The following is a 55,250-nucleotide window of genomic DNA, read 5'->3' on the forward strand; positions in this document are numbered from 1 at the left end:
CGGGCCTCCTTCCACCTGTACAACACCGAGGCCGACGTCGACCGTGCGCTGGACGTCCTGGCCGGCTGAGCTGAGCTACTGCGCGGGGCAGTCCTCGGTCTCCTGGCAGAGGTTGGACTCCACCTTGGCCAGCAGCCGGGTCAGCTCCGCGCGTTCGGCTGGTCCGAGCCCCGCGAGGGTGTGCTCCTCCAGGCCCGACCAGGCGCCGCGCACCTCCGTGTACAGGGCGCAGCTCTCCTCGGTCGCCTCCACCAGGACGGCCCGCCGGTCGTCCGGGTCGGGGCGGCGGCGCACATGCCCGGCCTGTTCGAGGCGCTGGAGCATCTTGGTCACGGTGGACGGGTCGAGGTCCACGGCCTTGATCAGCTCGGCCTGCCGGACCGCCCCGGTGTCCCACAGATGCATCATCAGGAACTCCTGCCCCGGGTAGAGCCCGAGCCCCTTGAGCAGCCGGCCCGCCGTGATCCTGTGCAGCCTGGCCACCCGTGAGACCGCGTGACTGACGGGGCCGCCGAGTGCCGCCCCGGGCAGCACGCCGAGGCCTGCGGGATCGGCGGAGGCGGTGCGGTCGGCCTTCATCGGCACTCCTCGGTGCGGTGCGGTGCGGTGCTGCGCTGTGCGGATGCAGTGCTGTGCAGTGCTGTGCGGTGCGGGTTCATGACGTCCTCATGAACTTTACCTTGGTCGGCCAACTAATGGGTTACAGTGAGCCGCACGTTGATTACTTGGCCGACCATGTAAATGCCTCGGAGGCTTTCATGACCACCGTGTTCGATCCCGTCGACCTCTCGGGTACGCAGCTCTCCAACCGCATCGCCCTGGCGCCGATGACCCGGAGCAGGGCGGGCGAAGGGGGCACGGCCACCGACCTCACCGTCGACTACTACACCCAGCGCGCCTCGGCCGGACTGCTCATCACCGAGGGCATCCAGCCCTCCGCGGCGGGACAGGGGTATCCCTCGACCCCCGGCCTCTACAGTGCCGAGCAGGTCGCCTCCTGGCGTAGGGTCACCGACTCCGTGCACGCGGCGGGCGGGCGGATCTTCGCCCAGATCATGCACGCGGGCCGGATCGGTCACCCCGTCCTGCTGCCCGACGGGCTGGTCCCGGTCGCGCCCTCTCCCGTCGCGGCGCCCGGGCAGGTCTACACGCAGGTGGGGCCGAAGGACTTCGTGGAGCCGAGGGAGCTCACCGACGCGGAGATCCGCGCGACCGTCGATGACTTCGTCACGGCCTCCCGCAACGCGGTCGACGCGGGCTTCGACGGTGTCGAACTGCACGGCGCCAACGGATATCTGATCCACCAGTTCCTGGCCCCCAACACCAATCTGCGCACCGACGCGTGGGGAGGCTCGGTCCAGGGCCGTATCCGCTTCGCCGCCGAGGTGGTCAAGGCGGTCGCCGCCGAGATCGGCGCCGGGCGGACCGCACTGCGCATCTCGCCCGGAAACCCCTACAACGGCGTCGACGAGCCGGAGCCTGACGCCGTCTACACCGCGCTCGTCGCGGAACTGGAGCCGCTCGGGCTCGCCTACCTCCACATCCTGGAGGAGGTGGACATCCGTGAGCTGACACTCGCGCTGCGCAAGAGGTTCACGGGCACCCTCGTCATCAACGTGTTCTCGGACGGGCCGACAGGACCCGAGCACCACACGGTCATCGACGACGGGATCGCCGACATCATCACCTACGGCGCCCTGTTCCTCGCCAACCCGGACCTGCCGGCCAGGCTGAAGGCCGGCGGGCCCTTCAACACCCCGGACCCGTCGACCTTCTTCGGCGGCGGCGCGAAGGGCTACACCGACTACCCGGCGCTGGACGCCTGACCCGAGGGCAGGCCCGTACGCCGAATCCCTGCGCCGGGCCCCTACGCCGAATCCCTGCGCACCAGCTCGGTGGGGAGGATGACCGCGGCCGGGTCCTCCCCGCCGATCTGCGCCAGCAGCACCCGTACCATCTCGGCGCTGATCCGGTCCCACGGCTGACGTACCGTCGTCAGCTCCGGGCGCGCCGCGAGCGCCGCCGGTGAGTCGTCGAAGCCGGCGACCGCGATGTCCTGCGGCACCCGCCGGCCCGCCTTCTCCAGCGCGGTCAGTACGCCCTGCGCCATCAGGTCCGACGCGACGAAGACCGCGTCGACGTCAGGGGCCCGCTCCAGCAGCAGCGAGGCCGCAGCCTCGCCGCCGGCACGGCTGTAGTCGCCCGGCACGACCAGCGCGTCGTCGTAGGGAAGCCCGCACTCGGCGAGTGTCGCCCGGTAGCCCGCGAGCCGCTCCACACCGCCGGGGGTGTCCAGCGGCCCGGCGACCGTGGCGATCCGCCGGCGCCCCGACTCGTGGAGGTAGCGCACCATGTCCCGGGCGCCGCCCTGGTCGTCCGCCGCCACATAGCTGACCTTCGACCCCTGCCCCAGCGGCTTCCCGCACGCCACCAGCGGTACGCCGGCGTCGTGCAGCTGGGCGGCGACCGGGTCGCCCGAGTGGCTGGAGACCAGCAGCACCCCGTCCACGTGCCCGGCGATGTAGCGCATGTTCCTTCGGCGTTCCGCCTCCGTCCCCGCGATCATCAGCAGCAGCGGGACGTCGTGCGCGGCGAGCGCCGTGGTGCAGCCACGCAGCAGCACATTGAAGTTCGGGTCCTCGAAGAAGCGTTCCTGGGGTTCGGTCAGCAGGAACGCCACCGAGTCGGAACGTCCGGTGATCAGCGACCGTGCGTGCCGGTTCACGGTGTAGCCGGTCCTGCGTATGGCGGACTGCACCGCGTCGAGCGCGGCCGGGCTGACGTTGTGACCGCCGTTGAGTACCCGGGAGACCGTGCCCCGGGACACCCCGGCCTCCCGGGCGACATCGTGGATCGTCGGCGGCCGGGGACGACCCGTGCCGTTGTGTTCTGTGCGGCGGTTCATGGTGCGATCTTTCATCACTGTGGGAAGCCCTGTTGAGGAGCTGTCAGGACTTTACGGCGCCGGAGAGCAGGTCGAGGCTCCAGAACCGCTGGATCACCAGGAACAGCGCGATCAGCGGGACGATCGCCAGCAGCGCTCCGGTGATGACCAGGGTGTAGAGCGCCGGGGTGTTCGAACCCTGTTGGAGCAGCGTGTAGAGCCCCAGGGTCACCGGGAACTTCTCGTCGTCACCGAGCATGATGTAGGGCAGCAGGAAGTTGTTCCAGACCGCCACGAACTGGAACAGGAACACCGTCACCAGACCCGGCAGCATCATCGGCAGCGCGATGGTCCGGAAGATCCGCCACTCGCCGCCGCCGTCCATCCGTCCCGCCTCGATCACATCGGCCGGTACGGCGGCCGCCGCGTAGATCCGGGCGAGGTAGACACCGTACGGGGAGAGGATCAGCGGCAGCAGGACCGAGAGGTAGGAGTCGGTCATGTCGGCCTCGGCCAGCAGCAGGTACTGCGGTACGGCCAGGATCACCGGAGGCATCAGGACCCCGGCGAGCAGGATGTTGAAGACGGTCTCCTTGCCGCGGAAGCGGTACACGGCCAGCGCGTACCCCGAGACCGCGGACACGGCGGTGGACAGCAGGGCGCCCACCCCGGCGTAGAAGGCCGAGTTGGCCATCCATTTCCAGTACACCCCGTCGCGGTACTCCGTGAGGTCGGCGACGTTGTCGGCGAAACCGGAGCCGGGCAGGAAGGTGAAGGTCGAGAACAGCTCGCTGCCGGACTTCGTCGACGCGACCAGCACCCAGAGGACGGGCAGCAGGCAGTACACGGCACCGAGGAGCAGCGCGGCCGTGGGGACGAGGGGGAGACGCCGGCGCCCGGGGGCGGCGAGTGGCTGGGTGCTCATCGGGAGTCCCCCTGCTTCGTACGGGAGTTGGCCGCCTTGAGGAAGCCGAAGGACAGGGCGAGGGTGGCGACGGCGATGATGACGGCCTGGGCGGCCGCCGCGTGGATGTCGTTGTTGACGAAGGCGTCCTGGTAGACCTTCATCAGCGGACTCCAGGTGGTGGAGAGCGAGTTGGTGAGGGGCTTCAGGGTGGTGGGCTCGCTGAACACCTGGAGCGTCGCGATGATCGAGAAGAAGAAGGTCAGGATCAGCGAGGGCAGCACCATCGGGATCTTGATCCGCAGCGCGATCTGGAGCTGGGAGCAGCCGTCGATCCGTGCGGCCTCGAAGATCTCGGCGGGGATCGCCCGCAGCGACGTGTAGATCACGATCATGTTGAAGCCGGTGCCGCCCCACACCGCGATGTTGGCCAGCGAGAGGTACAGCGGCCCGCCGTCCAGCAGATCGGGCCGCGGAAGCCCCAGCGCGTCGAGCACGTACAGGAAGGGGCTGACGTCGGGCAGATACAGAAAGCCCCACATCAGCGCGGCGATGACGCCGGGGATCGCGTACGGCAGGAAGATCGCCAGCCGGCTGAAGCCGCGTGCCCTGAGCCCGTCGGTGTCCAGCAGCAGGGCGAACAGCAGGGCCAGGCCGAGCATCACCGGGACGACGATCGCGCCGTAGCCGAGGATGCGCAGCGCTCCGTGCAGCAGCTCCGAGTCGGTGAGGGCGTCGGTGTAGTTGGAGAGACCGGCCCAGATCTCGTCGCGGGCGCCCTTGCCGAGGCCGAGTCCCTTGACCTCGGTCCTGCGGAAGCTCAGGTAGACGGCGTAGCCGATCGGCAGGGCGAAGAAGAGCAGGAAGAGGACGGTGGCGGGGACCAGGAAGGCGTACGGGGCGCTCCTGACCCCCTGCGCCTTCCGGCGGGGTGTACGTGTCACTCCGAGACTCCGAAGCCCTGCTTCTTCAGGTCCGCGACGGTGGCGTCCTGCATGGCGGTCAGCGCGGGGCCGAAGTCCGACTTGTTCTTGGCCGCGGCGGCGAAGTTGTCCTTGAAGGCGCTGTACGCGACGTTGACGTTCGGACCCCAGGCGGCCGGGGCCGTGCCCTGGGCGATCTTGGCGGCCTCGGTGTAGAAGTCGGGCTGGTTGGAGAAGTAGTCCGGTGCCTTCGCGAGCGCGTCACCGGTCTGGGCGGCCGTGGCGGCGGGGTAGATGCCGCCCTCCTTCACCAGTGCGGCCAGCGCCGCGGGGTCGGTGTTCAGCCACTTGGCGAAGGTCGCGGCCGCCTTCTTGTTCTTCGAGTCGTTGGTGACCGCCGTGGAGGAGCCACCCCAGCTGCCGGTGACGTTGTCGCCGGCCGTCCACTGGGGGAGCGGCGCCATGGCCCACTTGCCCTTCGTCTCGGGCGCGGCCGTGGTCAGGGTGCCCGGCGCCCAGACGGCGCTGACCCAGGCGACCTGCTTGCCGGTGTTGAGCGCCTTGTTCCAGGCCGGGGTGTACATCGGCTGGTTGTCGATGGCCCCCTCCTTGACCAGGCCGCCCCAGAAGTCGGCGACCTTCTGCGTGGCCGGGTCGTCGATGGCGACCTTCCACTTGTCGCCGCCGGTGGTCCACCACTTGGCGCCGGCCTGCTGGGCGAGGCCCGCGAAGAGGCCCGAGTCGTTGGAGGAGAAGGTGGTGAGGTCCTTGTCCGGCGCCTTCTTCTTCAGCGCGCGGGCCGTATCGGCGAACTCGTCCCAGGTGGTGGGCACGGTCAGGCCGTACTTCTTGAAGAGGTCCTGGCGGTAGTAGAACATCAGCGGGCCCGAGTCCTGCGGCAGGGCGTACAGGGCGTCGGAGCCCAGCGTCGTCTGCTGCCAGATCCCGTCGGCGAACTGGCTCTTCGTGTCGCCCGCCTCGTCGGATATGTCGGCGAGCACGTCGTTGGAGACCAGGGTGGGGAGCGCCTGGTACTCGGCCTGGACCAGGTCGGGGGCCTTGTGGGCCTTCGCCGCCGTGATGATCTTGGTGACCAGGTCGTCGCCCGAAGCCTGCTTCTTCACCGTGACGGTGATGCCTGCCTCCTTGCCGGGGCCCTTGTTCCAGATGTCCGCGACCTTGTCCAGGCCGGGCGCCCACGCCCAGTAGGTCAGCGAGGCGGGTCCCGAAGCGGCGGGCTCGTCGCCCCCGTCGTCCGACGAACCGCAGCCCGAGAGCAGGGCGGTGGCGGCGAGAGCTGCGGCGGTGGACACCGCGACGGTGCGGTATTTCATGGGTTTCTCCCCTGACGAGACGAACAGACGCTTCGACGGACCGGCCGGAAGGCGCTGTGAGCGTTCACAGTAGAGAAACGAAACCGACACTTGTCAATGGTTGTTGCTGTGCGGTTATGTTGGCCCTGCGCCGCCGAGAGTGTGTGTGCACGTTCCCAGAAATTGCCCCGAAGAGCCAGGAGCTGTCCATGCCGCACTCAGAATCCGCGCCGTACCCGGTCGGCCTGCGCAAGCTGGCCTTCGGCGGCGACTACAACCCGGAGCAGTGGCCCGAGGAGGTCTGGCACGAGGACGTCCGCCTGATGCGGGAAGCCGGTGTGACCATGGTCAGCGTCGGGATCTTCTCCTGGGCCCTGCTGGAACCCGAACCGGGCGTCCATGACTTCGGCTGGCTCGACCGTCTCCTGGACCTGCTGCACGTCAACGGCATCCGCGCCGACCTCGGCACCCCCACCGTCGCCCCGCCGGCCTGGTTCTACCGCGCCCACCCCGAAGCCCTGCCGGTCACCCCGGACGGGGTCCGCCTCGCCTTCGGCTCACGCGGCGCCATCTGCCACAGCTCGCCCGCCTACCGTGCGGCGGCGGCCGACATCACCGAACAACTCGCCCGCCGCTACGCCAACCACCCCGCCCTCGCGATGTGGCACGTCCACAACGAGTACGGCGTCCCCGTCAGCGCCTGCTACTGCGACACCTGTGGCGCGCACTTCCGCCGCTGGCTCACCGCCCGTCACGGCTCCGTCGAAGCGGTCAACGAGGCCTGGGGCACCGCCTTCTGGGGCCAGCGCTACCGCACCCTCGACGACATCGAACCGCCCCGCACCACCCCGACCGTCGGCAATCCCGCGCAGCAGCTGGACTACGCCCGCTTCGCCGACGCCACCATGCGGGAGAACTTCACGGCCGAACGCGACATCCTGCACCGGCTCGCCCCCGGCATCCCCGTCACCACGAACTTCATGACGGCCCTCAGCCAGTGCGAGTCCGTCGACTACTGGGCCTGGGGCCGCGAGGTCGACATCGTCTCCAACGACCACTACCTGATCACGGACGGCCGCCGCACCCACGTCAACCTCGCCATGGCCGCCGACCTCACCCGCTCCGTGGCGGGCGGCGCGCCCTGGCTGCTCCTCGAACACTCCACCAGCGGCGTCAACTGGCAGCCACGCAACCCCGCCAAGCGCCCCGGTGAGATGGCCCGCAACAGCCTCGCCCATGTCGCCCGGGGGTCCGAAGGCGCGATGTTCTTCCAGTGGCGGCAGTCCAGGCGGGGCGCCGAGAAGTTCCACTCCGCGATGGTCCCGCACGCCGGAACCGACTCACGGATCTGGCGCGAGGTGAGCGCGCTCGGCGCCGGTATCGGCCGGCTCGACGGCATCAGGGGCACCCGTACCGTCGCCGATGTGGCGGTGCTCTGGGACTGGGAGTCCTGGTGGGCGCAGCGCCTGGAGTGGCGTCCGAGCGAGCAGCACGACGCCCGCGAGCGCGCGGACGCCTTCTACGCCTCGCTCTACGACCAGCACCTCACCGTCGACTTCGCCCACCCGGACGCCGACCTCTCCGGCTACCCGCTGGTCGTCGTACCCGCCCTCTACCTCACCACCGAGGAGAGCGGCCGCAATCTGCGCCGGTACGTCGAGAACGGCGGCACCCTCGTCGTCTCGTACTTCTCCGGCATCGTCGACGCCGACGACGCGGTGCACCCCGGCGCCTACCCCGGCCCGCTGCGGGACGTACTCGGCCTGACCGTCGAGGAGTTCTCCCCGCTCGGCGAGGGCGGGACCGTCCGGCTGATCACCCCCGAGGGCGCCCCCGAAGGCCCCGAGCTGACCGGTGACCTCTGGTCGGACGTGGTGATCCCGCGCGGCGCCGAGACCCTCTGGGCGTACGCCGACGGCATCCCGGCCGGCCGGCCCGCCGTCACCCGCAACCGGCTCGGCGAGGGCGCCGCCTGGTACCTCTCCACCCGGCTCTCCGGGCCCGCCCTGGACGCCGTCCTCTCACGTGCCGCCGCCGAAGCGGGCATCGAGCCCCGCACGGCCCTGCCGTACGACGTCGAGGTGGTGCGCCGCGCCGGAGAGACCGGCAGCTACCTCTTCGTGATCAACCACAGCGACACCGACGCCGATGTGGCGCTGGACGCCCCCGGCACCGAACTCCTCACCGGTGAGCCCGCCGTGGACAAGCTCGCCGTACCGGCGGGCGAGGTCCGCGTCGTGCACGCCGGCTGAGGTACCGCGAAGGCCCGCACAACTGTCGAAGGGACATCGACGATGTACGGAACGAAGCACACCCGGGCGGGAGCCGCCGCAGCGGTGGCCGCACTGTCCGGCCTCACGTTCGCCGCGCTCCCCGCCCAGAGCGCCCAGGCGGCCACCGCCGCCGTCAACACCGGTTTCGAGGCGGGCGCGACCGGCTGGTCGACGCACTCGGCCGACGGGCAGGACGCCGCCTCCTTCACCGAGGCGGGCGGCCACGGCGGCAGCACCCGGCTCAGCCACTGGTCGGAATCGGCGTACCAGGTCGAGACCTACCAGCGGCTCACCGGCCTCACCGACGGCACGTACACCCTCAGCGCCTGGGTACGCTCCGGCGGCGGCCAGAACTCCGCCTCCATAGGCCTGCGCGACTGCGGCTCCGCGGAACGGCGCACCGACCTGCCGCCCACCGTGGACGGCGACTGGGTCCGGATCGTCACCTCGGTACGGGTGACCGGCGGGGCCTGCACGATCAGCCTCAGCTCCGAGGCCCACGCGGGGGAGTGGGCCAACTTCGACGACCTCACGTTCACCCCCGGATCCACCGGGCTGAGCGTCAGGGGCGGTGACCTCTCCACCCTCCCGAAGAACGAGGCGTACGGCGCGACGTACACCGACGCGAGCGGCGCCGCCGGGGACGCCATGAGCATCCTCGGCGCCGCGGGGATGAACTACGTACGCCTCAAGGTCTGGGTCGACCCCGCGGACGGCTACAACGACCAGGCGCATGTCCTGGCCATGGCCGAGCGGGCCAAGGCCCTCGGCATGAAGATCCTGATCGACTTCCACTACTCCGACGCCTGGGCCGACCCCGGCAAGCAGAACAAGCCCGCCGCCTGGGCCGGGCACGACTACGCCCAGCTCCGTGCCGACGTCCACGACCACACGTACGACGTGCTGAACGCGCTCAAGGCACAGGGCACCACGGCCGACATGGTGCAGATCGGCAACGAGATCAACGGCGGGATGCTCCGGCCCGAGGGCTCCACCGACAACTGGTCCCAGCTGGCCGGCCTGCTCACCTCGGGGGCGCAGGCCGCGAAGGAGGTCTCCTCCACCACCCAGGTGGCGCTGCACCTCGCGGAGGGCGGCGACAACGAGGGCACCCGCTGGTGGTTCGACAACGCGGTGGCCCAGCAGGTGCCCTTCGACGTCATCGCCCTGTCGTACTACGCCTACTGGCACGGCTCGCTGGCCGAACTCCAGACCAACCTGGACGACGCCGCGTCCCGCTACGGCAAGCCGGTCCTGGTCGCCGAGACGGCGTACGCCCATACGCTCGACAACGCCGACGGCCTGGAGAACAACGTCGCCACCGCCGACCAGCTGGTCGACGGCTACCCGGCGACGCCCGAGGGCCAGGCGGCGAATCTCCGCGACGTCATGAACGTCGTCGAGGCCGTCCCGGACAACCGGGGCCTCGGCGCCGTGTACTGGGAGCCGGCCTGGACCGCCGTGAAGGGCAGCGGCTGGGACCCGGCCGACCCGGCGTCGGGCAACGCCTGGGAGAACCAGGCGGTCTTCGACTACGACGGCAAGCTTCTGCCGGCGGCGAACTGGTTCGCCGAGCGGTAGACGGCCCGTCCGGGGCCGTGTGCGGCTCACCGGGCCGGCGGCGCGCCGTGCCACTTCCACGCGGTGAGGCGGTCGCGGCCCGGCAGATCCGCGCGGCCGGTGGACCACAGCAGGACGGTCCACCGGTCCTCGTCGTCCGGGGCGTCGGGGAAGAGCCGGGCCAGTACGCGGTCGCAGAGGTCACGGGGCGGGGTCCAGGAGAGCGAAAGGCCGGCGGCGACGTCATGGGTGTGCACCAGGGTCTCGACGACGCCCATCGCGGCGAAGCCCTCCGGGTCGGAGACGCCGTAGGAGTGGTAGGAGCGGAGGGCGGGGGACGCCGTCCGTACCATCGCGGCCAGGAGGGCGCCGCTCGCCTCCAGGGTCTGGAGCAGGCCGGCCGTTCCCGCCTCCGGGTTCGCGAAGACCGAGTTCCGGGGGCCGCCCTCGCGGTCGGCGCGCCAGCGGTAGGGGACCTCGCTCTCCAGCGGGGGCGTGCGCGGGCCCAGCTGGACGGCGTACGCGAAGAGATCGTCGCCGAGGTGCTCCACGGTCTCCCAGCAGTCCCAGGTCAACGACCCGGCCGGGATGTGCCAGTCGGCCTCGGGGGACGTCGCGAGGGTGTCGGCCGCGAGGCGTACCGCGAGCGTCACGTCGTCGGCGGTGACGGGCAGCCTGGTGCCGGTCAGTGCGGCGCGCTCCGCAGCGCCGCACTCCACGCAGAACTCGTTGCCCTCGGGATCCGCCAGGGTCGCCCAGCCCCGCCCGTTCGGCTTGCGGTGGTCGGCGACGAGTGTCGCGCCGAGAGCGAGCAGCCGCTCGACCTCCGCGTCGCGGGTGCGGTCCTCCGGCCTGATGTCCAGATGGACGCGGTTCTTGGCACGCTTGGGTTCGGGCACCGTGACGAAGAGCAGCGCCGCCCCCGGGGTCTCCACGAGCGCCTCGGGATCGCCGGGGGCGTCGTCGTCCGACAGAGGCGCGCCGAGCACCTCGGACCAGAAGAGGGCCAGCCTGTAGGCGTCGGCACAGTCGATGGTGATGTGCTGTACGAGGGAGGTCATGGGGGACACCCTTCCGGCACGGGGCACCACGGTCCAGCGAGTTGTTCCCCGCCGCCCCGGCCGGGTCCGGACGCATCCTGCCCGGCTCCGGGCACCCGGAGCACCGGACGCGGAAGAGGCGGGACGCGCGATGCGTCCCGCCCCACCTGAGTGTCGTACGTGTCTACTTCACCGGGGTGAAGTCACGCGCCCCGATGAACTCGGGCCGGCGGATCGGAGCCGAGAACGGCTCCTGGGCCGGGTTGTCCACGCTGTTGAACACGATGAACACGTTGCTGCGTGCGTACGGGGTGATGTTGTCGCCCGACCCGTGCATGGCGTTGCAGTCGAACCAGGTCGCCGAACCGGCCTTGCCCGTGAAGAGCTTGATGCCGTGCCGGTCGGCCATCTTCGTCAGCGCCTCGTTCGACGGGATGCCGGCGTCCTGCATCTGGAGGGACTTCTTGTAGTTGTCCTTCGGCGTCTCGCCCGCACAGCCGAGGAACGACTTGTGCGAACCGGGCATGATCATCAGCCCGCCGTTGGTGTCGAAGTTCTCCGTCAGCGCGACCGAGACGGACACGGTCCGCATGTTCGCCAGACCGTCCTCGGCGTGCCAGGTCTCGAAGTCCGAGTGCCAGTAGAAGCCCGACGCCCCGAATCCCGGCTTGACGTTGATCCGGGACTGGTGGACGTACACGTCCGAGCCGAGGATCTGGCGGGCCCGGCCCACCACACGCTCGTCGCTGACCAGCTTCGCGAAGACCTCACTGATCTTGTGGATCTCGAAGACGGACCGCACGCTCTGCGACTTCGGCTCGATGATCGAGCGCTCGTCGGCGCGGACGGCCGGGTCGGCGATCAGCCGTTCCAGCTCGGCCTGGTAGACGGTCACCTCGTCCGGCGTGATGAGCTGGTCGATGGCGAGGAAGCCGTCGTGTTCGAAGGACTGCAGGTCCTTCGCGGCGATCGGTCCCGGCGCGCCCGGCGCGGACCAGATGACCGGGTCCTGGCGGGGAGTGGTCATCTCGGCGGCGCCGCGCGAGGGGTACAGGTCGGCGCGTACATCGGTGGTCATGGTTCAGCCCTCCTCTGTCAGCAGCGGGTATGCACCGTTCTCGTCATGGTCCTCCCGTCCGGTGACGGGGGGATTGAAGACGCACACGCATCGGAAGTCGGTCTTGGGCCTCAGCGTGTGGTGCTCGTGCCCGTCCAGCAGGTACATCGTCCCGGGAGAGATCCAGTGCTTCTCGCCGGTCTCGTCGTTGGTGAGCTCGGCCTCGCCCTCGGTGCACAGAACGGCCTCGATGTGATTGGCATACCACATCGACGTCTCCGTGCCCGCGTACAGCACGGTCTCGTGCAGCGAGAAGCCCACCTTTTCCTTGGCGAGCACGATGCGCTTGGTCTCCCAGGTACCTGAAGCGGACTTCAGATGCCGGTCGGTGTTCTCGATGTCACTGAAAGATCGGACGATCACGGTGGGATGGTGCCTTTCTCTTCTGTCCTGCTCTTCGGTGCCTGCGCGGGGAGTGCCCCCGCTCAGGCGGTCTCGCGGACGGAACGGGCCAGCGTGCGCAGGCCCTCGTCCAGCTCTTCGGGGGTGACGGTCAGCGGCGGGAGCAGCTTCACGACCTCGGACTGCGGGCCGGAGGTCTCCAGCAGCAGGCCGAGCTCGAAGGCGCGTGCACAGACGGCGGAGGCACGCGCGGGCTCGCTGAACTCCAGGCCCCAGACCAGGCCACGACCACGGAACTGCGCGGTCGGCTCCTCGGCGCAGATCGCCAGCATCGTCTGCTCGACCTGCTCGCCGCGGGCCAGCGTCTGCTTCTCCATCTGGCCGTCGGCCCAGTAGGCGTCGAGCGTGGCGGCGGCGGTCACGAAGGCCGGGTTGTTGCCGCGGAACGTGCCGTTGTGCTCGCCCGGCTCCCAGATGTCCAGCTCGCCCTTGAAGAGGCAGAGCGACATCGGCAGGCCGTAGCCGCTGATGGACTTCGACAGCGTGACGATGTCCGGGACGATGCCGGCCTCCTCGAAGGAGAAGAAGCCGCCGGTACGGCCGCAGCCCATCTGGATGTCGTCGACGATCAGGAGCATGTCCTGGCGGTGGCACAGCTCCTGGAGCGCGCGCAGCCACGCGGCGCGGGCGATGTTGATGCCGCCCTCACCCTGCACGGTCTCCACGATCACGGCGGCGGGCTTGTTGAGGCCGGAGCCCTGGTCCTCCAGGAGCCGCTCGAACCAGAGGAAGTCGGGGACCGTGCCGTCGAAGTAGTTGTCGAACGGCATCGGGGTGCCGTGCACCAGCGGGATGCCGGCGCCGGCGCGCTTGAAGGCGTTGCCGGTCACGGCGAGCGAGCCGAGCGACATGCCGTGGAAGGCGTTGGTGAACGAGACGACGGACTCGCGGCCCTTGACCTTGCGGGCGAGCTTCAGCGCCGCCTCGACGGCGTTCGTGCCGGTCGGGCCGGGGAACATCACCTTGTAGGGCAGGTCACGGGGGCGCAGGATGACGTTCTCGAAGGTCTCGAGGAACGCTCGTTTGGCCGTCGTGGCCATGTCCAGGCCGTGGGTGATGCCGTCGCGCTCGATGTAGTCGATCAGCGCGCGTTTCAGCACCGGGTTGTTGTGGCCGTAGTTGAGTGATCCGGCACCGGCGAAGAAGTCGAGGTACGAGTGTCCGTCCTCGTCCGTCAGCCGGGCGCCCTGCGCGCGGTCGAAGACTGCGGGCCAACCGCGGCAGTAGCTCCGTACTTCCGACTCCAGGGTCTCGAAGACACTCAGGGCGGGCGGGGTGATGGTCACAGCTGATCTCCTGCTCGAGGGGGGTGTGACGGGCGGCGGGTCAGGCATGCCCGAGGAAGCCGCGCCCGGGCGGGGCGCGGGAGGGCGCTGAGAGGCCCTAGAACGGACCGATGCGGTAGAGGACCTCCGGCAGGTGCGTCGTCCCCTCGGGGAACAGCGCCCCCTCGAAGAGCACCTCGCGCTCCAGCGGCACGTCGTGCCGCTGCGCGAAGGACGTGAACAGCCGGTCGGAGGCGGTGTTGTCCGGGGTGACGGTCGTCTCGACCGATTCGAGGCCCTGGTCGGAGGCGACACGGGCGGTCAGCGCGTCCAGCAGCTCGGCCGCCAGTCCCTTGCCCCGATGTGCCTGGTCGACGGCTACCTGCCAGACGACGAGAGTCTCGGGGCGGTCGGGGCGGATGTATCCGGTCACGAAGGCGATCGGGTCGCCGTTCTCGTCGCGGGCGACCACGGAGGTCGCCGCGAAGTCACGACACCACAGCAGGTAGCTGTACGAGGAGTTGAGGTCCAGGACCTCGGAGTCGCGGGCTATGCGCCAGATCGCGGCTCCGTCCTCCACTCGCGGGGTGTCGATTCTGAGGAATTCGCTTCGGGCACTTGCAAAATCTGCTGGTGCGGCGGTCATGGGAATTGAATTTACCCAGCAAAAATCGAAATTGCATCGCCGTAGGGGGTTGGGTGAGCGTGCCCTTTGTGTTATCACGCGGGCGCGGGTCCGGCCCGATCGGGGGGAGATTTCGGTAAGTTTGTCCGGAATTTATCGACCATAACGGACGCGGTGTGTAGTCGGTCACATCCTCGTAACTCTCCTGACACCCGTTCGGATTGTATGGATCGGCCCACCGGAAACTGTGGTGTTTAGCCTTGGGGAACGGGGGAAGAAGAATGCGGGGAGCTGCTCCCGATAAAGCAGCCCCCCTTTTCGCGTGGATTAAATCGGACCGGTCGCGCGCAATTAATTCAGTTGTTCGGCCAGGTTTCCTCGACGGCTTCGCGGGCAGCGTTCCCATCGGTCCTGCGGCCCGCGTCGTCCAGCGCCTTGCCCAGGGCGGCCAGTGAGGACAGCACCGCGTCCCTGCTCGCGTCCACGCCGTAGTGGTTGACCCGGATCATCTCCTTGGCCAGCGCCCCGCCGCCCGCGATCAACGGCAGCGAGGAGTCGGCCGCGAGTGCCCGCCCGACCAGCGCCGTGGCGTCGAGATCCGCCGGCACACGCAGGGTCGTGGCCACCGGAGCCGCGTCGCGGGCGTCGTGGACGTACGGTTCGATCCCGCCGCCGAGCGCCGTGGCGCCCGCGCGGGTGGCCGCGGCCGCCGACGCGTGGCGCGCCATGACGGCATCGAGGCCGTCCGCCTCGATCCGGTCCAGACAGGCGTCCAGCGCCAGCATCTCCAGCTGGGCGGGCGCGTGCGGCAGCGCCCTGCGGCCCCCGTCGATCCAGCGGGCCTTCCAGTCCAGCAGCGAGAGGTACGACTGGCGCGGCGCCCGCGGGTTGGCGGCCATCCGCTCCCACGCCCGCGCGCTCACCGACACCGCGGAGACCCCGGCCGGGCCGCCCATGGCCTTCTGCGCGCCGATGACGCACAGGTCCACCCCCCAGGCGTCCACCAGCAGCGGCTCCGCGCCCACCGACGCGACGGCGTCCACCATGAACAGCGCGCCGTGCGCCCGGACCACCTCGCCGATCTCGGCGACCGGGTTGGTGTTCCCGGTCGCGGCCTCGGCGTGCACGAGCGACACGAAGTCGGTCTCCGGGTGCTCGGCGAGCGCGCGGGCGACCTGCTCGGCGGTGACCGCGGTGTGGAAGGGCACCGTGAGGTCGACGACCTCCGCCCCGCAGTCACGCAGCCAGTTGCCGAAGGTCTGGCCGTACGGCCCCGTGACGACGTTCAGCGCGGTCGAACCGGGCCTGGCGCCGCCCCGGATACAGCCTTCGAGCGGCAGCAGCGCCTCGCCCTGCATGATGACGACGTCCTGCTCGGTGCCGAGGAGGCCGGCCACCCGTCGCTCGATCGTCGCGAAACGGGCGGCGGTGAGCGGGGCGAGGTCGAGGAACGGGTGTGTCACGGTGCTGCTCTCTTCGGGTAGGCCGGTGCGCGGTCAGCGCTCGCCGTCGAGGGTACCCAGCACTCCCCGGGCCCCCGGGGGCCCTCGTACAGTGCTGCCCATGAGTGATCACGAGGTGGCGCCGGTGCTGCGGATCAAGGGGCGGGTACTCGTCGGACCCGACGAGGTGCGGGACGGACTCTGGGCGGTCGACGGACGGATCACCTACGAGAGGCCGCCGGGCGCCGACGACGCCGTGACGCTCACCGGATGGGTGCTGCCCGGCCTCGTCGACGCGCACTGCCATGTGGGGCTCGACCACCAGGGGCCCGTGGACGCGGCGACCGCGGAGAAGCAGGCGCTCACCGACCGGGAGGCCGGCGCGCTGCTCATCAGGGACGCCGGATCGCCCTCCGACACCCGGTGGACGGACGAGCGCGAGGATCTGCCGAAGATCATCAGGGCGGGGCGGCACATCGCGAGGACGCGTCGCTACATCCGTAACTTCGCCCATGAGATCGAGCCCGGCGACCTCGTCGCCTACGTCGCCCAGGAGGCGCGGCGCGGCGACGGCTGGGTGAAGCTCGTGGGCGACTGGATCGACCGGGACGCGGGGGATCTGGCCGCCTGCTGGCCGCGCGGCGAGGTCGAGGCCGCCATCGCCGAGGCGCACCGGCTCGGCGCCAGGGTCACCGCCCACTGCTTCGCCGAGGACTCGTTGCGGGACCTGGTGGAGGCCGGGATCGACTGCGTCGAGCACGCGACGGGGCTGACCGAGGACACCGTTCCGCTCTTCGCGGAGCGCGGGGTCGCCATCGTCCCGACCCTGGTCAACATCGCCACCTTCCCCCGCCTCGCGGCAGGGGGCGAGGAGAGGTACCCCCGCTGGGCGGCCCATATGCGACGGCTCCACGCGAGCCGCTACGACACGGTGCGCGCGGCGTACGACGCGGGGATCCCGGTCTTCACCGGCACGGACGCCGGCGGGTCGCTGGCCCACGGGCTGATCGCCGATGAGGTCGCCGAACTGGTGAAGGCGGGCATCCCGCCCATCGACGCCCTCTCCGCGACCGCATGGGGCGCACGGCGCTGGCTGGGCCGGCCGGCCCTGGAGGAGGGCGCCCCGGCGGACCTGGTGCTGTACGACGAGGACCCGAGGCAGGACGTACGGGTGCTGGCGTCCCCGCGCGCGGTGGTGCTCAACGGACGGGTGAGGGGCTGATCATCGGTCGCCCCGGCCACAGGCGCCGTGTTGACCGGCGGTGACCCAGGGCGCCGCCGGTCGTTGAAACACTTCTGTGTAGGCGCCCGGGATCCCCGACGGTGAGCTCCGGACGTGGTGAAACGGGTGATTCCGAGGAACTCCTGTGCCGCTGGATTCGAATGTGCACGCGGAAACCCCTCTTTGGGGTGAACTAGCGCTAGGTATCTGTCGGTTCACCCTCCGTGCGTAAAGATTCACGGGTCGAGGCCACCGGGGCCGGCGATGTCCCCCATTGGACGGCCCCGGTGGCTCCATGTCTCTTGTGGGGGTTCCACCACCTTGAACAGCAACACCTTCCGTTCGGCTGCCCTGGCGATCGCTGCCGCTCCCGTCGCACTGCTCGTCGCCGTCCCCGCGCACGCAGCCACCGCGACGGCCCCGGCCACCCCGGCCGGTGGCCACGGAAAGGCGAGCGCGGTCGTGCTCCGCGCCGGCCTCGACGTCTCGCTCCTGAACAAGTCGGTCCAGGTGCCGCTCAGGACCACGCTCAACGAGGTCCACGCACCGGCGAGCGCGGAAAAGACCGCGCTCACCGTGGAGCTCGACGGCGTCGACCAGGGCCGCCCCGTCCATGTGCTGAAGGCCGATGTCGCCACCGCCGACGCCACGGTGGACAAGCACAGGGCCGAGGGGCACAGCAATCTCGCCCGGGCCCGGGTGCATGTGCCGGGACTGCCGCTGCTCTCCCTGATCGAGGTCGAGAAGGTGACCTCCAAGGCCGTGTGCGAGGCGGGCCACAAGCCGGTCGCGGAGTCGAACGTGCTGGGGCATGTGACGGTACTCGGCAAGAAGACCACGCTCACCTCGGGCGGCACCACGAAGATCGAGGTGCCCGGCGTCGGTGATGTGACGCTCGACCTGTCGAAGACGGAGACGACGACACACACCGCGGCTGCGACGGCGCTCCAGCTGCGGGTGTCGGTGAACCCGCTGAAGCTGAACGTCGCAGAGGTGGAGGGAGAGGTCACGCTGGCCGAGGCGACGTGCGAGACGCCCCGGGGCGGCGGCGCGGGCGACGGCTCGGACGACAACGGCCCGGACGACAGCGGTTCCGGCAACGGCGGCTCGGACGCGGGCGGTTCGCACGGGAGCGGCTCGGGCGACGGCGGCTCCGACGGCAAGGCGGAGCCCGTCGACGTGAAGCCCCAGACCGGTTCCGACCCGGTCCAGGCCTCCGACGACCTCGCCGAGACCGGATCCAGCTCCTCGACCCCGTACATCGCGGGTGCCGCCGCCGTCCTGCTGGCAGCGGGCGCCGGCGCCACGGTCCTCGCCCGCAGGCGTGCCCGCGACTGATCAGCCTCGGCGGAGAGCGGAGAGCGGAGAGCGGAGAGCGGTGACCGCGTCGCGGAGCACCGCTCTCCGTACCCGGGGGCCCGTCAGCCGACGGGTCTGCGGGGCAGTCCCTGGAGGGCCAGGTCGAGCGCCTGGAGGAACCTGTTGGTCGTCACACGGTCGCGCACGGCCAGCCGCAGCCACTCGCTGCCGAGACCGGGAAACGTGTCCCCGCGCCGCGCCGCGAATCCGCGTGAGCGGAGCAGACCCCGTACCTCGTCCGCCCGCTCCAGCCGCAGCAGCACGAACGGCGCGGCGGCCGGCTCGACCACCTGGACCTCCCCGAACTCCGCGAGTCCGGCCAGCAGATGCGCCCGGTCCACCGTGATCCGGTCCGCGGCGTCGGCCGCCTCCACCAGCGCGCGCGGCTCCATGCATGCCTCGGCCGCGGCCAGCGCGGGGGACGACACCGGCCACAGCGGCTGCGCCTCCTGCAACAGGGCCACTGTCGCCGGCTCGGCCACCACATAGCCGATCCGCAGCCCCGCAAGACCCCAGGTCTTCGTCAGGCTCCGCAGCACCACGAGACCGGGCACATCCGTGCGCTCGCACAGCGCCTCACGCTCACCCGGTACGGCGTCCATGAACGCCTCGTCGACCACCAGCGTCCGCCCGGGTCTGGCCAGTTGCTCCAGGACCCGCGCCGGGTGCAGCACGGACGTCGGGTTGGTCGGGTTGCCGACCACCACCAGATCCGCGTCGTCGGGCACCGCCGCCGGATCCAGCCGGAAGCCGTCCTCCGGGCGCAGCAGCACCCGGCGCACCTCGTGCCCCGCCGCCCGCAGGGCCGCCTCGGGCTCGGTGAACTGCGGGTGCACGACGACCGGCCGCCGTGGGGGCAGCGCCCGTGCGATCAGTACGAAGGCCTCGGCGGCGCCCGCTGTGAGCAGAACCCTTTCCTCAGGCAGCCCATGACGTCCGGCGACCGCGGTCCGCGCCTGCCGCCCGTCCGGGTACGCGGCCAGCGACCCCAGCGACCCGGCTATCCGCTCCCGCAGCCAGTCGGGGGGCGTGTTGGTCCGTACGTTGACCGCGAGGTCGGTCAGGTCCTGGCCGCGTACTTCCGCGTCGCCGTGGTGCCGCAGATCGGGCCCGGCGCTCTCGATGTGCTTCGTGGGGGGCAGCATGGCAGTAATGGTGAACGGCTCGGCGCCATTCGTCGATGCCGTGGGACGGTCCTGTGGTCTCCGGCGCGCCACCGCGCAGGTCGCCGAAGCCGATTTCCGCTTGGGTACCAGCAGTTCACCGGCGTCCACGAGCGCCGCCGCCTCCGCGACCGATCCGGTGGACACGGCCCTGCGGACCGCCTCCGACGGGCCGGGAACGCCGACCTCGGCCAGCACCTCGGCCGAGTAGGAGCGCACGGGCACGCCGAGGCGCGCCGCCGCGCCGACGATGCCCGGCTCCCGCGCCCTGGTGTCGAGGGTGGCCAGTTCGGTCACCTCACCGGCCTCGGGTCCCGCCTCGTCGAGCGTCCTGCGGATCAGCTCGGACACCTCGTCGGCCCGGACGCCGCGACGGGCACCGACGCCGACGACCAGCGCGGCCCGGGTCATGGCCGGGTCCTTCCGGGAGACAGAGGAGGAGACGGGGGCGGAAACAGGGACGCGGACGGGGCGAACATTGCCTGCCGCGGCACTAGAAAGGGCCCATGGCGGTATTCGTCGCGCTCGGCGCGTTCCTGATGACCCTGGCGGGCGGCTGGGTCGCGCAGCGCGTCAGCGACCGCAGGCACCTCGTGCTCGGCTTCGCCGGCGGACTGATGCTGGGCGTCGTCGGTCTCGATCTGCTGCCCGAGGCGGTGGAGGCGGCGGGCGGTCTGGTCTTCGGGGTGCCGGCCGCCCTGCTGCTGTTCGTCGGCGGATTCCTGACGGCCCATCTCGTGGAGCGCTCGCTCGCCGTACGCCAGGCGGCACACGGGGCGGGCGAGGAGCGGGTGCCGCAGGTCGGGCTGACGGCGGCGGCCGCGATGGTGGGCCACAGCCTGATGGACGGCGTCGCGCTCGGCGCCGCCTTCCAGGTCGGCGGCGGGATGGGCGCCGCCGTCGCGCTCGCCGTCATCACGCATGACTTCGCCGACGGATTCAACACGTACACGATCACCAGCCTCTACGGGAACGCCCGCCGCAAGGCGCTCCTGATGCTGTACGCGGATGCGCTGGCCCCGATCGTCGGAGCGGCGACCACGCTGCTGTTCACCCTTCCGGAGGAACTGCTCGGCTGTTATCTCGGATTCTTCGGCGGGGCGCTCCTCTATCTCGCCGCGGCCGAGATCCTCCCCGAGGCGCACCACGCGCACCCGGCCCGCTCCACGCTGCTGTGCACGGTCGTGGGGGTGGGCTTCATCTGGCTGGTGGTCGGCATCGCGGACTGACCTCACCCCCGGCACCGCTCCACGAAACGCCGCGCCACCGAGGGCTCCGCGGCCCAGTGCGTGTGCAGATAGCTCGCGTGCACGCCCTGCCGCACGAAGCCCTCGACCCGTCGCTCCGGCTGAAGCAGACCCCAGGCGGGCGTCGTACCGGCCCCCGGCTCCAGCACCGTACGGTGGAACTCGTGCCCGCGCAGCCGCGTCCCGGCCTCCGCCAGCACGCTGTCGGACACCGCCACCGCCTGCCGGTAGCCGAGCGTCAGCCGCTCCGACATCCGGGCCGATGCGTCCAGCACCCCGCACATCGGACGCCCGTCCAGCTCACGGGCCAGATAGAGCAGCCCCGCGCACTCCGCGGCCACCGGGGCACCCGACAGCGCCAGATCCGTCACCGCACGGCGCAGCGGCTCGTTCGCCGACAGCTCGGGCCCGTACACCTCGGGGAAGCCTCCGCCGATGACCAGTCCCGCCGTGCCCGCGGGCAGCTTCTCGTCGTGCAGCGGGTCGAAGGCGACCACATCGGCGCCCGCCGACGCCAGCAGCTCGGCGTGCTCCGCGTAGGCGAAGGTGAAGGCCGCCCCGCCCGCCACGGCCACCACCGGCCGACTCCCCTCCTGGGGGTACGCCCGAGGCTCCCACGCGTCGTCGGAGAGGTCGGGCGCCGAACGGGCCAGCGCCATCAGCGCGTCCAGATCGCAGCCCTCACGTACGCGTTCACCCATCGCGCTCACGGCGTCCAGGGCGTCGGTCCGCCGCTCGGCGACCGGGACGAGACCCAGATGACGCGAGGGGGTCGCCACCTGCGGCGCGCGCCGCAGCACCCCGAGCACCGGCAGCCCGGACTCGTCGAGCGCCTCCCGCAGCAGCGCCTCATGGCGGTCGGACGCCACCTTGTTCAGGATCACCCCGCCGATCCGCACCTGGGGGTCCCAGGACGCGAAACCGTGCACCAGGGCCGCGACCGAACGCGACTGCGACGACGCGTCGACGACGAGCACGACGGGCGCCCGCAGCAGCTTGGACACCTGGGCGGTCGAGGCGAGTTCCCCTTCCCCCGAGGCCCCGTCGTACAGCCCCATCACGCCTTCGACGACAGCCAGGTCACAGCCGCGCGCGCCGTGCGTGAACAGCGGGGCGATCAGCTCGGGCCCGCACATGTACGCGTCGAGGTTGCGCCCCGGGCGGCCCGTCGCCATGGCGTGGTACCCGGGGTCGATGTAGTCGGGCCCCACCTTGTGCGGGGACACCGCGAGGCCACGCCCCGCGAAGGCCGCCATCAGGCCCGTGGCCACCGTGGTCTTGCCGCTGCCCGAAGCGGGCGCCGCGATGACCAGACGAGGAACACTCACCACTCGATGCCTCTCTGGCCCTTCTGGCCCGCGTCCATCGGGTGCTTGACCTTCGACATGTCGGTCACCAGGTCGGCGGCGTCGATCAGCTTCTGCGGGGCGTTGCGGCCCGTGATCACCACATGCTGCGTCCCCGGCCGGTTCCGCATCACCTCGACGACCTCGTCGGTGTCGATCCAGCCCCAGTGCATCGGATAGGCGAACTCGTCGAGCACGTACAGCTTGTACGTCTCGGCCGCCAGGTCACGCTTGACCTGCTCCCAGCCCTCGCGGGCCTTCTCCTCGTTGTCGAGCTGATTGTCCCGCTGGACCCACGACCAGCCCTCGCCCATCTTGTGCCAGTCGACGCTGCCGCCCTCGCCGCTCGCGCCCAGCACCTTCAGCGCGTTCTCCTCGCCGACCTTCCACTTCGCCGACTTCACGAACTGGAACACCCCGATCGGCCAGCCCTGGTTCCAGGCACGCAGCGCGAGGCCGAAGGCCGCCGTCGACTTGCCCTTGCCGACGCCCGTGTGGACGAACAGCAGCGGACGGTTGCGCCGCTGGCGTGTCGTCAGTCCGTCGTCCGGTACCGATACCGGCTGTCCCTGTGGCATCAAGCGGCCTTTCGTGTAGCGGTGATGTCCTTGACCAGACCGGCGATCGAGTCGGCGCGCAGCTCGTCGAGCGTGACCGCGCTGCCTCCCAGATCCCGTGCGAGCTGTGCGGCGAGACCGAGGCGTACGAACCCCGACTCGCAGTCCACGACGACGGACGCGGTGCCCTCGGAGGCATGCAGCCGTCCGGCGCGCGCCGCCAGCGCCACCGGGTCGACACCGCCGGTCGCCCGGCCGTCCGTCACCACGACGAGCAGCGCCCGACGTGACGGATCACGCAGCCGCTCCACCCGCAGTACGTCGTGCGCCTTGAGCAGCCCGGCGGCCAGCGGGGTGCGCCCGCCGGTCGGCAGCGACTCGAGCCGCGCGGCGGCGGCGTCGACCGACGAGGTGGGGGGCAGCGCGACCGCGGCCTCCCTGCCCCTGAAGGTGACCAGGCCGACCTTGTCGCGGCGCTGGTACGCGTCGAGCAGCAGCGACATCACGGCGCCCTTGACCGCGCTCATCCGCTGCCGTGCCGCCATCGACCCGGAGGCGTCCACGACGAACAGCACGAGATTGCCCTCGCGCCCCTCCCGTGTCGCCTGCCGCAGATCGTCCCGCCGTACGACCAGACCACGCCCGGAACGGCCGCGCGCCCGCTGGTGCGGCGCCGCCGCCTGCACGGTCGCCGCCAGGTGCAGCTTCGTCAGCGCACCCTCAGGACGGCGCGATCCGGTGGTCCTGCCGTGCTCGGTACGCGCCCGGGAGCGCCGCCCCGCCGCGCCGTCGCCCAGGCCCGGCACGCTGAGCGCCTTCGTACGGAACGGCTCGCCGGCCCGCACGGGCTGCTGCTCCCCGCCCCCGCCCGGCGCGGGCGCGTCGCCGCTCCCGGTCTCCTGCCCGCCGGGCGCGTCGGAGCTGTCGGGGCCGCCGGTGTCCTGCCCGTCGTCATCAGGGCCGTCCGTGCCCTTGCCGCCGTCGTCGGGGCCGCCGCCCTGCGGGGGCACCCCGCCGCCGGGCCCGTCTGGGTCCGGGTCGTCGTCCTCGCCGTCGGCCGCGGCTTCATCCAGTGCCTCGTCCAGCTTGTCCTCGTCCAGCCCGGGCGCGTCGAACGGATTGCGCCGGCGCCGGTGGGGGAGCGCCAGGAGCGCGGCCTGCCGCACATCGTCGGCGACGACCTCCTCACGCCCCGCCCATGCCGCCAGCGCCGTCGCGGTGCGGGCCATGACGATGTCGGCCCGCATCCCGTCGACCTCGAACGCCGCGCAGGTCGCCGCGATCTGCCGCAACACGCCGTCGCCGAGCACCACACGGGGGAGCAGGGCGCGCGCGGCGACGATCCGCTCGCGCAGCGCCGACTCCTCGTCGGCCCACCGTGCGGCGAAGGCGGCCGGGTCGTCGTCGTACGCCAGCCTGCGCCGTACGACCTCGACGCGCAGATCCGTATCGCGTGAGGCCGCCACCTCGACGGTCAGCCCGAAGCGGTCCAGCAACTGCGGGCGGAGCTCGCCCTCCTCGGGGTTCATCGTCCCGACCAGCAGGAAGCGTGCCGCGTGACGGACGGACACGCCCTCACGCTCGACGTACGAGGCACCCATGGCCGCCGCGTCGAGCAGCAGGTCCACCAGATGGTCGTGGAGGAGATTGACCTCGTCGACATAGAGGATGCCGCGGTGGGCGTCGGCGAGCAGTCCGGGCTCGAAGGCCTTCACACCCTCGGAGAGCGCCCGCTCGATGTCGAGTGCGCCGACCAGCCGGTCCTCCGACGCGCCGACCGGAAGCTCCACGGTCCGCGCCGGACGCGACACGCCCGTACCCGCCTCGTGGGGCCCGTCGGGGCACGCCGGATCGGGCGCCGCCGGGTCGCACGAGAAGCGACACCCCGGCACGGCCTCCACCTCGGGCATGAGCGCGGCCAGCGCCCGTACGGCGGTGGACTTCGCGGTCCCCTTCTCCCCACGGACCAGGACCCCGCCGACGGCGGGACTGACGGCGTTGAGCAGGAGCCCGAGCCGTAGATCGTCCTGCCCGACGATGGCGGTGAAGGGATAGGGCGTACTCACAGGGCCTCCTCGTTCGCAGAAAAATCAGTGCCAATACGCGGGTCCGTCCGGGGCGACAGGCCCGCCTCCGGCGCACCCGGCGCGATGAACGGCAGCCCCGCCGGCGCACCGCCCTCGATCAGCCGCCACAACGCGTCCGTGTCCGCGTGCTCCTCGATCAGATCCCCCAGCCGGTCCAGCTGCTCCTCCCGCAGCGCCCCGAAGCTCGTGTCGGGCGCCGCGGTGAACCGCCGCCCCGAGGCGCGCGCGACCTCGCTCAGGAACGCCCGCCGGAACCCGTCGCTCTCCAGCGAGCCGTGCCAGTGCGTCCCCCAGACCGAGCCCACCCGGCACCCGTCGAGGAACGGCTCACCGCCGCTCACCTCGGCGACCCCGTGATGGATCTCGTACCCCTCCACCGGCTCCCCGAGCGCCGAACCGACGGGCCGGCCGAGCACCTTCTCCCGGCCGAAGCGGACCCGCACCGGCAGCAGCCCGAGCGCGTCGACCACCCCGGCACGCGACTCCACCTCGTCCTCGATGCGCTCGCCCAGCACCTGGAACCCGCCGCAGATCCCCAGCACAGGGCGCCCCTCGGCGGCCCGCCGCCGCAGCGCGTCGGCGAGTCCCCGCTCGCGCAGCCACGCCAGAGCCTTCACGGTGCCCCGTGTCCCGGGCACGACGACGAGGTCCGCGTCGGCGAGTTCGTCCGCCCGGTCCACGAACCGCACCACCACACCCGGCTCGGCCGCCAGCGCGTCCACATCGGTGAAGTTCGACATCAGCGGCACCGCGCACACGGCGACCCGCAGGACGTCCTCGCCGTGCGGCGGCGCCACGGCCGACTCCCGCACGGTGCCGCGCGTCGACACCCTCCCCCGAGCTCTCAGCTGCGTTCGAGCAGGGGGGACCCCCATCCCGTCCTCCTCGTCGATGCCCAGACCGTGGGTATACGGCAGCACCCCGTACGTACGACGCCCCGTGAGCCCGAGCAGCATGTCGAGCCCCGGCTCCAGCAGCGACACGTCGCCGCGGAACTTGTTGACGAGGTATCCGGCGACCAGCGACTGGTCCTCGGGGCTCAGCAGCGCCGTCGTACCGAAGAAGGAGGCGAAGACGCCGCCCCGGTCGATGTCGCCGACCACCAGCACGGGAAAGCGCGCGGCCCGCGCGATGCCCATGTTCACGATGTCCGTACGCCGCAGATTGATCTCGGCAGGACTGCCCGCCCCCTCGCAGATCACGGCGTCATACGTGCCCCGCAGCTGCTCCAGACAGTCCACGACCGTGCCCAGCAGCGCCTCCTGCCGCCCCCCGTGGTAGCCGCGCGCACTCATCTCGCCGACCGGCTTCCCCATCAGGACGACCTGGCTCGACCGGTCGCCGCCCGGCTTGAGCAGCACCGGGTTCATCAGCGCCGACGGCTCCACCCTGGCGGCCTGCGCCTGCATCGCCTGGGCGCGGCCGATCTCCGCACCCTCGCGGGTGACGAAGGAGTTCAGCGACATGTTCTGCGCCTTGAAGGGCGCGACCTTCACCCCCCGGCGCACCAGCCACCGGCAGATCCCGGCGGTGACGACGCTCTTGCCCGCGTCCGACGTGGTCCCCGCGACCAGCAGCCCGCCGCTCATGTGGCTCTCCGTCCCATGGCTCTCCGTCCCATGGCCGAGCGCCCCGCCGCACACACGGCGAGGGCCAGCACACTCACCCGGCGCGACAGCCGCACCGCGCGTTCGATGTCCGTGGTCCGTACGTCCCGGCCCGTCGCGCCGCCCAGCACCGGCCGGTGCTCGACCCGCCCGCCGTACGCCAGCGTGCCGCCGAGCCGTACGCCGAGCGCCCCCGCGAACGAGGCCTCCACCGGGCCCGCGTTCGGGCTGGGATGGCGGCCCGCGTCGGCCCGCCAGGCCCGTACGGCCTCGCGCGCCCGCCCGCCCGCGGCCACGGCGAGCGCGGCGGTGAGCCGGGCCCCCGGCCAGCCGGCCACGTCGTCGAGCCGGGCGGACGCCCAGCCGTAGCGCCGGTGACGTGGGGACTTGTGCCCGACCATCGCGTCCAGGGTGTTGACGGCGCGGAAGGCGACAAGACCCGGCACCCCGCCGAGCGCACCCCACACCAGGGCGCCCACGACGGCGTCGGAGGTGTTCTCGGCGACGGACTCCACCACGGCGCGGGCGATGCCGGGCCCGTCCAGCGACTGCGGATCACGTCCGCACAGATGCGGCAGCAGCTCCCGGGCGCGCTCGATGTCCCCGGCGGCCAGCGCACCGGCGATGGCACGGGCCTCGCGGCCCAGCGAGGTGCCCCCGACGACGGACCAGGTGGCGGCGGCGGTCAGCGCGACCGCGGCAGCCGGACGGTCGCGCACGGCACGGGCGGCCAGCGCCGCGGCGCCCGTGGCGCCACCGGCGCAGACGAGCGTGTGCAGGGCGCCCCAGCCACGGTGATCGCGCCACAGCCGGTTCTCGACGCCCGCCGCCGCACGCCCGAAGGCGGCGACCGGATGGCCCCGCCTGGGATCACCGAGCAGCAGATCGCCGATCAGACCGGCGGTGGCGCCGTACGCGAAGACGCGGTCGGCTCGCACCGCTCAGCCGGCCGTCGCGCCTTGGAGCTTCGGGGCAGCAGGTGGTGCGCCGACCGACGCAGGGCAGCCAGACATGGCGTATGTCCTCACTCAGGGTCCGCGCCCTGGTTCGACGTGACCGGCGACGAGAGTCTCCTGGCTTCCGGATCCGCAGTTCCTCCGGCCTTCCAGCCCGCGATGGCGGACCGTGACTTCCGAATGGAGGCTGCTCCCCGGTGACAGTGGCGGGACCGCGCCGGATTCGCACCGGCTTCCTCTCCTGTCGCCGTAAACGGCTCCGGCAGTCCACCACGCCCCGCGAACGCCAGTCAACCTGCCGTTGACCTGCGAGGCTTCAGTGTGCTGAGACGCACACCGGGCCGGACACACGTGCGGTGTGTCCGGCCCGGTGCCCTGCCCGATCCGAGGTCAGGCGACGATCAGATAGATCCCGTACGCGACGGCCGCCAGGCACAGCCCGAAGCAGGCGTACGCGCCGGTGCGCGTCAGGACGCCGGCCCCGCCGCCCTGCGCCGTCGGCGTCCGCCGGGCCAGACCGGTGACGCCGAGGGTGAAGAGGCCGACCAGTGCGACGGTGACCACGAGACTGACGCCGAAGACGGTGGCGAGAGCTGCCCAGTCGATGTTCATGCGGTTGTGTCCTTACACCGTGGCCGGGTCGGCCGGGGTACCGGCCGTGGGGGCCGGGATGGTGGTCTTGAGGTCCGGTACGGCGGTACCGGCGGGCGGCGGGCTGACCGCGGCGACGGCGGTGGTGACGACGCCCGCGGGCTCCGCGCCCACCGTCACGTTGGTGTGGTCGACCGGCTTGCGGCGCGACAGCGTCCAGATGGCACCCGAGCCCGCGACGAGCAGGACGGCGACCGCCGTGACGCCCCAGGGGCCCTGCTTGGTCAGGAACTCGGCACCCGCGCCGACCAGTCCTGCGGCCGGCAGCGTGAGCCCCCAGGCGACGAACATCCGGGTGGCGGTGGACCAGCGGACCGTGCCCCCCTTGCGTCCGAGTCCGGCGCCCATGACGGCGCCGGAGCAGGACTGCGTGGTGGAGAGCGAGAAGCCGAGGTGCGAGGAGGCCAGGATGACCGTGGCCGCGCTGGTCTGGGCGGCGAAGCCCTGCGGCGGACGCAGCTCGGTCAGGCCGCTGCCCATGGTGCGGATGATGCGCCAGCCGCCGAGGTAGGTGCCCATCGCGATGGCGATACCCGCGCAGGTGATGACCCAGACGGGCGGGTTGGAACCGGGGGAGAGGACCCCGCCGGTGACCAGGGCCAGGGTGATGATGCCCATGGTCTTCTGCGCGTCGTTGGTGCCGTGGGCGAGCGAGACGAGACCGGCCGAGGCTATCTGGCCGGCGCGGTACCCCTTGGCGGTCGACTTCAGCTGCGCCTCGTCGGTGATGTTCCGGTTGATGCGGTACGTCAGCTTCGTGGCGAGCAGCGCGGCGACACCGGCCACGACGGGCGCGGCGACGGCGGGCAGCAGGACCTTCGTGACGACGGTGCCGCCGTTGATCGAGGACCAGCCGGCCGACATGACCGCGGCGCCGATGAGGCCGCCGAAGAGTGCGTGGGAGGAACTGGAGGGCAGGCCGACCAGCCAGGTCAGCAGATTCCACAGGATCGCGCCGACGAGCGCCGCGAAGATGACCTCGGTTCTGAGGCCGTTCTCATTGATGATCCCGCCGGAGATCGTCTTGGCGACCTCCACCGACAGGAACGCGCCGACGAGGTTGAGAACGGCGGACATGGCCACCGCTGTCTTGGGCTTGAGTGCGCCGGTCGAGATGGTGGTGGCCATCGCGTTGGCGGTGTCGTGGAAACCGTTCGTGAAATCGAACACGAGAGCCGTCACGATCACGATCGCGAGCAGCAGCGTGATGTGTTCCATTTACCCAGGCAATCGTTCGACGTCAGTGGCAGGTGGAACGTAAGCAACCTGGGTGAACGGAAGATGAACTGGGCAGGGCGGCACGGTGACCCCAACCGCGTACGCCCGTTCCGCTTGTGTGTGCGAGGGGCGGCAGGGCCTCCGGGGCCCCGGCCCGGCCCTCCCTGGGAGACATCGATCACCCGGGCGGCAGACCCTACGATCGCCGCATGAGTGACGTGAGCGCGGACGCGATCGGGCAGGCGTGGGACGGTGTCGTCGCGACGGCCCGGCGGACGGCGGCGGACGGCCTGGTCGTCGGCACCTCGGGCAACGTGTCGGCCAGGGTCGGCGAGATCGTCCTGGTCACGCCCAGCGGCGTGCCCTACGACCGGCTGGGCCCCGAGGACGCCGTCGGCGTCGACCTCGAAGGGCGCCAGGTGCTCGGCGACCTGGTCCCGACCAGCGAACTCCCGCTCCACCTGGCCGTCTACCGGGGCACCGACGCCACCGCCGTCGTCCACACCCACGCCGTGCACGCCACGGCGGTCTCCACCCTCGTCCCCGAGGTGCCGCTCGTCCACTACGCCGCAGCCCTGCTAGGCGGCCCCGTCCGCACCGCCCCCTACGCGCGCTACGGGACGCGGGAGCTCGCCGACCACATGCTCGCCGCCCTGCGCGACCGCACCGGCTGCCTGCTGCAGAACCACGGCACCGTCACCTACGGCGCCACCCTCGACGAGGCCTACGACCGCACCGCCCAGCTCGAATGGATGTGCAGGCTCTGGCTCACCGCGAGCTCCGTGCCCGGACACCGGCCGAACCTCCTCACCCCTGCCCAGCTCCGCGACGTACAGGACGCCCTCAAGGGCTACGGTCAGCCCGGCTGAGCCCCGGCCCCGCCCGTACGGCCGCCACCCACTGGCACGGGCCGCCGCGGCCCAGGACACTGAAGCCGTGCGCCCGGCAACAGCGGCGGCAGTGGCCGCAACCTCGATCCTCGGCGTCGGCGCGGCAGCGGTCGCCGCCGGCCGCTACGCCAGCGACGCCGCCCTCGGGGCGCCCTCGCCCTCGCCACGGCCCTTCCCCGGCGACCGCCGTCTCACCGTGCACGCCACAGCGGCCGGCCGGATCACCCTGACCCGCTCCTTCCCCGCGCTGCGCCCCGGCACGTACGGCCTGACCGGCCGGGGCGTCCACGCGGTGGTGGGCCCGGTGGTCGAACAGTCACCCGACGACTCCCCGACCTCGGCCGACACCGTCGTACGCCGGCTCGAACGCGTGAACCTCGGCAGCCTGAAGCCGGGCACCCGGGTCCGCCTCACCCCGGAGATCCACCGAGGCGATCCGCTCGCCGCACTCGGCCTCGCGCACAAGGAGATCGAGATCCCCGGCGAACTCGGTGTCCTGCCCGGCTGGTTCGTGCCCGCCGTGCGCACCACCTGGGTGATCACGGTGCACGGCCTCGGCACCAGCAGGGACCACCCCATGAACGTGATGGATTTCCTGCACGCCCAGCAGTTCCCCGTGCTCGACCTGGCCTACCGGGGCGATGCGGGCGCCCCGCGCTCCCCGGACGGTCTCGGCCACCTCGGCGAGTCCGAATGGCGCGACCTCGACGCCGCCATCCGCTACGCCGTGCGCTACGGCGCGGAGAACGTCATCCTGTACGGCTGGTCGACCGGCGCATCGATGGCACTGCACGCGGCCGTCAACTCCGCGCTGCGCGACCGCATCAGCGGACTCGTCCTGGACTCCCCGGTCCTGGACTGGCGGACCACCCTGCGCGCCCTCGCCTCGGCCCGGGGTGTCCCCGCCGCGCTGCTGCCCCTCGCCGTCCGGGCCGCCCAGGGCCAGACAGGGCTGCACGGAGCGCCGCTCCTGCGCACCTCGGTGCCGACGGCCCTGCACACCCCCACCCTCGTCGTGCACGGCCCCGACGACACCCTGGCGCCCTGGCAGCCGTCCCAGGAGCTCGCCGCGCGCCGCCCCGACCTGGTGACCCTGCACCCCGTGGCCGATGCTCCGCATGCGGCGATGTGGAATGCGGATCCGGCCGATTACGAAGAGGCACTCCGGCGCTTCCTCACGCCCCTGATGTGAGCTGATGGCCCGGAACCGCCCGGTTGGTGCCCCGGCTCCGAGGCCCTGCGAACGGCGGTGACACGGCCTCCGTTTGGGCTTTCGGCCCGTCAGAGGCAAGACTGCTCCCGTGACGTCCCGTACCCCGCGCGACTCCAGGCTGCGACTTGTCCGCCCGCGACCCCAGGCGACCGCCCGCAAGGCCGTGACGACCCGGCGCACCAGGCCGGCCCCCCGGCCGCCCGAGGGCACACCGCCCCCGGCGGAACTGGCACGCCAGGCCAGGGCCGTACTGGCCGACTCCGTACGGATCGCCCACTGGGCGGCGAACGGCACGAGCCCGGGCACCGTCCCGCTCGCGGCCCAGGCACTCGAACGGGCCTCGGCCGCGCTCGAACTGTCCCCGGTCCAGGTGCTGGCCGGATGGGACCGGGCCAGACTGGCCGGCCTCATCGAGCTGCACGGCGACACCGCCCGCCCCGGCTGGCGGCTGCGCGCCTGGGACCGCGACGATTCCGCGGTGCTCCGTGGCTGGGTCGCGCTCTTCGACGCCTGGTCCCTTGTTCATGCCTCACCCGACGGTATCGAGGCCGGCGCGGTGGCGGAAGCCGTCGAGGCCGTACCCCAGGTGCTCTCCCTCCTCCAGCTCTCCGAGGGCACCGTCACCGTGCCCGCCCTCCTCGACCTGCTCGGACAGCGCGTCGCGGAACTCCACGAGGAGCGGTGCGAGGTGCCGTACGGGCCGCAGGAGCAGCCCGCGCCCGCCGACGCCGCGGGACCCTCCGCCGACCTGAACGCCCTGCTGCTCGACTGGGCACTCGAAGGCCTCGCCTCCGTCGGCGCCCTCACGCTCGGCGGCGGCCACGCCACCCTCACTCCGCTGGGCAGCTGGGCGGTCTGGGTCAAGCTGGAGCAGATCTGCGTCGCCGCGCAGAGCCCGGCCGGCAACATCGAGCAGCCGGCGGCCGACATGCTGCTCGGCTGCGCACGGCTCACCCCCGGCCCGGCCCGCGACGAATACCGCGCCTGGCTGGCCGCCCGCCCCGTCGGCAGCGCCGTGGCCGAACTCCTGGCCGTCGCCCGGGGCGAGGACGCCCTGCTGCGCGGCCTCGCCTTCGAGGCGCTGCGCGTCGTCGGCGCCCCCGCGGAGCCCGTCGTCCGCTCCGTCGTCACCGAGGCGTCGCTGCGCCCCTACGCGCTGCTCTGGCTCGCCGAGTACGAGGGGAACGACCCGGACGACGCCCAGGACGTCCTCAGCCGCGAGGAGGCCACCTGGCTCTGGGTCGACACCGCGGCGGCCGTGGCCGACCACGGCGAGACCGGGCTGCTGGTCCGCCATCTCGACTCCGCCGTCCAGGGCACCGTCCCCGCGCTCCTGGACGAGGTGCGGGCCGTAGGACACCCGAGGACCGTCCAGGTGCTGGTCGCCCTTGCCGCCGCGCATCCGGACCCCGCCCTGGCCAAGGCCGTACGCCGGGCCGCCTTCCAGGTGCACACCGGAGGGGCGTGACCCGCCCGCGCGGGCACCGGGGGAGTCAGTGCGAGGCGCCCGGGGCGTACGTCCCGAAGCTCCAGACATTGCCCTCGGCGTCCCGCGCCATGTAGTCGCGTGAGCCGTAGTCCTGGTCGGTGGGCGGCATCAGGATCTCCACGCCGTGCTCCACGGCCCGCGCGTGGTGGGCGTCCAGCTCGTCCACGACGACATGGACGCCCGCGGGGCCCGCACCGGCCATGGCCTCGGCGAACACACCCGCGCGCCCCTTGGAACCCAGCATCACCCTGCCGTTGCCGCAGGACAGCTCGGCGTGGAGCACGCTGCCGTCCTCGCCCTCGTACACCGCTTCCTCGGTGAATCCCAGAGCCTGCGTCAGCACTCCGATCGCGGCCCTCGCGTCGTCGTACAGAATCGTCGGAAAGACCGTGGCAACGCCGCCGGTGCCTGCCATCACGCTCACCTCTCCCGCTCGCTCACACCCCTGCGGTGTGATCTCGCTCTCAGTCTTGCACCGGCCACCGACAATGTCGGCCGACGATGACGCAGGGGCCGGGCACCTCGCGCCTGGCAGCACCCTCCGCGGAGTGGCCACGGGCCGGGAGCACGCGGTGAATCGGGTGGACAACGCCAGTAGACTGGGTCCCATGGCATTTCTCCTTGTGCATGAGTAACGGCGTCGAGTCGTGAGTCCGTAGTCCCTCCGCCGTCCAAACACCGCCCTGGAGTTTTTCCGTGATCACCGCTTCCGGTATCGAGCTGCGCGCCGGCGCCCGCATGCTCATCGAGTCCGCCTCCTTCCGCATCGCCAAGGGCGACCGCATCGGCCTGGTCGGCCGCAACGGCGCGGGCAAGACCACGCTCACCAAGTGCCTGGCGGGCGAGGGGACGCCGGCCGGCGGCACCATCACCAACAGCGGTGAGGTCGGCTACCTCCCGCAGGACCCGCGTACCGGGGACCTCGACGTCCTGGCCCGCGACCGCATCCTCTCGGCCCGTGGGCTCGACGAGATCCTGCGCAAGATGCGGGAGAACGAGGAGCGGATGGCGAACGGCAAGGGCGCCACTCGCGAGAAGGCGATGAAGCGGTACGAGCGCCTGGAGACGGAGTTCCTCACCAAGGGCGGATACGCCGCCGAGGCCGAGGCCGCCACCATCGCCGCCGCGCTGAGCCTGCCCGACCGGGTGCTCGGCCAGCCCCTGCACACGCTCTCCGGCGGTCAGCGCCGCCGTGTCGAGCTGGCCCGCATCCTGTTCTCGGACGCCGACATCCTGCTCCTCGACGAGCCCACCAACCACCTGGACGCGGACTCCATCGTCTGGCTGCGTGACTACCTCAAGACCTACCGCGGCGGCTTCATCGTGATCTCCCACGACGCCGAGCTGATCGAGACGGTGGTCAACAAGGTCTTCTACCTCGACGCCAACCGCTCGCAGATCGACATCTACAACATGGGCTGGAAGCTCTACCAGCAGCAGCGCGAGGCCGACGAGAAGCGCCGCAAGCGCGAGCGCCAGAACGCCGAGAAGAAGGCCGCGACCCTGAACTCGCAGGCCGACAAGATGCGCGCCAAGGCGACCAAGACCGTCGCCGCCCAGAACATGGCCAAGCGCGCCGAGCGCCTGCTCTCCGGTCTCGAGGCGGTGCGGGTCTCCGACAAGGTGGCCAAGCTGCGCTTCCCCGAGCCGTCCCCGTGCGGCAAGACCCCGCTGATGGCCGAGGGGCTCTCCAAGTCCTACGGATCGCTGGAGATCTTCACCGACGTGGACCTCGCCATCGACAAGGGGTCGCGCGTCGTCATCCTCGGCCTCAACGGCGCGGGCAAGACCACGCTCCTGCGGCTCCTCGGCGGCGCCGAGAAGCCCGACACCGGTCAGGTCATCGAGGGCCACGGTCTCAAGCTCGGCTACTACGCCCAGGAACACGAGACCCTGGACCCGGAGCGCACGGTTCTGGAGAACATGCGCAGCGCGGCGCCCGACCTCGATCTCGTCGAGGTCCGCAAGACGCTCGGCTCCTTCCTCTTCTCCGGTGACGACGTCGACAAGCCCGCCGGAGTGCTCTCCGGCGGGGAGAAGACCCGTCTCGCCCTGGCGACCCTGGTGGTCTCCTCCGCCAACGTCCTGCTGCTCGACGAGCCGACGAACAACCTCGACCCGGCCAGCCGCGAGGAGATCCTCGGCGCGCTGCGCACGTACAAGGGCGCCGTCGTCCTCGTCACCCACGACGAGGGCGCGGTCGAGGCCCTCCAGCCGGAGCGGATCATCCTGCTGCCCGACGGCGTCGAGGACCTCTGGAGTGCGGGCTACCGCGAGCTGGTCGCCCTCGCCTGAGCCCCGGGCGCGCCCTGGAATCCGTCGCGGAGCCCGGTGATCCAACGCGTCTGGATCATTCGGCCCATCGGTGATCCATCATCTGGGCGAGCAGGTCTCGTACCCCGGCGCGGCGCCCGGCGGATGGCTGCCGGGCGCACTCAGTTCGGGCAACCGGACCCCGTACGGCCCTGACCTGCCCGTTTTTCTCTGAGACGGCCCCACGCGGGCCCGAGTGCCCCTCCGAATGCCTGATTCCGCTTGTGTCCGGCCGCTTGTGGACGGGGAATCCGGTCGTACGGACCTTGCCGAATGGGTGGCCAGGAAGCCCGGGAGGGGTGATCATGAGAGTCCAGAGCGCACTTCCTTGAGGAGGCACGGGTGGCCGAGACTCTGAAGAAGGGCAGCCGGGTGACCGGCGCCGCGCGTGACAAGCTCGCGGCAGACCTGAAGAAGAAATACGACTCCGGTGCGAGCATCCGGGCGCTGGCCGAGGAAACGGGCCGTTCCTACGGATTCGTCCACCGGATGCTCAGCGAGTCCGGAGTCACGCTGCGGGGACGCGGCGGAGCGACTCGGGGCAAGAAGGCCGCTTCGGCCTGACGGTGACGAGCGGCCGGTTTCCTGGGCCGGTCCGCACCAGCTCCGACGGGTGTCCGGAACACCGGGTGGCCACCCGGTCGATCGTCAGGTCGTCCGGGTGGTTACTGTTCAGTTCAGTTACTTGCCAGTAAGTGCTGACTGCAGCCGATCCGGAGGCGCCCATGACCTCGCACGACTCTGTGCTCGACAAGGACGGTGTACGGCTCACCGTCGATGACGCGGTTGCCACGGTGACGCTCACCAACCCGGCCAAGCGCAACGCTCAGTCTCCCGCTCTGTGGCGGGCGTTGACAGAGGCCGGACGGGCCATGCCCGGCAGCGTGCGGGTCGTCGTGCTGCGCGGCGAGGGCAAGTCCTTCTCCGCGGGCCTCGACCGGCAGGCGTTCGAACCCGGCGGATTCGACGGCGAGCCGTCCTTCCTCGACATGGCGCGCGGCCCGGAGGCCGAGCTCGACGCGACCATCGCCGAGTACCAGGAGGCGTTCACCTGGTGGTGCCGCAACGACATCGTGTCGATCGCGGCCGTCCAGGGCCACGCCATCGGTGCCGGCTTCCAGCTCGCCCTCGCCTGCGATCTGCGGATCGTCGCCGACGACGTGCAGTTCGCCATGCGTGAGACCAGCCTGGGGCTCGTCCCCGACCTCACGGGCACGCACCCCCTCGTCAACCTCGTGGGGTACGCACGCGCGCTCGAGATCTGCGCCACCGGTCGCTTCGTGGGCGCCGAAGAGGCCGAGCGCACCGGTCTCGCCAACCTTGTCGTCCCCGCGGACCAGCTCGACGCGGCCGGGCTCGACCTCGCCGCCGCGCTGCTCGCCGCCCCGCGCGACGCCGTCGTCGAGACCAAGGCGCTGCTCAGCGGTGCCGTCTCGCGGACGTACGAGGAGCAGCGCACCGCCGAGCGGGCCGCCCAGGGCCGTCGGCTGCGCGACCTTGCGGGCCTCTCCGACTGAGACCGGCGGACCCCGCCCCTCACCGTCCGGTGAGGGGCGGCGTCAGTCCCGGTCCGTGACAGTCGTGACCAGCACGGCGACCGTCCCGGGCCCTTCCACGGCCTCGGCCACCGCCGCGCGCACCGCCCGCGCTACATCGAGCGCCCGGCGGTTCCCGGACGTCGCGAGCTCCACCCGGACATGACTCTCCGTGTGCTGCACGGCGCTGCCCAGCACATGCGTCAGCGAGACGACGCCCGGGACCCCGACCGCCGCTGTCCCGGCGACATCGTCCGGCCGCGCCGCGCGTGGGTCGGCGTCCGGCTTCGCGTCCGGCTCGGGCTCCTCCTCCAGCAGCGCCGTCACCGTCAGGTCCACCGACTCGACCACCAGACCGAGCCGCTGGTCCGCCGCCGTCAGCAGGGCGGCGCGCAGGGCGTCCGCCGTCGAGGGCAGCGGCCGCCGTGCCGTCGCGGAGAAGGCCGCCTCGATCCGCAGCGGTCCAGGACGCAGCGCGCTGGGGGGCTTGGGCACCACCGGATCAGGGGCGCCGTCCTCGTCCACCGGGGCGATCCTGAGCGTCCCGATGACGGCCCCCGAACCGGCCGCGGCGTCCCGCAGCACCGCCGCCGCCGCGCGTTCCGCGATCCAGGAGCCGTCGTTCGGACCGCCCAGAGGGAGCAATCTGCCCAGGCCGAGCCGTTCGCGTACCGCAGACGTCCATTGCTCGGCCCTGTACGGGCTGTCAGCCGTTGTCATTGCTCCACCCTGCCCCATCCATGGCGCGCGACCTGGCAAGCGCACTTACTCTGGGCCACGGAAGTTCACCCGCCCCGAAGGGAAGAGCGGCGATGACCGAGAGCTCACAGCGGAACAGGCCCGAAAACTCCGGCAGCGAGACCGGCGGGGACGAGGGCAGGCAGAGCCAGTTCAGCAAGCGCGGCGGGGGAGCCCCCGCGACACGCGGCCGTACCACCATCGCCGACGGCGTGGTCGAGAAGATCGCAGGCCTCGCGGCCCGGGATGTCGGCGGGGTCCACGCGATGGGCAGCGGCATCTCCCGGACGTTCGGCGCGGTACGCGACCGTGTCCCCGGTGGCAACAAGTCCGTCACCCGGGGCGTCAAGGCGGAGGTCGGCGAATCGCAGGCCGCGCTCGACCTGGAGATCGTTGTCGACTACGGCGTGGCGATCGCCGAAGTGGCCCGCGATGTACGGGAGAACGTCATCGCGTCCGTCGAACGGATGACCGGCCTCGAAGTCGTCGAGGTCAACATCGCCGTCAGCGACGTCAAACTGCCCGACGAGGAGGACGACGAGGACGAGTCCGAGTCACGCGTCCAGTAGTTCTCTCTCCCCCCCGCGGCAGTTGAGGAGCACACGATGAGCATGGCTGTGGTCGGCCTGTTGGCCGGCATGGCGCTCGGTTTCGCCGGATACTTCGGCGGGTTCGGGGCCTTTCTGCTGGTCGCCGCGCTGGGCGCGGTCGGTTTCATCGCCGGCCGCTTCCTGGACGGCGACCTCGAACCCGGCGACTTCTTCCGGAGTCGCGAGCGCGGCGACCGGCGAAGGTGACGGCGGTGACAGACCCGGTCGCCGCCGCCGAGCGTGGGCAGACCCGGATCGCCGACCGGGTCGTCGCGAAGATCGCCGCGCAGGCGGCGAAGGAGGCCGTCGGCGAACGGCCCAAGGACGCATCCGTCCCGCGCGCCACCGTCACCGTGCACCGTGACACCGCGCGGGTACGGGTCAGCCTGGACCTCGCCTACCCCTGCGACATCGGCCGTCAGTGCGGCGCGGTGCGTCGCCGTGTCACCGAGCGGGTAGGAACTCTGGCGGGGATGCAGGTTCCCGAAGTGGCGGTGCAGGTGGAACGGCTGCATCCGTCGGGAGCCGGCACCGCACCGGAGGGGAGTATCCGATGACCGAGCCCCAGGACCCTGAGAACAGCACACGCCGTCTGCCCACCGTCGAGTCGGCGCCGGCCGGCGGAGTGCTGGAGATGGACCAGTCGGCCTCCGGTTCCAGCTACGAACCCGCCCCGGCGCAGGACCCGCCGGGCGGCAGAGCGGGCCGTTTCTGGTCCGGACGTAGGATCCCCGCGGCCCTGACCGCCCTGGTCGTGCTCGGCGGCTCCGGAATCCTGCTCTACGACATCGCCGCGGTCAGGGCCGACCACCCGGCCATGCAGTGGCGGCGCTCCGTCGCCGACGACCTGGCGAGCCGTCACCTCGACGACGTATGGGTACTCGCGGGATCGGCGCTCGCGGCGGCGATCGGCCTGTGGCTGCTCCTGCTGGCCCTCACCCCCGGACTGCGCGCCCTGCTCCCCATGAGCCGCAGGCACCCCGGTGTACGGGCCGGACTCGACCGGACCGCCGCCGCCCTCGTCCTGCGGGACCGGGCCGTCGAGGTGTCCGGAGTGCAGTCCGTCCGGGTGAAGATGACCCGGAAGAAGGCGACCGTGCGTGCCCTCTCGCACTTCCGTGAACTCGACGACGTCAGGACCGACCTGGACACCGTCCTGTCCAACGCCATCAGCGAGCTGGGCCTGGCCCGGCCGCCCAGCCTCTCCGTGCACGTACGCCGGCCGGCGAAGAAGGGGTGACCCCGTGATCAAAACCGTCAACCGGGTTCTGCTCGGCCTGGCAGGGCTGATCCTCGTCGTCGTCGGCGGCGCCGTCCTCGCGACAGGGCTCGGCGCTTCCGTACCCTCCTGGTGGCCCTTCGACGGCAGAAGCGACGTGCTGCTCAGCAAGGCCGACCGGACCAGATGGCGGGACGAGGGCTGGTGGTGGCCCACCGTCATCGCGATCCTGGCCGTCCTGGTGGTCCTCGCGCTGTGGTGGCTCCTGGCCCAGCTGCGTCGCGCGCGCCTCGCCGAGGTGCTGGTGGACAGCGGCGACGGCCAGGGAGCGCTGCTGCGAGGCAAGGCCCTGGAGGGTGCGCTCGGCGACGACGCCGAGACCCTGGACGGGGTGTCCGACGCCGACGCCACACTGACCGGCCGGCGCACCGCCCCGCAGGCCAGGCTCCGGCTGCTGATGGAGCCGCACGCGTCCCCCGGACTTGTGCTGCGCGGCGTCCACGAGGGAGCGCTGACCCATGCGCGGACCTCGGCCGGGCTGGACGAGCTGCCCGCCGAGGTCCGGCTGAAGGCGGTCAAGCACCGGGCGGATCGGGTGACCTGACGGCGGCTCGGGCCGTCAGAAGCCGTGCCGTGCGCCGCCGTCGACCGGCACCATGATGCCCGTCAGATAGGAAGCGGCGGGGGAGAGCAGGAAGGCCGAGGTCTTCCCGAACTCCTCCGGGGTGCCGTAGCGGCGCAGCGGGATGTTCGCCTCGTTGGCCCTGCGTGACGCGTCGGCGTCGCCCGACAGGGAGTCGAGCTCACGCACCCGGTCCGTGTCGATCCGGGCCGGCAGCACCCCGACGACCCGGATGCCACGCGGCCCCAGCTCGTCGGCGAGGGACTTGGCGAAGCCGGCGAGGCCGGGGCGCAGCCCGTTGGAGATGGTCAGGCCGGCGATCGGCTCGTGCACCGATCCGGACAGGACGAACCCGATGACACCGCCGTCGCCGAGCGCCTCGGCCGCCGTACGGGCCAGCCGGACGGCGCCGAGGAAGACCGACTCGAAGGCCGACTGCCACTGATCGTCCGTGTTGTCGGCGACGCGTCCGGGCGCCGGCCCGCCGACGCTGACCAGAATGCCGTCCAGCCGGCCGAAGCGCTCCTTCGCGGCGTCCACAAGCCGCCGGGCGGCCAGCGGGTCGGCGTTGTCCGCGGCGAGCCCGACCGCATCGGGGCTCAGCTCCGCGGCGGCCTCGGCGGCGGTCTTCTCGTCACGGCCCGAGATGATCACCTTCGCGCCGTCGGCGGCGAGCGCGCGTGCGGTGGCGTTGCCCAGCCCGCGGGTGCCCCCGGTGACGATGTACACACGGTCCTTCAGTCCAAGATCCATGGCCCTATCCTGCCAAGTGCTCACCCGCGAGGTCGACCGCACTGTTCACCAGGCCGACGTGGCTGAAGGCCTGCGGGTAGTTGCCGAGCTGCCGCCCGGCCACCGGGTCGTACTCCTCGGCCAGCAGCCCCACGTCGTTGCGCAGCTCCAGCAGCCGTTCGAAGAGGACCTCGGCCTCCTCCCTGCGGCCCGTCCGCGTCAGGGCGTCGACCAGCCAGAACGAGCAGGCGATGAAGGCGCCCTCGTCGCCCGGGAGGCCGTCCACCGAACCGCCCTCGGTGCTGTAGCGACGGATCAGACCGTCGTGGGCGAGCTCGCCGCGCACCGCGTCGACGGTCCCCTTCACCCGTGGGTCGTCGGGCGGCAGGAAGCCGGTACGCACGATGAGGAGCGTGGCGGCGTCCAGCTCCTGGGAGCCGTAGTACTGGGTGAAGGTGTTGCGTACGGGGTCGTAGCCCTTCTCGCAGACCTCCGCGTGGACGGCGTCCCGCATCGCCCGCCACCGGTCGGCGTCCCCCGGCAGATCGGGGTTCTCCTCCAGGGTCCGCACCGCACGGTCGGCCGCGACCCAGGCCATCACCTTGGAGTGCACGAAGTGGCGGCGCTGCCCGCGCACCTCCCACAGGCCCTCGTCCGCCTCGCGCCAGGTGGACTCCAGGAAGCCGAGCAGACTCAGCTGCAGGTTCCAGGCGTGCGGCTTGTCGTGGAGCCCCGCGTCGCGTGCCACCCTGAGCGAGTCGATGACCTCGCCGTACACGTCGAGCTGTTGCTGGCGCACCGCGGCGTTGCCCGTGCGGACCGGCAGCGAATTCTCGTAGCCCCGCAGCCACGGCAGCTCCGTCTCGGGAAGCCGGCGCTCACCGGCGAGCCCGTACATGATCTGGAGGTCAGCGGGGTCACCGGCCACGGCCCGCAGCAGCCAGTCCCGCCAGGCGGCGGCCTCCTCCATGAATCCGGCCGAGATCATGGCGCCCAGGGTGAGGGTGGAGTCCCGCAGCCAGCAGTAGCGGTAGTCCCAGTTCCGTACGCCCCCGATCTCCTCCGGCAGCGAGGTCGTCAGGGCCGCGACGATCCCGCCGGTGGGGGCGTAGGTGAGGGCCTTCAGGGTGATCAGGGAGCGGAGCACCGCGTCCCGGTGCTTGCCGTGGTACGTGCACCGTGCCGACCACTTCGCCCAGTCGGCGAGGGTGTGCTTCAGCGCCTTGTGAGGGTCGATCAGCTTGGGGCGGGGGGAGTGCGAGGGGTGCCAGGTAAGGACGAACGCCACCCGCTCGCCCTCGGTGACAGTGAAGGAGGAGCAGGTGCTGAACTGCTGGCCCCACGTCTTCACCGACGGCTCGCTGCGCAGCCAGACGGAGTCGGGCCCCGCGACCGCCACCCGGTGCCCGTGCGAGCGGCGCATCCAGGGGACCACCGAGCCGAAGTCGAACCGCAGCCGCAGGACGGAGCTCATGTCGACACTGCCGCTGACACCCTCGACGATCCGCATGACGTCGGGGGCCTTGTCGCGCTGCGGCATGAAATCGATAACCTTGACGGTCCCGGTTCTGGTCTCCCAGAAGGTCTCCAGGACCAGGGAGTCGCCCGCATAGGAGCGCCGGGTGCAGACGTCCGTGCTGTCCGTGCCCTGGGGGGCGATGCGCCAGTGGCCGTTGTCCTCGTCGCCGAGCAGCGCCGCGAAGCAGGCACCCGAGTCGAAGCGGGGCAGGCAGAGCCAGTCGACGGAACCGTTTCTGCCGACCAGGGCGGCGGTCTGGAGATCGCCGATGACGGCGTAGTCCTCGATACGTGGGGTCACGCTCTGGCGTCTTCCCGAACCTGAGCCCCGCTAAGCAGCGAAAGCCGTGCGAACAGCGCGGAGCGGACCGGGCGGCCTACGCGGTGGCGGGCTCCGGCTTCTGCGCGTCGTCGTTGTTCCCGGCGTCCTCGCCGCTCTCGGCGTCCTTGGCGGCCGCCTCCTCGCGGTCGCGCTTGTCACGGCGCGCGAGGATGACCCAGCCGACCGGGACCCCGGCGGCGAAGAGCCACCACTGGACGGCGTACGCCATGTGCGGGCCGATGGAGCCGTCGTCGGGGGCGGCGATCGTCTCCGGGCTGCCGCCGGTGGGCTCGGGGTCGGTCAGCTCGACGTACCCGCCCAGCACGGGGTGGCCGAGCAGCTGCGACTGCTGGGAGCTGTTGATCAGCATCACCTGGCGGTCGGGCAGACCTTCGAGGTCCTTGATGCCGCTGGCGCTCGTCGTCTCGTCCGCCTTGAGCCGGCCTGTGAGCGTGACCTCACCGCGCGGCGGGGCGGGGACCTCGGGGAAGGCCTGCTGGTCGTCGGCGGCCGGAACCCAGCCGCGGTTGACCAGGACGGTGCCGCCGCCCTTCAGGTCGAGCGGGGTCAGGACCAGGACGCCGATGCGCTCGTCCCGCGAGGTGCGCCGGCGTACGACCACCTCGTGCGCGGTGTCGTACGTCCCGGTGGCCGTCACGGTGCGCCAGTAGTCGGAGCGGGGGACCGTGTGCCCGGGAGAGGTGAGACGGGTGACGGGGACCGGGTGGGCTTCGAGGTTCCGCGTGATCAGTGAGTTCTGCTCGACCTTGTGTTCGTGCCGGTGCAGCTGCCAGAAACCCAGCTCCACCATCGTGGGAATCAGGGCGAGCACGAGGAGGGTGAGAATCACCCACTGCCGGGTCAACAGGAAGCGGTACACCCCATGACCGTACAACCGGGGCCATGGGGTGCGGCACGGAGGGGTCCCGTGCGAACGGGGGCGGCCCGTCATACTTTGTCCACGATGCCCGCCCTTCCCTCGGCGCGGGCGCAGTGGCCGCCGCAGTACCAGTGGCCTTCGACCTCGACGCCCTGGCCGATGACCTGGACCCGGCAGTGCTCACAGATGGGCGCCATGCGGTGAATGGCGCAGGAGAAGCAGTCGAAGACATGCACAGCACCCTGCGCGTGCACCTCGAAGGACATCCCGTAGTCGTTTCCGCAAACTTCACAACGTGCCATGCGGCACAGGGTGGGATGCCGGGCGGCGACGGGCGAGCCGACGCGGGGCGAGTCGCCCCCGGTTCACTCCGATGACGTTCACTCCGATGACGGTGAGGGCTTCGGCACCGCGACCGACCCGGCCGGCGCCACATCCCTCAGCAGATGGGTGAAGGCGCTCTCCTCCAGGATCGGGGTGCCGAACGACTTCGCCTTCACCGTCTTCGACGTCGCCGAGTCCGGGTCGTTGGTGACGAGCAGACTCGTCAGCCGCGACACGCTGGTCGCCACGTGCAGGCCGGCCTCCACCGCGCGGTCCTCCAGCAGCTCCCGGTCGACCGATGTGTCTCCCGAGAAGGCCACCCGCATGCCCTGCATGAGGGGTTTGTCCGACTCGTAGCGCCCGGGGTTCGGATAGGGGCACGCGGGCCGCTTGCGCGAGGGGCGCCAGGTGCCCTGGCTCTGCGACGGCCGGTAGCCGGCGCGCGGGACGACCGGGGAGTCGTACCACTCCGTCAGCGGGCGGCACTCCAGCAGCGGCAGCCGCACACCGTCCCTGGCCGCCGCGTGCAGACTCGGCCTGAACGCCTCGGCCAGCACCCGTGCGTCGTCCAGCGCGTGGTGCGCGTTCCGCTGCACCACACCGAAGTGCGCGGCCAGCGACTCCAGCTTGTGGTTGGGCAGCGGGAGGCGGAGCTCCTTGGCGAGCGCGATGGTGCACAGCCGCTGCTCGACGGGCGCGGTGACCGCCGCACGCGCGTACTCCCGGGCGATCATCGACCAGTCGAACGCGGCGTTGTGGGCGACGAGCACCCGGCCGGCGAGCCGCTCGGACAGCTGAGCGGCGACCTCGGGGAAGAGGGGAGCGCCCTCCAGGACGTCGCTGGTCAGCCCGTGGATCCAGACGGGGCCCGGATCCCGCTCGGGATTCACCAGCGTGTACCAGTGGTCCTCGACGTCACCTCTCGCGTCCAGGCGGTACACGGCAGCGGAGATTATCCGGTCGTCGCGGGCGAGTCCGGTGGTCTCCACGTCGACGACCGCGTACCCCTGGGGATACGCGGCCGGCCACGGCGCTGCGGTCTGACGGTCGTCGAGCATGGTCACAGAGAATACGGGCCGGCACCGACAGCGGCCTATCCGGGCGTCGTCCGCGGCGAACCGGGGCGCGGTGCGGAGCAGTTGACGCCGGCAGGGGAAACGCGGGCCGGGGATGCGGCGGGGGAAGGAGAGGTGAGACGCTCCCGGGGTGACGGACACACAGGCGCGGACACACGACGAACCCCACCACGGCGGGCTCGGCGCCCGGCTCAACTGGCTCCGGGCCGCCGTGCTCGGCGCCAACGACGGGGTGGTCTCCACCGCGGGCATCGTCGTCGGCGTGGCCGGGGCCACCGAGAACCGTTCCACCCTGCTGACGGCGGGCCTGGCCGGGCTGCTCGCGGGGTCCATGTCGATGGCGGCCGGCGAATACGTGTCGGTGTCCACCCAGCGGGATTCGGAGAAGGCCGCGCTGGCGACGGAGAAGCGGGAGCTGGAGGAGACCCCGGAGGCCGAGCTCGCCGAGCTGACCGGGCTCCTGGAGGAGAAGGGGCTGAGTCACCGCCTCGCCCGGGAGGCCGCCGTGCAGCTCACCCGGCGCGACGCGCTGCGCGCCCACGCCGAGGTCGAGCTGGGCATCGACCCGGACGAACTGACCAATCCCTGGCACGCGGCGGGAGCGAGCTTCCTGGCCTTCACCGTGGGCGCGCTGCTCCCGCTCCTGGCGATCGTGCTGCCGCCGTCCCCGGTGCGGCTGCCCGTCACCGTGCTGTCCGTACTCGCGGCGCTCGCCCTCACCGGATGGTGGAGCGCCCGGCTCGGCGAGGCACCGGCGGGGCGCGCGGTACTGCGGAACATGGCCGGGGGAGCGGTGGCCATGGCGGTGACGTACGGGGCGGGGACCCTGCTGGGGGCGGCGGGGGTGGCGTGAGCGTGCCCTATGCGTCGCGCACGATCCGCTCGGGCGGGAAGAGCTCGGTGCCGGTGGTCCTGGTGCCGTACCCGAGGTGGACGGTGAGGTCTTCGAGACCGGCCAGAGGGGCGAGATCCAGGGGTTCCTCATCGGGTTTCCCGTACAGGTACACGCGTGTCAGGGCCGGCAGCTCCCGCAGAGGCGCCAGACGGGTCCGGAACCAGCCCAGCGCCCGGCCTGGGAGCCAGCAGTGCCCTGGCGGCCGTGCCGATGACCGTGGTGGCCAGCCGGATCAGTGCAACTTCCGTACCACTCACGTGCGTTCCTCCCCCTTGGTGGCGCGTACCGGAGATCCTACGGCGGGGCAGTTGGTGGAACCCACCAAATCTTGATGACGCCACGTCTCACATACTTGTCAGTAACAACGTCTATCCCCGGCGCCCGGAACGGCCCTACGGTGCTCGCATGGAGCCGAACCTGCCCGATGTCGTGCTGTGGTCGATCCCGGCCTTCGTCCTGCTCACCGTCCTCGAAATGGTGTCCCACCGGCTGCACCCGGACGAGGACGCCGCCGGGTACGACACCAAGGACGCCGCCACCAGCGTCACCATGGGGCTCGGCAGCCTGGTCTTCGACCTGCTGTGGAAGATACCCATCGTCGCGATCTACGCGGCCGTCTACGAGTTGACCCCGCTGCGCGTCCCCGTCCTGTGGTGGACGGTCCCGCTGATGCTGTTCGCCCAGGACTTCTTCTACTACTGGTCCCACCGGGGCCATCACGTCATCCGGATCCTCTGGGCCTGCCACGTGGTGCACCACTCCAGCCGGAAGTTCAACCTCACGACGGCGCTGCGCCAGCCCTGGACCTCGCTGACCGTCTGGCCGTTCTACATCCCGCTCATCGCCTGCGGGGTCCACCCGGCCGCGCTCGCCTTCTGCTCGTCGGCCAATCTCGTCTACCAGTTCTGGGTGCACACCGAGCGGATCGGCAAGCTGCCCCGGCCCTTCGAGTACGTCCTCAACACGCCCTCCCACCACCGGGTCCACCACGCCTCCCAGGGCGGATACCTCGACCGGAACTTCGGCGGGATCGTGATCGTCTGGGACCGGCTCTTCGGCTCCTTCACCGCCGAGACCGAGCGGCCCGTCTACGGGCTCACCAAGAACATCGACACCCACAACCCGCTCCGCGTCGCCACCCACGAGTACGCCGCCATCGCCCGCGACCTACGGGCGGCCACCACCTGGAGCGAACGGGCCGGACGGGTCTTCCGGGGACCCGGCTGGCAGCCCGCGAGTGCCCGTACGGCGCCGACGACCGCGCCGGGACAGACGCGCGTCGCCTCCGAGCGCACCGGATGACGCCCCGGGCGGGCGCGCCCCGGCTCGTGCGCCCGCTGCTCGCGGCCTTCGTCGTCGTGGCCGTCGTCGACCTGGCCGGACTCCTGGCCGGGGCGGGGATCGCGCACCTCGTCGCCAAGCCGCTGCTGATGCCGCTGCTCGCCGCCTGCGCCGCGGCGCGCGGCGGCCCCCGGCTGCTCGTCGCCGCGCTGCTGTGCGGCTGGGCGGGGGACGTGCTGCTGATGCCCGGATCGGACGCCGCCTTCCTGGCCGGCATGGCCTGCTTCGCGGCGGGCCACGTCTGCTATCTCCTGCTCTTCGGCCGTGCCGGGACCAGGCCCGCCGTGGGACTCGTCTACGCCGCCGTTCTTGTGGCCTTCCTCGCGTACCTGTGGCCAGGACTGCCCGGCGGGCTACGGATCCCGCTGACCGGGTACAGCCTGCTGCTCGCCGCGATGGCCTGGCGGGCCGGCGCACTCGGACGGTACGCCGCGCTCGGTGGCGCGCTCTTCCTGCTCTCCGACGCGCTCATCGCCACCGGCATCGCCGACCGGCCCCAGCCGCCCGCCCACGATTTCTGGGTCATGCTCACCTATCTGGCCGCGCAGTACCTGCTCACCCGGGGAGCGCTCGGCGGAACAGCGCATTCCACCGGCGGCTCCCCCTGGGCGTACCGTGAAGGGAGTATCAGAATCTGAGACGAATGAGGACCCTCACCCATGCGTGCCACCGTGATCCATGCCCCCCACGACATCCGTGTGGAGGAGGTGCCCGACGCCACGGTCCAGCAGCCCACCGACGTGGTCCTGCGGGTCCTGCGGGCCTGCATCTGCGGCAGCGACCTGTGGGCCTACCGCGGTGAATCGGACCGTCGGCCGGGTCAGAGGATCGGCCACGAATTCCTCGGCATCGTCGAGGAGGCGGGCCCCGGGGTCAACGGCTTCGCCGTCGGCGACCTCGTCGTCGCCCCCTTCGTCTGGTCCGACGGCACCTGCACGTACTGCGCCGAAGGGCTCACCACCTCCTGCCCCCAGGGCGGCTTCTGGGGATCCGTCGGCTCCGACGGCGGTCAGGGCGAGGCGGTCAGGGTCCCGTTCGCAGACGGCACCCTGGTCAGGCTCCCGTCGGCGGCCGCGTCCGACGACCGGCTGCTCACCGCGCTCCTCGCGCTCTCCGACGTCCTGGGCACCGGGCACCATGCCGCGCTCGGCGCGGGTGTGAAGCCGGGCAGCACGGTCGCGGTCGTAGGTGACGGCGCCGTCGGCCTGTGCGGGGTCATGGCAGCGAAGCGGCTCGGCGCCGAACGGATCATCGCCCTGGGCCGCCACCAGGACCGCACCGACATCGCCCGCGCCTTCGGCGCCACGGACGTCGTCGCCGAGCGCGGCGAAGCGGCGCTCGCGGCCGTACGGGAGCTGACGGGGGGCGAGGGCACCCACGGGGTGATCGAGGCGGTCGGCACCGAACAGTCGATGCGTACGGCCATCGGCCTCGTCCGTGACGGCGGCTCCGTCGGATACGTCGGGGTCCCGCACGGCAGCGGCACCGGGGTCGACCTCGGCGACATGTTCGACCGGAACATCGCGCTGCGCGGCGGCGTCGCCCCCGTGCGTACGTACATCCCGGAGCTGCTCCCCGACGTGCTGGACGGCACGATCGACCCGTCGCCGGTCTTCGACCTGTCGGTCGGGCTCGACGGGGTGCCCGGCGGCTACAAGGCGATGGACGAGCGCACCGCTCTCAAGGTCCTCATCACGCCGTAACGGTGGCCGTACGCGGGAGGGGCCGGGGGCAGTCCGCCCCTGGCCCCTCCCTCCCGTCTTCCGGCCGACTGCCCTACTTGCGGACCGCGTCCAGCGCGTCCACGACACCGGCTCCGTAGAAGCTGTTGTACCGCTTGCCGCCCTCGCAGACCGCGTCGACGGTGCCGTCACCGTCGATGTCGTACGGCGCGCCGCACGCGGTGGCGTCGGCCTGATGCGTCAGCAGGGCCTTCACCGCCGCCGCCGAGGTGTGCGGGTGGGTCGACCTGATCAGGGCCGCGACACCCGCGACGTGCGGGGACGCCATCGACGTACCGGCCATGTAGCCGAATTCGCCGCCGGGCAGCGTGGACAGGATCAGGCCGTTGTCCGCCGGTGCCTCGGGCGTCTGGTAGGCGGTCGAGTCACCACCGGGGGCCGCGACGTCGATGACGCCGAGACCGTAGTTGGAGTACGAGGACTTGAGGTTCTTCGCACCCGTCGCCGAGACCGTCACGACACCCGGCAGCATGGTCGGGATGTCGGGGCAGACGCTCGGGTCGACCGTGCGGGTGACCGTGGTCCCGTCGTTCGGGCTCGTGGTGTCCTCGATGGCGTCGACCGCGAGGTCCTCCTCGGAGTTGCCGGCCGCCGCGACGTTGACGACGCCCTTGCCCTCCGCGTAACGGGTGGCGCGGGTGACCGCCTCGACCAGGGCGCCCTGGTCCGGGTCGTCCTTGCAGGTGAACTGCCACGGGTCGGTGTAGTAGCTGCTGTTCGTCACATCGACGCCGTGCTCGGCGGCCCAGACGAAGCCGCAGACGACGGCCTCGGTGTAGAAGTAGCCGTCCGACGTGGACACCTTGATGCCGGAGACCTTCACGCCGGGAGCGACGCCGGTGACCCCGGTGCCGTTCTTCGCCGCGGCTATGGTGCCCGCGACATGCGTGCCGTGCGGGCTCTCACCGGCCGTGGGACGCCAGGCGCCGTCCGTGGTGTCCGGGGCGCCGGACACACAGTTCACCGAGGCCTTGCGGTCGAAGTTCGGGGCCAGGTCCGGGTGCGTGTCGTCCACACCGCTGTCGATGACACCCACCGTGACCCTGCTGCTGCCGAGCGACTTCTTGTGCGCCTTGTCCGCCTTGATGGCGGGCAGGTCCCACTGCAGGGGCTCCAGGGCGTCCTGGTCCGCCGCCGCGCCCTTCGACGCCGTACGCACCTCGGCGGCGGTGAGGGGCTGCTGGACCCCGATGTCCTTCGTCGCCTGCGGAACGATCGGGCTGGTGCGCGTGGCACCCGCCGACCGGACACCCCTGGCCTTGCGGATCGTCGTGCCGAAGTCCGGGTTCTTCGAGTGGACGACGACGACACCTATCTTGTCGTACGACGTCACGACGGTTCCGCCGGCCGCGGATATCGCCTTCCGCACCTGCTTGAGGGTGCCGTGGTCCGTCCGCGTGTTCACGACGTACGACAGCTCAGGGCCGTCCGTGTGAACCACCGCCGCCGGCCCGTCCGACGGCGCCGCGGCCGCGGCACCCGTCGGGAGGAAGCCCAGCGAGGCGGTGAGCGCGAGTCCGACGGGCAGCGTGAGTAGGCGGGTCCGTCTGGATGCCAGATGAGCCATGGGTTCTCCACATCATCCGTGCCGGTGGGGCCGGACACCGCTGTGCCCGGTCCGGTACATGACCAGTGAAGTTATCGCTGATCTTCCCGGCGCATCAATGAATACGGGCAAGTGAGTTCGAGGTGTGACCTCAGGGAGTCGCGTCCGGGGGAGACGGACGGAGAAGACCGAACCTGCGGTGAACCGCTTCGCCGCGCTCTCCGTGCCGTTGCACAGGGAGTCGTGCAGCCACCCCCAGAGCAGAGGACTCCCCGTGAAATCCACCGTTCCCACCACCGCACCCGCGTCGCGAGGAGAATCCGTGGCCACCGAAGCACCGCCGCCCCAGAACCCTGAGGGCGGCAGCCCCGTCCAGCCCACCACCGAGGCGTTCGTCGAGGCGCAGAACAGCCCGGAGTTCGCCGAACTGCGCCGCTCCCACCGCTCCTTCGCCTTTCCGCTGACCGTCGGCTTCGTTGCCTGGTATCTGCTGTACGTGCTGCTGTCCAGCTATGCCGACGACTTCATGAGCAAGACCGTCTTCGCGAACTTCAACGTCGCCTTCGTGTTCGGCCTCGCCCAGTTCGTCACCACGTTCCTCATCGCGTGGTTCTACTCGCGCCACGCCACGAACAAGCTCGACCCGCAGGCGGCGGCCATCAAGTCCCGTCTGGAGGCCGACGCATGAGCGCCGCGTACAGCACGCACACCGTGACCCAGCTCGCCGCTACGGCGTCGTCGACGACCGAGCACCGGCCGCTGATCATCACCCTCTTCGCGATCTTCGTCGCGGCGACGCTGGCCATCACCGTCTGGGCCGGCCGGCAGACCAAGAGCGCGTCCGACTTCTACGCGGGCGGACGGCAGTTCACCGCTTTCCAGAACGGCCTCGCCGTCTCCGGCGACTACATGTCCGCGGCATCCTTCCTCGGCATCGCCGGGGCCATCGCGCTCTTCGGCTACGACGGCTTCCTCTACTCCATCGGCTTCCTCGTCGCATGGCTCGTCGCCCTGCTGCTCGTCGCCGAACCGCTGCGCAACTCGGGCCGCTACACGATGGGCGACGTCCTCGCCTACCGGATGCGGCAGCGCCCGGTGCGTACCGCCGCAGGCGTCTCCACCATCATCGTGTCGATCTTCTACCTGCTGGCCCAGATGGCGGGCGCGGGAGTGCTGGTCGCCCTGCTGCTCGGCATCACCGGCGACACGGGCAAGATCCTCATCGTGGCGCTGGTCGGCGTGCTCATGATCCTCTACGTCACCATCGGCGGCATGAAGGGGACCACCTGGGTGCAGATGGTCAAGGCCGTGCTGCTCATCGTGGGCGCCCTGCTGATGACCCTGATGGTGCTGTGGAAGTTCGACTTCAACGTCTCCGACCTGCTCGGCACCGCCGCGGAGAAGAGCGGTCACGGCTCCGCGTTCCTGGAGCCCGGCCTCAAGTACGGCGCCACCGACGTGTCGAAGCTGGACTTCATCTCGCTCGGCATCGCGCTCGTACTCGGCACCGCAGGACTCCCGCACATCCTGATCCGCTTCTACACCGTCCCGACCGCCAAGGCCGCCCGTAAGTCCGTGAACTGGGCCATCGGCATCATCGGTGCCTTCTACCTCATGACGATCGCCCTCGGCTTCGGCGCCGCCGCGCTCATCGGCCCCGAGGAGATCATCGCGAAGAACCCGGCGGGCAACGCGGCAGCGCCACAGCTCGCCGAATATCTCGGCGGACTCGGCACCACCGGGGGTGCCGTCATGCTCGCGGTCATCTCCGCCGTCGCCTTCGCGACGATCCTCGCCGTCGTCGCGGGCCTCACCCTGGCCTCCTCGTCCTCCTTCGCCCACGACATCTACGCCAATGTCATCCGCAAGGGGAAGGCCACCGAGAAGGAGGAGATGCGCGCGGCCCGCTGGGCCACCGTCGCCATCGGTGTCGTCTCCATCGCGCTCGGAGCGATGGCACGCGACCTCAACGTCGCGGGACTCGTGGCCCTGGCCTTCGCCGTCGCCGCGTCGGCCAACCTGCCGACCATCCTCTACAGCCTCTTCTGGAAGCGCTTCACCACCCAGGGCGCCCTCTGGTCCATCTACGGCGGTCTCGCCTCGTCCGTCCTCCTGGTGCTGTTCTCCCCGGTCGTCTCCGGGAAGGCCTCCTCGATGTTCCCGGACGTGGACTTCGCCTGGTTCCCCCTGGAGAACCCCGGCCTGATCTCCATCCCGCTGGGCTTCCTGCTCGGCTGGGTCGGCTCGGTCCTCTCCAAGGAGGAGCCGGACAAGTCCAAGTACGCCGAACTCGAGGTCAAGTCCCTCACCGGCACCGGAGCCCACTGACCGGTCCGCCGGCACGGCACACGGGCCCCGTCGTAGAGATCTACGACGGGGCCCCTTCGTACCTCGTGCCAACCGGGCCCGCCCGATGTCACCGGCCTCGCGTAGTCTCGGACGTGTCAGCACCGCAACCGCGTACCAGCGAGGGAGGGGGCCCACCGTGCTCATCGACACCTTCGACCGGGTCGCCACCGACCTGCGTGTCTCACTGACCGACAAGTGCAATCTCCGCTGCACCTACTGCATGCCCGAAGAAGGCCTGCAGTGGCTGTCCAGGACCGAGCTGCTCAGCGACGACGAGATCGTCCGGCTCATCGGGATCGCCGTCACCCGGCTCGGCATCACCGAGGTCCGCTTCACCGGCGGTGAGCCGTTGCTGCGCCCCGGACTCGTGTCCATCGTCGAGCGGTGCGCCGCCCTGGAGCCCCGCCCCCGTATGTCGCTCACGACCAACGGCATCGGGCTCAAGCGCACCGCGGCCGCTCTGAAGGCGGCAGGCCTTGACCGGGTCAACGTATCCCTGGACACCCTGCGCCCCGACGTCTTCAAGACACTCACCCGCCGCGACCGGCACAAGGACGTCCTGGAAGGGCTCCAGGCCGCCCGCGAAGCAGGACTCACCCCGGTCAAGGTCAACACCGTCCTCATGCCGGGGCTCAACGAGGACGAGGCCCCCGACCTGCTCGCCTGGGCCGTGGACAACGGCTACGAGCTGCGCTTCATCGAGCAGATGCCGCTCGACGCCCAGCACGGCTGGAAGCGCGACGGAATGATCACCGCAGGCGACATCCTCACCTCGCTGCGCACCCGCTTCACCCTCACCGAGGAAGGGGACGAGGAGCGCGGATCGGCCCCCGCGGAGCGCTGGACCGTGGACGGCGGCCCGCATCGCGTCGGCGTCATCGCCTCCGTGACCAGGCCCTTCTGCCGGGCCTGCGACCGCACCCGGCTCACCGCCGACGGACAGGTCCGCACCTGCCTCTTCGCCCGCGAGGAGACGGACCTGCGCGGCGCCCTGCGCTCCGAGGCGCCGGACGAGGAGATAGCCAGGATCTGGAAGCTCGCGATGTGGGGCAAGAAGGCGGGCTCAGGCCTCGACGACCCCACCTTCCTCCAGCCGGACCGCCCCATGTCGGCGATCGGTGGCTGAGGGGTCACCCGGCACCCTCCGAGGCCTCCCACTCCGCGAGCGTCACGACATCCTTGAGGAAGCCGCGCACCCCGAGGAACGAGGACAGATGCTCCCGGTGCTCGTCGCAGGCCAGCCAGGTCTTGCGGCGCTCCGGGGTGTGCAGCTTCGGATTGTTCCAGGCGAGCACCCACACGGCGTCGGCACGGCAGCCCTTGGCCGAACAGACCGGTGCGCCGGTGGCGCTCTCGGCGGAGGAGTCGGGGAAGTTCACGACCTCAACCCTAGGCGCTCCCGGGCATGACCCCTGCGGCGCATCCCCGCCGGAGAATGGCGACGCCGAGCAGCCACGGGGGGAGCTGCCCGGCGTCGGTCCATCGCTCCGACGGGGGATGCGGAGCGCTCACGAAGTATGCCATGGGGCATGGGGTGCGGTGCACTGGAACTTCATGATTGATCTGAGCTTTTCTTGAGCTTTGCAGAGCACCCGGACTCAGCCCGCGGGACGCGGATCGCCCGTGCGGTCGGCAGACCCCGGCCCCGGGCCGGATTCCGCGGGACCGGTCGCGGCGGCCGTGCCGAGAGCCGCGGGCCGTACCGGTGCCGGCACGAACGTCGAAGGGAGCGAAGGGGCGTTCTCCCGCCCGGCGTTGGCGATGACCACCGCGACATAAGGGAGCAGAAGGCCCAGAGCGAGCGCCACCATGGCCACATGCCTCTCGACATTCCACAGAGTCGCGGCCAGCACCACCGAGACGGTGCGTACGGACATCGAGATGATGTAGCGCCGCTGCCTGCCACGCACATCGTCGGCAAGTCCCTGGCGGGCACCGGTGATCCGGAAGACCTCCGTACCGCTCTGCTTCCGCATCGTGATTCCACCACCAGATCTCTGTGCCGGACGTCCCCGGACGGTGCGGCTCCCACGGTACGCCCGGCCTGCGCCGCATTCGAGACCGGGGCGAGTCCCTCGCGCCGGATCCGGGACGCGGTCCCACGTACGGCCCTGTCCGGCATGCGGCGTACGTCCCGCAGACCGAGACTGGGCGGACGTGCGCACTTCTGCGCGCCGCACGAGGAGGCGATATGGGCTGGTTGTGGGCAATCATCGTAGGGCTCGTACTGGGTGTCATCGCCCGGGCGATCCTGCCGGGGAAGCAGAACATCCCCCTCTGGCTGACGGCGGTCTTCGGCATCCTCGGCAGCATCCTGGGTAACGCCGTGGCGACCTGGATCGGTGTCAACGACACCAAGGGGATCGACTGGACACGTCATGTGCTCCAGCTGATCGGTGCTGTGGCGGTGGTCGGTGTCGGGGACATGCTCTGGCAGTCCATCAGGGGGAACCGGGGCAAGAGGGAGAGAACCTGACCCCGGACGATCCGACCCGGGGACGACCTGCCCCCGGGACGATCCGACCCCGGGCGACGCGGCACAGCGGCCGGCCACGCGTCATGCGTGACCGGCCGCTGTGCTGTGCTCGTCGGCGTCAGCCGGCGGTGACCTCGACGGCGGCCAGGTTCTTCTTGCCGCGACGCAGGACCAGCCAGCGCCCGTGCAGCAGCTCCTCCCGCGCCGGGGCGCTCTCGCCGTCCGTGACCTTCGCGTTGTTCACGTAGGCCCCGCCCTCCTTGACCGTGCGGCGGGCGG

The 55,250-nt window shown here is 71.3% G+C and carries 57 protein-coding genes and 1 riboswitch (2 of these 58 running past the window's edge); of the genes, 26 read left to right on the plus strand and 31 right to left on the minus strand.

Features of this window, described 5'->3' with window-relative positions; genetic code table 11:
* On the plus strand, positions 1–69 hold the final stretch of the coding sequence (locus tag OG623_RS27730) for an aminotransferase class V-fold PLP-dependent enzyme (RefSeq protein ID WP_406150153.1). Its footprint begins 993 nt before the window's first position; only the last 69 of its 1,062 coding nucleotides appear in the window; its start codon lies beyond the left edge, outside the window; the stop codon is at positions 67–69.
* Positions 70–75: 6 nt separating this feature from the next.
* Here the strand turns inward: OG623_RS27730 and OG623_RS27735 are convergent, their stop codons facing one another.
* On the minus strand, positions 76–579 hold the full coding sequence (locus OG623_RS27735) for a MarR family winged helix-turn-helix transcriptional regulator (RefSeq protein WP_406150155.1): 504 nt from the start codon (positions 577–579) through the stop codon (positions 76–78).
* A gap of 179 nt (positions 580–758) precedes the next feature.
* Between OG623_RS27735 and OG623_RS27740 the strand changes: the two genes are divergently transcribed.
* On the plus strand, positions 759–1,826 hold the full coding sequence (locus tag OG623_RS27740) for an alkene reductase (RefSeq protein ID WP_406150157.1): 1,068 nt from the start codon (positions 759–761) through the stop codon (positions 1,824–1,826).
* 41 nt (positions 1,827–1,867) lie between these two features.
* Here OG623_RS27740 and OG623_RS27745 read toward each other — a convergent pair whose 3' ends face one another.
* Genes OG623_RS27745 through OG623_RS27760 form a run of 4 tightly spaced genes read right to left on the minus strand, consistent with a single transcriptional unit; the run spans position 1,868 to position 6,045 of the window.
* Positions 1,868–2,905, minus strand: a complete 1,038-nt coding sequence (locus OG623_RS27745) for a LacI family DNA-binding transcriptional regulator (RefSeq protein WP_406150158.1) — start codon at positions 2,903–2,905, stop codon at positions 1,868–1,870.
* Positions 2,906–2,948: 43 nt separating this feature from the next.
* Positions 2,949–3,809: a carbohydrate ABC transporter permease gene (locus OG623_RS27750; RefSeq protein ID WP_406150160.1), complete on the minus strand. Its 861-nt coding sequence runs from the start codon at positions 3,807–3,809 to the stop codon at positions 2,949–2,951.
* On the minus strand, positions 3,806–4,732 hold the full coding sequence (locus OG623_RS27755; protein ID WP_406150162.1) for a carbohydrate ABC transporter permease: 927 nt from the start codon (positions 4,730–4,732) through the stop codon (positions 3,806–3,808). The genes OG623_RS27750 and OG623_RS27755 overlap by 4 nt, the downstream gene beginning before the upstream one ends.
* Positions 4,729–6,045 (minus strand): extracellular solute-binding protein, encoded by a 1,317-nt coding sequence (locus OG623_RS27760; protein WP_406150163.1) that lies wholly within the window; start codon positions 6,043–6,045, stop codon positions 4,729–4,731. Before OG623_RS27760 ends, OG623_RS27755 begins: the two co-directional genes overlap by 4 nt.
* A gap of 188 nt (positions 6,046–6,233) precedes the next feature.
* Between OG623_RS27760 and OG623_RS27765 the strand changes: the two genes are divergently transcribed.
* Positions 6,234–8,276, plus strand: coding sequence for a beta-galactosidase (locus OG623_RS27765; RefSeq protein WP_406150164.1), 2,043 nt, complete (start codon positions 6,234–6,236; stop codon positions 8,274–8,276).
* 42 nt (positions 8,277–8,318) lie between these two features.
* A complete protein-coding gene (locus OG623_RS27770; RefSeq protein ID WP_406150166.1) occupies positions 8,319–9,878 on the plus strand; it encodes an arabinogalactan endo-beta-1,4-galactanase in 1,560 nt (519 codons plus the stop codon).
* A 26-nt stretch (positions 9,879–9,904) separates the two neighbouring features.
* On the opposite strand, the gene OG623_RS27775 is transcribed toward OG623_RS27770, so the two are convergent.
* The 6 genes from OG623_RS27775 to OG623_RS27800 all read right to left on the minus strand — a co-directional run bounded on the left by OG623_RS27775 (position 9,905) and on the right by OG623_RS27800 (position 15,769).
* A complete protein-coding gene (locus tag OG623_RS27775; protein WP_406150168.1) occupies positions 9,905–10,918 on the minus strand; it encodes a VOC family protein in 1,014 nt (337 codons plus the stop codon).
* Between the two features lie 163 nt (positions 10,919–11,081).
* On the minus strand, positions 11,082–11,975 hold the full coding sequence (gene thpD / locus OG623_RS27780; RefSeq protein WP_406150170.1) for an ectoine hydroxylase: 894 nt from the start codon (positions 11,973–11,975) through the stop codon (positions 11,082–11,084).
* 3 nt (positions 11,976–11,978) lie between these two features.
* Positions 11,979–12,377 (minus strand): ectoine synthase, encoded by a 399-nt coding sequence (locus OG623_RS27785; RefSeq protein ID WP_406150172.1) that lies wholly within the window; start codon positions 12,375–12,377, stop codon positions 11,979–11,981.
* Positions 12,378–12,439: 62 nt separating this feature from the next.
* A complete protein-coding gene (gene ectB / locus OG623_RS27790) occupies positions 12,440–13,702 on the minus strand; it encodes a diaminobutyrate--2-oxoglutarate transaminase (protein ID WP_406150174.1) in 1,263 nt (420 codons plus the stop codon).
* Between the two features lie 97 nt (positions 13,703–13,799).
* Entirely contained in the window at positions 13,800–14,327 is a 528-nt protein-coding gene (gene ectA / locus OG623_RS27795) for a diaminobutyrate acetyltransferase (protein ID WP_406150175.1), read from the minus strand.
* 335 nt (positions 14,328–14,662) lie between these two features.
* Entirely contained in the window at positions 14,663–15,769 is a 1,107-nt protein-coding gene (locus tag OG623_RS27800) for a pyridoxal-phosphate-dependent aminotransferase family protein (protein WP_406150177.1), read from the minus strand.
* Positions 15,770–15,869: 100 nt separating this feature from the next.
* Here OG623_RS27800 and OG623_RS27805 point away from each other — a divergent pair, with 100 nt between their 5' ends.
* Together OG623_RS27805 and OG623_RS27810 are read left to right on the plus strand one after the other, a co-directional pair.
* Positions 15,870–16,970 carry an amidohydrolase family protein gene (locus OG623_RS27805; RefSeq protein ID WP_406150178.1) on the plus strand — a complete coding sequence of 367 codons (1,101 nt, stop codon included), beginning with the start codon at positions 15,870–15,872 and terminating at the stop codon, positions 16,968–16,970.
* A 321-nt stretch (positions 16,971–17,291) separates the two neighbouring features.
* The gene (locus tag OG623_RS27810; protein ID WP_406150180.1) at positions 17,292–18,308 is read left to right on the plus strand and encodes an SCO1860 family LAETG-anchored protein; all 1,017 of its coding nucleotides are present in this window, start codon (positions 17,292–17,294) and stop codon (positions 18,306–18,308) included.
* A gap of 83 nt (positions 18,309–18,391) precedes the next feature.
* Here OG623_RS27810 and cobC read toward each other — a convergent pair whose 3' ends face one another.
* Positions 18,392–19,903: an Rv2231c family pyridoxal phosphate-dependent protein CobC gene (cobC, locus tag OG623_RS27815; RefSeq protein ID WP_406150181.1), complete on the minus strand. Its 1,512-nt coding sequence runs from the start codon at positions 19,901–19,903 to the stop codon at positions 18,392–18,394.
* Between the two features lie 95 nt (positions 19,904–19,998).
* Here cobC and OG623_RS27820 point away from each other — a divergent pair, with 95 nt between their 5' ends.
* Positions 19,999–20,721, plus strand: a complete 723-nt coding sequence (locus OG623_RS27820) for a ZIP family metal transporter (protein ID WP_406150183.1) — start codon at positions 19,999–20,001, stop codon at positions 20,719–20,721.
* Between the two features lie 2 nt (positions 20,722–20,723).
* On the opposite strand, the gene OG623_RS27825 is transcribed toward OG623_RS27820, so the two are convergent.
* The 7 genes from OG623_RS27825 to OG623_RS27855 all read right to left on the minus strand — a co-directional run bounded on the left by OG623_RS27825 (position 20,724) and on the right by OG623_RS27855 (position 29,161).
* The gene (locus tag OG623_RS27825) at positions 20,724–22,070 is read right to left on the minus strand and encodes a cobyrinate a,c-diamide synthase (RefSeq protein WP_406150184.1); all 1,347 of its coding nucleotides are present in this window, start codon (positions 22,068–22,070) and stop codon (positions 20,724–20,726) included.
* On the minus strand, positions 22,064–22,663 hold the full coding sequence (gene cobO / locus OG623_RS27830; protein WP_406150185.1) for a cob(I)yrinic acid a,c-diamide adenosyltransferase: 600 nt from the start codon (positions 22,661–22,663) through the stop codon (positions 22,064–22,066). Before cobO ends, OG623_RS27825 begins: the two co-directional genes overlap by 7 nt.
* Positions 22,663–24,708 (minus strand): putative cobaltochelatase, encoded by a 2,046-nt coding sequence (locus tag OG623_RS27835; RefSeq protein ID WP_406150187.1) that lies wholly within the window; start codon positions 24,706–24,708, stop codon positions 22,663–22,665. Before OG623_RS27835 ends, cobO begins: the two co-directional genes overlap by 1 nt.
* A complete protein-coding gene (locus OG623_RS27840; protein WP_406150188.1) occupies positions 24,705–26,318 on the minus strand; it encodes a cobyric acid synthase in 1,614 nt (537 codons plus the stop codon). The genes OG623_RS27835 and OG623_RS27840 overlap by 4 nt, the downstream gene beginning before the upstream one ends.
* Entirely contained in the window at positions 26,315–27,274 is a 960-nt protein-coding gene (locus OG623_RS27845; RefSeq protein ID WP_406150189.1) for a cobalamin biosynthesis protein, read from the minus strand. The genes OG623_RS27840 and OG623_RS27845 overlap by 4 nt, the downstream gene beginning before the upstream one ends.
* Positions 27,275–27,402: 128 nt before the next feature.
* Positions 27,403–27,532, minus strand: a riboswitch (cobalamin riboswitch).
* Between the two features lie 150 nt (positions 27,533–27,682).
* The gene (locus OG623_RS27850; protein ID WP_406150191.1) at positions 27,683–27,904 is read right to left on the minus strand and encodes a hypothetical protein; all 222 of its coding nucleotides are present in this window, start codon (positions 27,902–27,904) and stop codon (positions 27,683–27,685) included.
* Between the two features lie 12 nt (positions 27,905–27,916).
* Positions 27,917–29,161 (minus strand): anion permease, encoded by a 1,245-nt coding sequence (locus tag OG623_RS27855; protein ID WP_406150193.1) that lies wholly within the window; start codon positions 29,159–29,161, stop codon positions 27,917–27,919.
* 209 nt (positions 29,162–29,370) lie between these two features.
* Here OG623_RS27855 and OG623_RS27860 point away from each other — a divergent pair, with 209 nt between their 5' ends.
* The 3 genes from OG623_RS27860 (at position 29,371) to OG623_RS27870 (ending at position 32,732) form a co-directional block, all read left to right on the plus strand.
* Complete coding sequence (locus OG623_RS27860; protein ID WP_406150195.1) at positions 29,371–30,030, plus strand: class II aldolase/adducin family protein; 660 nt, start codon at positions 29,371–29,373, stop codon at positions 30,028–30,030.
* A gap of 67 nt (positions 30,031–30,097) precedes the next feature.
* Positions 30,098–31,243 (plus strand): alpha/beta hydrolase, encoded by a 1,146-nt coding sequence (locus tag OG623_RS27865; RefSeq protein WP_406150197.1) that lies wholly within the window; start codon positions 30,098–30,100, stop codon positions 31,241–31,243.
* A gap of 184 nt (positions 31,244–31,427) precedes the next feature.
* Positions 31,428–32,732, plus strand: coding sequence for a hypothetical protein (locus OG623_RS27870; protein ID WP_406152024.1), 1,305 nt, complete (start codon positions 31,428–31,430; stop codon positions 32,730–32,732).
* A 25-nt stretch (positions 32,733–32,757) separates the two neighbouring features.
* Here OG623_RS27870 and OG623_RS27875 read toward each other — a convergent pair whose 3' ends face one another.
* Positions 32,758–33,168 carry a VOC family protein gene (locus OG623_RS27875; protein ID WP_406150199.1) on the minus strand — a complete coding sequence of 137 codons (411 nt, stop codon included), beginning with the start codon at positions 33,166–33,168 and terminating at the stop codon, positions 32,758–32,760.
* 281 nt (positions 33,169–33,449) lie between these two features.
* On the opposite strand from OG623_RS27875, the gene abc-f reads away from it, so the two are divergent.
* From abc-f to OG623_RS27890, 3 genes are all read left to right on the plus strand, one after another.
* Positions 33,450–35,048, plus strand: a complete 1,599-nt coding sequence (gene abc-f / locus OG623_RS27880; RefSeq protein ID WP_406150201.1) for a ribosomal protection-like ABC-F family protein — start codon at positions 33,450–33,452, stop codon at positions 35,046–35,048.
* Positions 35,049–35,408: 360 nt separating this feature from the next.
* Positions 35,409–35,630, plus strand: coding sequence for a helix-turn-helix domain-containing protein (locus OG623_RS27885; RefSeq protein ID WP_006123601.1), 222 nt, complete (start codon positions 35,409–35,411; stop codon positions 35,628–35,630).
* A gap of 161 nt (positions 35,631–35,791) precedes the next feature.
* Positions 35,792–36,583, plus strand: a complete 792-nt coding sequence (locus OG623_RS27890; RefSeq protein WP_406150203.1) for an enoyl-CoA hydratase/isomerase family protein — start codon at positions 35,792–35,794, stop codon at positions 36,581–36,583.
* 42 nt (positions 36,584–36,625) lie between these two features.
* On the opposite strand, the gene OG623_RS27895 is transcribed toward OG623_RS27890, so the two are convergent.
* Positions 36,626–37,321 carry a hypothetical protein gene (locus OG623_RS27895; RefSeq protein WP_406150204.1) on the minus strand — a complete coding sequence of 232 codons (696 nt, stop codon included), beginning with the start codon at positions 37,319–37,321 and terminating at the stop codon, positions 36,626–36,628.
* Between the two features lie 92 nt (positions 37,322–37,413).
* Here OG623_RS27895 and OG623_RS27900 point away from each other — a divergent pair, with 92 nt between their 5' ends.
* Genes OG623_RS27900 through amaP form a run of 5 tightly spaced genes read left to right on the plus strand, consistent with a single transcriptional unit; the run spans position 37,414 to position 39,752 of the window.
* Positions 37,414–37,908 carry an Asp23/Gls24 family envelope stress response protein gene (locus OG623_RS27900; RefSeq protein WP_406150205.1) on the plus strand — a complete coding sequence of 165 codons (495 nt, stop codon included), beginning with the start codon at positions 37,414–37,416 and terminating at the stop codon, positions 37,906–37,908.
* Between the two features lie 36 nt (positions 37,909–37,944).
* Positions 37,945–38,136: a hypothetical protein gene (locus tag OG623_RS27905; protein ID WP_073720205.1), complete on the plus strand. Its 192-nt coding sequence runs from the start codon at positions 37,945–37,947 to the stop codon at positions 38,134–38,136.
* Positions 38,133–38,486, plus strand: a complete 354-nt coding sequence (locus OG623_RS27910; protein WP_406150208.1) for a hypothetical protein — start codon at positions 38,133–38,135, stop codon at positions 38,484–38,486. Before OG623_RS27905 ends, OG623_RS27910 begins: the two co-directional genes overlap by 4 nt.
* A complete protein-coding gene (locus OG623_RS27915; protein WP_406150210.1) occupies positions 38,483–39,169 on the plus strand; it encodes a DUF6286 domain-containing protein in 687 nt (228 codons plus the stop codon). The genes OG623_RS27910 and OG623_RS27915 overlap by 4 nt, the downstream gene beginning before the upstream one ends.
* Positions 39,170–39,173: 4 nt before the next feature.
* Positions 39,174–39,752, plus strand: coding sequence for an alkaline shock response membrane anchor protein AmaP (gene amaP, locus OG623_RS27920; protein WP_406150212.1), 579 nt, complete (start codon positions 39,174–39,176; stop codon positions 39,750–39,752).
* A gap of 15 nt (positions 39,753–39,767) precedes the next feature.
* Here amaP and OG623_RS27925 read toward each other — a convergent pair whose 3' ends face one another.
* From OG623_RS27925 to OG623_RS27945, 5 genes are all read right to left on the minus strand, one after another.
* Positions 39,768–40,523, minus strand: coding sequence for an SDR family oxidoreductase (locus OG623_RS27925; protein WP_406150213.1), 756 nt, complete (start codon positions 40,521–40,523; stop codon positions 39,768–39,770).
* A 4-nt stretch (positions 40,524–40,527) separates the two neighbouring features.
* On the minus strand, positions 40,528–42,321 hold the full coding sequence (locus OG623_RS27930; protein ID WP_406150215.1) for a glycoside hydrolase family 15 protein: 1,794 nt from the start codon (positions 42,319–42,321) through the stop codon (positions 40,528–40,530).
* Positions 42,322–42,397: 76 nt separating this feature from the next.
* Positions 42,398–43,222 (minus strand): SURF1 family protein, encoded by an 825-nt coding sequence (locus OG623_RS27935; protein WP_406150216.1) that lies wholly within the window; start codon positions 43,220–43,222, stop codon positions 42,398–42,400.
* A gap of 68 nt (positions 43,223–43,290) precedes the next feature.
* On the minus strand, positions 43,291–43,524 hold the full coding sequence (locus tag OG623_RS27940; protein WP_014156997.1) for a hypothetical protein: 234 nt from the start codon (positions 43,522–43,524) through the stop codon (positions 43,291–43,293).
* A 78-nt stretch (positions 43,525–43,602) separates the two neighbouring features.
* Complete coding sequence (locus OG623_RS27945; RefSeq protein WP_406150217.1) at positions 43,603–44,610, minus strand: DEDDh family exonuclease; 1,008 nt, start codon at positions 44,608–44,610, stop codon at positions 43,603–43,605.
* 142 nt (positions 44,611–44,752) lie between these two features.
* Between OG623_RS27945 and OG623_RS27950 the strand changes: the two genes are divergently transcribed.
* Positions 44,753–45,475: a VIT family protein gene (locus OG623_RS27950; RefSeq protein ID WP_406150219.1), complete on the plus strand. Its 723-nt coding sequence runs from the start codon at positions 44,753–44,755 to the stop codon at positions 45,473–45,475.
* A 7-nt stretch (positions 45,476–45,482) separates the two neighbouring features.
* On the opposite strand, the gene OG623_RS27955 is transcribed toward OG623_RS27950, so the two are convergent.
* Positions 45,483–45,629: a hypothetical protein gene (locus tag OG623_RS27955; protein ID WP_406150220.1), complete on the minus strand. Its 147-nt coding sequence runs from the start codon at positions 45,627–45,629 to the stop codon at positions 45,483–45,485.
* Between the two features lie 293 nt (positions 45,630–45,922).
* Between OG623_RS27955 and OG623_RS27960 the strand changes: the two genes are divergently transcribed.
* The 3 genes from OG623_RS27960 to OG623_RS27970 are packed head-to-tail and all read left to right on the plus strand — an operon-like array spanning position 45,923 to position 48,561.
* Complete coding sequence (locus OG623_RS27960; protein WP_406150221.1) at positions 45,923–46,819, plus strand: sterol desaturase family protein; 897 nt, start codon at positions 45,923–45,925, stop codon at positions 46,817–46,819.
* Positions 46,816–47,496 carry a lysoplasmalogenase gene (locus OG623_RS27965; RefSeq protein WP_406150223.1) on the plus strand — a complete coding sequence of 227 codons (681 nt, stop codon included), beginning with the start codon at positions 46,816–46,818 and terminating at the stop codon, positions 47,494–47,496. Before OG623_RS27960 ends, OG623_RS27965 begins: the two co-directional genes overlap by 4 nt.
* A gap of 21 nt (positions 47,497–47,517) precedes the next feature.
* Positions 47,518–48,561, plus strand: a complete 1,044-nt coding sequence (locus OG623_RS27970) for a zinc-dependent alcohol dehydrogenase family protein (RefSeq protein ID WP_406150224.1) — start codon at positions 47,518–47,520, stop codon at positions 48,559–48,561.
* Between the two features lie 73 nt (positions 48,562–48,634).
* On the opposite strand, the gene OG623_RS27975 is transcribed toward OG623_RS27970, so the two are convergent.
* Positions 48,635–50,167, minus strand: coding sequence for a S8 family peptidase (locus OG623_RS27975; protein ID WP_406150226.1), 1,533 nt, complete (start codon positions 50,165–50,167; stop codon positions 48,635–48,637).
* Positions 50,168–50,468: 301 nt separating this feature from the next.
* Between OG623_RS27975 and OG623_RS27980 the strand changes: the two genes are divergently transcribed.
* The 3 genes from OG623_RS27980 to moaA all read left to right on the plus strand — a co-directional run bounded on the left by OG623_RS27980 (position 50,469) and on the right by moaA (position 53,621).
* Positions 50,469–50,834, plus strand: coding sequence for a DUF485 domain-containing protein (locus OG623_RS27980; protein WP_406150227.1), 366 nt, complete (start codon positions 50,469–50,471; stop codon positions 50,832–50,834).
* Positions 50,831–52,474 carry a cation acetate symporter gene (locus OG623_RS27985; RefSeq protein WP_406150229.1) on the plus strand — a complete coding sequence of 548 codons (1,644 nt, stop codon included), beginning with the start codon at positions 50,831–50,833 and terminating at the stop codon, positions 52,472–52,474. The genes OG623_RS27980 and OG623_RS27985 overlap by 4 nt, the downstream gene beginning before the upstream one ends.
* 157 nt (positions 52,475–52,631) lie before the next feature.
* Positions 52,632–53,621 (plus strand): GTP 3',8-cyclase MoaA, encoded by a 990-nt coding sequence (gene moaA / locus OG623_RS27990; protein ID WP_406150230.1) that lies wholly within the window; start codon positions 52,632–52,634, stop codon positions 53,619–53,621.
* A 4-nt stretch (positions 53,622–53,625) separates the two neighbouring features.
* Here moaA and OG623_RS27995 read toward each other — a convergent pair whose 3' ends face one another.
* Positions 53,626–53,874 carry a hypothetical protein gene (locus OG623_RS27995; protein WP_406150232.1) on the minus strand — a complete coding sequence of 83 codons (249 nt, stop codon included), beginning with the start codon at positions 53,872–53,874 and terminating at the stop codon, positions 53,626–53,628.
* Positions 53,875–54,093: 219 nt separating this feature from the next.
* A complete protein-coding gene (locus OG623_RS28000) occupies positions 54,094–54,471 on the minus strand; it encodes a DUF3099 domain-containing protein (protein WP_406150233.1) in 378 nt (125 codons plus the stop codon).
* A 215-nt stretch (positions 54,472–54,686) separates the two neighbouring features.
* Between OG623_RS28000 and OG623_RS28005 the strand changes: the two genes are divergently transcribed.
* Positions 54,687–54,971, plus strand: a complete 285-nt coding sequence (locus tag OG623_RS28005; protein WP_406150235.1) for a GlsB/YeaQ/YmgE family stress response membrane protein — start codon at positions 54,687–54,689, stop codon at positions 54,969–54,971.
* A gap of 118 nt (positions 54,972–55,089) precedes the next feature.
* Here OG623_RS28005 and tyrS read toward each other — a convergent pair whose 3' ends face one another.
* Positions 55,090–55,250 carry the 3' portion of a tyrosine--tRNA ligase gene (gene tyrS / locus OG623_RS28010; protein WP_406150237.1) on the minus strand. It continues 1,108 nt past the right edge of the window, so 161 of the gene's 1,269 nt are visible here — the last part of the coding sequence; its start codon lies beyond the right edge, outside the window; it ends in the stop codon at positions 55,090–55,092.

The sequence above is a fragment of the Streptomyces sp. NBC_01012 genome (genome assembly GCF_045162755.1).
Classification (GTDB): Bacteria; Actinomycetota; Actinomycetes; order Streptomycetales; family Streptomycetaceae; genus Streptomyces.

What these genes read in the sequence shown, in the direction of transcription:
- OG623_RS27735 (WP_406150155.1), bottom strand. Translation starts at nt 579, where the DNA reads ATGAAGGCCGACCGCACCGCCTCCGCCGATCCCGCAGGCCTCGGCGTG.
- OG623_RS27740 (WP_406150157.1), top strand. Translation starts at nt 759, where the DNA reads ATGACCACCGTGTTCGATCCCGTCGACCTCTCGGGTACGCAGCTCTCC.
- OG623_RS27745 (WP_406150158.1), bottom strand. Translation starts at nt 2,905, where the DNA reads ATGAACCGCCGCACAGAACACAACGGCACGGGTCGTCCCCGGCCGCCG.
- OG623_RS27750 (WP_406150160.1), bottom strand. Translation starts at nt 3,809, where the DNA reads ATGAGCACCCAGCCACTCGCCGCCCCCGGGCGCCGGCGTCTCCCCCTC.
- OG623_RS27760 (WP_406150163.1), bottom strand. Translation starts at nt 6,045, where the DNA reads ATGAAATACCGCACCGTCGCGGTGTCCACCGCCGCAGCTCTCGCCGCC.
- OG623_RS27765 (WP_406150164.1), top strand. Translation starts at nt 6,234, where the DNA reads ATGCCGCACTCAGAATCCGCGCCGTACCCGGTCGGCCTGCGCAAGCTG.
- OG623_RS27770 (WP_406150166.1), top strand. Translation starts at nt 8,319, where the DNA reads ATGTACGGAACGAAGCACACCCGGGCGGGAGCCGCCGCAGCGGTGGCC.
- OG623_RS27775 (WP_406150168.1), bottom strand. Translation starts at nt 10,918, where the DNA reads ATGACCTCCCTCGTACAGCACATCACCATCGACTGTGCCGACGCCTAC.
- thpD (WP_406150170.1), bottom strand. Translation starts at nt 11,975, where the DNA reads ATGACCACCGATGTACGCGCCGACCTGTACCCCTCGCGCGGCGCCGCC.
- ectA (WP_406150175.1), bottom strand. Translation starts at nt 14,327, where the DNA reads ATGACCGCCGCACCAGCAGATTTTGCAAGTGCCCGAAGCGAATTCCTC.
- OG623_RS27805 (WP_406150178.1), top strand. Translation starts at nt 15,870, where the DNA reads ATGAGTGATCACGAGGTGGCGCCGGTGCTGCGGATCAAGGGGCGGGTA.
- cobC (WP_406150181.1), bottom strand. Translation starts at nt 19,903, where the DNA reads ATGACCCGGGCCGCGCTGGTCGTCGGCGTCGGTGCCCGTCGCGGCGTC.
- OG623_RS27820 (WP_406150183.1), top strand. Translation starts at nt 19,999, where the DNA reads ATGGCGGTATTCGTCGCGCTCGGCGCGTTCCTGATGACCCTGGCGGGC.
- cobO (WP_406150185.1), bottom strand. Translation starts at nt 22,663, where the DNA reads ATGCCACAGGGACAGCCGGTATCGGTACCGGACGACGGACTGACGACA.
- OG623_RS27840 (WP_406150188.1), bottom strand. Translation starts at nt 26,318, where the DNA reads ATGAGCGGCGGGCTGCTGGTCGCGGGGACCACGTCGGACGCGGGCAAG.
- OG623_RS27850 (WP_406150191.1), bottom strand. Translation starts at nt 27,904, where the DNA reads ATGAACATCGACTGGGCAGCTCTCGCCACCGTCTTCGGCGTCAGTCTC.
- OG623_RS27855 (WP_406150193.1), bottom strand. Translation starts at nt 29,161, where the DNA reads ATGGAACACATCACGCTGCTGCTCGCGATCGTGATCGTGACGGCTCTC.
- OG623_RS27860 (WP_406150195.1), top strand. Translation starts at nt 29,371, where the DNA reads ATGAGTGACGTGAGCGCGGACGCGATCGGGCAGGCGTGGGACGGTGTC.
- OG623_RS27875 (WP_406150199.1), bottom strand. Translation starts at nt 33,168, where the DNA reads ATGGCAGGCACCGGCGGCGTTGCCACGGTCTTTCCGACGATTCTGTAC.
- OG623_RS27890 (WP_406150203.1), top strand. Translation starts at nt 35,792, where the DNA reads ATGACCTCGCACGACTCTGTGCTCGACAAGGACGGTGTACGGCTCACC.
- OG623_RS27895 (WP_406150204.1), bottom strand. Translation starts at nt 37,321, where the DNA reads ATGACAACGGCTGACAGCCCGTACAGGGCCGAGCAATGGACGTCTGCG.
- OG623_RS27900 (WP_406150205.1), top strand. Translation starts at nt 37,414, where the DNA reads ATGACCGAGAGCTCACAGCGGAACAGGCCCGAAAACTCCGGCAGCGAG.
- OG623_RS27905 (WP_073720205.1), top strand. Translation starts at nt 37,945, where the DNA reads ATGAGCATGGCTGTGGTCGGCCTGTTGGCCGGCATGGCGCTCGGTTTC.
- OG623_RS27915 (WP_406150210.1), top strand. Translation starts at nt 38,483, where the DNA reads ATGACCGAGCCCCAGGACCCTGAGAACAGCACACGCCGTCTGCCCACC.
- OG623_RS27925 (WP_406150213.1), bottom strand. Translation starts at nt 40,523, where the DNA reads ATGGATCTTGGACTGAAGGACCGTGTGTACATCGTCACCGGGGGCACC.
- OG623_RS27940 (WP_014156997.1), bottom strand. Translation starts at nt 43,524, where the DNA reads ATGGCACGTTGTGAAGTTTGCGGAAACGACTACGGGATGTCCTTCGAG.
- OG623_RS27960 (WP_406150221.1), top strand. Translation starts at nt 45,923, where the DNA reads ATGGAGCCGAACCTGCCCGATGTCGTGCTGTGGTCGATCCCGGCCTTC.
- OG623_RS27965 (WP_406150223.1), top strand. Translation starts at nt 46,816, where the DNA reads ATGACGCCCCGGGCGGGCGCGCCCCGGCTCGTGCGCCCGCTGCTCGCG.
- OG623_RS27970 (WP_406150224.1), top strand. Translation starts at nt 47,518, where the DNA reads ATGCGTGCCACCGTGATCCATGCCCCCCACGACATCCGTGTGGAGGAG.
- OG623_RS27975 (WP_406150226.1), bottom strand. Translation starts at nt 50,167, where the DNA reads ATGGCTCATCTGGCATCCAGACGGACCCGCCTACTCACGCTGCCCGTC.
- OG623_RS27985 (WP_406150229.1), top strand. Translation starts at nt 50,831, where the DNA reads ATGAGCGCCGCGTACAGCACGCACACCGTGACCCAGCTCGCCGCTACG.
- OG623_RS28000 (WP_406150233.1), bottom strand. Translation starts at nt 54,471, where the DNA reads ATGCGGAAGCAGAGCGGTACGGAGGTCTTCCGGATCACCGGTGCCCGC.
- OG623_RS28005 (WP_406150235.1), top strand. Translation starts at nt 54,687, where the DNA reads ATGGGCTGGTTGTGGGCAATCATCGTAGGGCTCGTACTGGGTGTCATC.